The organism is Pseudomonas inefficax, assembly GCF_032164165.1.
Classification (GTDB): domain Bacteria; phylum Pseudomonadota; class Gammaproteobacteria; order Pseudomonadales; family Pseudomonadaceae; genus Aquipseudomonas; species Aquipseudomonas inefficax.
Genome location: NZ_CP134401.1, coordinates 4,806,927 through 4,863,201, shown reverse-complemented (window position 1 = coordinate 4,863,201; position 56,275 = coordinate 4,806,927). Strand labels below are relative to the sequence as shown.

The 56,275-nt window shown below is 63.5% G+C and carries 52 protein-coding genes and 2 pseudogenes (2 of these 54 only partly in view); 27 read left to right on the top strand and 27 right to left on the bottom strand.

Going from position 1 to position 56,275, the window contains the following annotated elements:
* The 3 genes from RIN61_RS22010 to RIN61_RS22000 form a co-directional block, all read left to right on the top strand.
* Window positions 1–481, top strand: partial view of a TolC family outer membrane protein gene (locus RIN61_RS22010; RefSeq protein WP_313854075.1) — the 3' end only. Its footprint begins 848 nt before the window's first position; 481 of the gene's 1,329 nt are visible here — the last part of the coding sequence; the start codon falls outside the window, past its left edge; its stop codon occupies window positions 479–481.
* A 204-nt stretch (window positions 482–685) separates the two neighbouring features.
* Complete coding sequence (locus tag RIN61_RS22005) at window positions 686–1,549, top strand: sensor domain-containing diguanylate cyclase (RefSeq protein ID WP_207879108.1); 864 nt, start codon at window positions 686–688, stop codon at window positions 1,547–1,549.
* Between the two features lie 45 nt (window positions 1,550–1,594).
* The gene (locus RIN61_RS22000) at window positions 1,595–2,263 is read left to right on the top strand and encodes a class I SAM-dependent methyltransferase (protein WP_112252234.1); all 669 of its coding nucleotides are present in this window, start codon (window positions 1,595–1,597) and stop codon (window positions 2,261–2,263) included.
* A gap of 144 nt (window positions 2,264–2,407) precedes the next feature.
* On the opposite strand, the gene quiC is transcribed toward RIN61_RS22000, so the two are convergent.
* Entirely contained in the window at window positions 2,408–4,315 is a 1,908-nt protein-coding gene (gene quiC, locus RIN61_RS21995; RefSeq protein ID WP_133971530.1) for a 3-dehydroshikimate dehydratase QuiC, read from the bottom strand.
* A gap of 301 nt (window positions 4,316–4,616) precedes the next feature.
* Between quiC and RIN61_RS21990 the strand changes: the two genes are divergently transcribed.
* A complete protein-coding gene (locus RIN61_RS21990) occupies window positions 4,617–5,990 on the top strand; it encodes an MFS transporter (protein ID WP_207879104.1) in 1,374 nt (457 codons plus the stop codon).
* A 136-nt stretch (window positions 5,991–6,126) separates the two neighbouring features.
* On the opposite strand, the gene RIN61_RS21985 is transcribed toward RIN61_RS21990, so the two are convergent.
* The 5 genes from RIN61_RS21985 to RIN61_RS21965 all read right to left on the bottom strand — a co-directional run bounded on the left by RIN61_RS21985 (window position 6,127) and on the right by RIN61_RS21965 (window position 12,485).
* Window positions 6,127–7,539, bottom strand: a complete 1,413-nt coding sequence (locus tag RIN61_RS21985; protein WP_313854070.1) for a DOPA decarboxylase — start codon at window positions 7,537–7,539, stop codon at window positions 6,127–6,129.
* Between the two features lie 202 nt (window positions 7,540–7,741).
* A complete protein-coding gene (locus RIN61_RS21980; RefSeq protein ID WP_112252238.1) occupies window positions 7,742–8,686 on the bottom strand; it encodes a LysR family transcriptional regulator in 945 nt (314 codons plus the stop codon).
* Between the two features lie 138 nt (window positions 8,687–8,824).
* Window positions 8,825–9,535 carry a YebC/PmpR family DNA-binding transcriptional regulator gene (locus RIN61_RS21975; RefSeq protein WP_013972055.1) on the bottom strand — a complete coding sequence of 237 codons (711 nt, stop codon included), beginning with the start codon at window positions 9,533–9,535 and terminating at the stop codon, window positions 8,825–8,827.
* Between the two features lie 226 nt (window positions 9,536–9,761).
* Window positions 9,762–11,153 (bottom strand): FAD-dependent oxidoreductase, encoded by a 1,392-nt coding sequence (locus tag RIN61_RS21970; RefSeq protein ID WP_112252239.1) that lies wholly within the window; start codon window positions 11,151–11,153, stop codon window positions 9,762–9,764.
* 15 nt (window positions 11,154–11,168) lie between these two features.
* Complete coding sequence (locus RIN61_RS21965) at window positions 11,169–12,485, bottom strand: MFS transporter (RefSeq protein ID WP_112252240.1); 1,317 nt, start codon at window positions 12,483–12,485, stop codon at window positions 11,169–11,171.
* A gap of 243 nt (window positions 12,486–12,728) precedes the next feature.
* Here RIN61_RS21965 and RIN61_RS21960 point away from each other — a divergent pair, with 243 nt between their 5' ends.
* Both RIN61_RS21960 and RIN61_RS21955 read left to right on the top strand, forming a co-directional pair.
* The gene (locus tag RIN61_RS21960) at window positions 12,729–13,598 is read left to right on the top strand and encodes a LysR substrate-binding domain-containing protein (RefSeq protein ID WP_013972053.1); all 870 of its coding nucleotides are present in this window, start codon (window positions 12,729–12,731) and stop codon (window positions 13,596–13,598) included.
* A gap of 220 nt (window positions 13,599–13,818) precedes the next feature.
* Window positions 13,819–14,190: a DUF2784 domain-containing protein gene (locus RIN61_RS21955; RefSeq protein ID WP_252378990.1), complete on the top strand. Its 372-nt coding sequence runs from the start codon at window positions 13,819–13,821 to the stop codon at window positions 14,188–14,190.
* Here RIN61_RS21955 and tam read toward each other — a convergent pair.
* The 3 genes from tam to RIN61_RS21940 form a co-directional block, all read right to left on the bottom strand.
* Window positions 14,180–14,956, bottom strand: a complete 777-nt coding sequence (tam, locus tag RIN61_RS21950; RefSeq protein WP_112252242.1) for a trans-aconitate 2-methyltransferase — start codon at window positions 14,954–14,956, stop codon at window positions 14,180–14,182. The genes RIN61_RS21955 and tam overlap by 11 nt on opposite strands.
* A gap of 264 nt (window positions 14,957–15,220) precedes the next feature.
* Complete coding sequence (locus RIN61_RS21945; protein WP_085624272.1) at window positions 15,221–16,630, bottom strand: amino acid permease; 1,410 nt, start codon at window positions 16,628–16,630, stop codon at window positions 15,221–15,223.
* Window positions 16,630–16,905 (bottom strand): hypothetical protein, encoded by a 276-nt coding sequence (locus RIN61_RS21940; RefSeq protein WP_146742838.1) that lies wholly within the window; start codon window positions 16,903–16,905, stop codon window positions 16,630–16,632. Before RIN61_RS21940 ends, RIN61_RS21945 begins: the two co-directional genes overlap by 1 nt.
* 48 nt (window positions 16,906–16,953) lie before the next feature.
* Here RIN61_RS21940 and RIN61_RS21935 point away from each other — a divergent pair, with 48 nt between their 5' ends.
* On the top strand, window positions 16,954–18,378 hold the full coding sequence (locus RIN61_RS21935) for an aminotransferase-like domain-containing protein (RefSeq protein ID WP_313854059.1): 1,425 nt from the start codon (window positions 16,954–16,956) through the stop codon (window positions 18,376–18,378).
* Window positions 18,379–18,615: 237 nt separating this feature from the next.
* On the opposite strand, the gene RIN61_RS21930 is transcribed toward RIN61_RS21935, so the two are convergent.
* From RIN61_RS21930 to RIN61_RS21920, 3 genes are read right to left on the bottom strand one after another with little or no spacing between them, the layout of a single operon-like run.
* Window positions 18,616–19,635 carry a histone deacetylase family protein gene (locus tag RIN61_RS21930; protein ID WP_313854056.1) on the bottom strand — a complete coding sequence of 340 codons (1,020 nt, stop codon included), beginning with the start codon at window positions 19,633–19,635 and terminating at the stop codon, window positions 18,616–18,618.
* Entirely contained in the window at window positions 19,635–20,876 is a 1,242-nt protein-coding gene (locus RIN61_RS21925) for a Zn-dependent hydrolase (protein ID WP_207879519.1), read from the bottom strand. Before RIN61_RS21925 ends, RIN61_RS21930 begins: the two co-directional genes overlap by 1 nt.
* A gap of 30 nt (window positions 20,877–20,906) precedes the next feature.
* Window positions 20,907–22,211 (bottom strand): MFS transporter, encoded by a 1,305-nt coding sequence (locus tag RIN61_RS21920; protein WP_112252246.1) that lies wholly within the window; start codon window positions 22,209–22,211, stop codon window positions 20,907–20,909.
* Between the two features lie 291 nt (window positions 22,212–22,502).
* Here RIN61_RS21920 and RIN61_RS21915 point away from each other — a divergent pair, with 291 nt between their 5' ends.
* Together RIN61_RS21915 and RIN61_RS21910 are read left to right on the top strand one after the other, a co-directional pair.
* Window positions 22,503–23,408, top strand: a complete 906-nt coding sequence (locus RIN61_RS21915) for a LysR family transcriptional regulator (protein ID WP_207879517.1) — start codon at window positions 22,503–22,505, stop codon at window positions 23,406–23,408.
* A 124-nt stretch (window positions 23,409–23,532) separates the two neighbouring features.
* A pseudogene (locus RIN61_RS21910) lies at window positions 23,533–24,161 on the top strand (BRCT domain-containing protein).
* Window positions 24,162–24,176: 15 nt separating this feature from the next.
* Here the strand turns inward: RIN61_RS21910 and RIN61_RS21905 are convergent.
* From RIN61_RS21905 to RIN61_RS21890, 4 genes are all read right to left on the bottom strand, one after another.
* The gene (locus RIN61_RS21905; protein WP_112252248.1) at window positions 24,177–24,458 is read right to left on the bottom strand and encodes a type II toxin-antitoxin system RelE family toxin; all 282 of its coding nucleotides are present in this window, start codon (window positions 24,456–24,458) and stop codon (window positions 24,177–24,179) included.
* Entirely contained in the window at window positions 24,448–24,693 is a 246-nt protein-coding gene (locus tag RIN61_RS21900; RefSeq protein WP_013972043.1) for a type II toxin-antitoxin system Phd/YefM family antitoxin, read from the bottom strand. The genes RIN61_RS21905 and RIN61_RS21900 overlap by 11 nt, the downstream gene beginning before the upstream one ends.
* Before the next feature lie 238 nt (window positions 24,694–24,931).
* Entirely contained in the window at window positions 24,932–26,038 is a 1,107-nt protein-coding gene (locus RIN61_RS21895) for an alkene reductase (protein ID WP_207879515.1), read from the bottom strand.
* A 30-nt stretch (window positions 26,039–26,068) separates the two neighbouring features.
* Complete coding sequence (locus tag RIN61_RS21890) at window positions 26,069–27,262, bottom strand: MFS transporter (protein WP_025338595.1); 1,194 nt, start codon at window positions 27,260–27,262, stop codon at window positions 26,069–26,071.
* A gap of 376 nt (window positions 27,263–27,638) precedes the next feature.
* On the opposite strand from RIN61_RS21890, the gene RIN61_RS21885 reads away from it, so the two are divergent.
* The 5 genes from RIN61_RS21885 to RIN61_RS21865 all read left to right on the top strand — a co-directional run bounded on the left by RIN61_RS21885 (window position 27,639) and on the right by RIN61_RS21865 (window position 32,229).
* Window positions 27,639–28,535, top strand: a complete 897-nt coding sequence (locus RIN61_RS21885; protein ID WP_112252252.1) for a LysR family transcriptional regulator — start codon at window positions 27,639–27,641, stop codon at window positions 28,533–28,535.
* Between the two features lie 113 nt (window positions 28,536–28,648).
* A complete protein-coding gene (locus RIN61_RS21880; RefSeq protein WP_112252253.1) occupies window positions 28,649–29,446 on the top strand; it encodes an SDR family NAD(P)-dependent oxidoreductase in 798 nt (265 codons plus the stop codon).
* 113 nt (window positions 29,447–29,559) lie between these two features.
* Window positions 29,560–30,546: a zinc-binding dehydrogenase gene (locus RIN61_RS21875; protein WP_252378937.1), complete on the top strand. Its 987-nt coding sequence runs from the start codon at window positions 29,560–29,562 to the stop codon at window positions 30,544–30,546.
* Between the two features lie 106 nt (window positions 30,547–30,652).
* Window positions 30,653–31,195, top strand: coding sequence for a WYL domain-containing transcriptional regulator (locus RIN61_RS21870; RefSeq protein ID WP_112252255.1), 543 nt, complete (start codon window positions 30,653–30,655; stop codon window positions 31,193–31,195).
* Window positions 31,196–31,293: 98 nt separating this feature from the next.
* A complete protein-coding gene (locus RIN61_RS21865) occupies window positions 31,294–32,229 on the top strand; it encodes a cyclase family protein (RefSeq protein WP_133971488.1) in 936 nt (311 codons plus the stop codon).
* A 156-nt stretch (window positions 32,230–32,385) separates the two neighbouring features.
* Here RIN61_RS21865 and RIN61_RS21860 read toward each other — a convergent pair whose 3' ends face one another.
* From RIN61_RS21860 to RIN61_RS21850, 3 genes are read right to left on the bottom strand one after another with little or no spacing between them, the layout of a single operon-like run.
* Window positions 32,386–33,162 carry an SDR family oxidoreductase gene (locus tag RIN61_RS21860; RefSeq protein ID WP_207879511.1) on the bottom strand — a complete coding sequence of 259 codons (777 nt, stop codon included), beginning with the start codon at window positions 33,160–33,162 and terminating at the stop codon, window positions 32,386–32,388.
* Between the two features lie 32 nt (window positions 33,163–33,194).
* Entirely contained in the window at window positions 33,195–33,509 is a 315-nt protein-coding gene (locus RIN61_RS21855; RefSeq protein ID WP_013972037.1) for an NIPSNAP family protein, read from the bottom strand.
* A gap of 20 nt (window positions 33,510–33,529) precedes the next feature.
* The gene (locus tag RIN61_RS21850; protein WP_313854041.1) at window positions 33,530–34,693 is read right to left on the bottom strand and encodes an iron-containing alcohol dehydrogenase; all 1,164 of its coding nucleotides are present in this window, start codon (window positions 34,691–34,693) and stop codon (window positions 33,530–33,532) included.
* A 266-nt stretch (window positions 34,694–34,959) separates the two neighbouring features.
* Here RIN61_RS21850 and RIN61_RS21845 point away from each other — a divergent pair, with 266 nt between their 5' ends.
* On the top strand, window positions 34,960–36,264 hold the full coding sequence (locus RIN61_RS21845) for an MFS transporter (RefSeq protein ID WP_013972035.1): 1,305 nt from the start codon (window positions 34,960–34,962) through the stop codon (window positions 36,262–36,264).
* 473 nt (window positions 36,265–36,737) lie between these two features.
* Here the strand turns inward: RIN61_RS21845 and RIN61_RS21840 are convergent, their stop codons facing one another.
* From RIN61_RS21840 to RIN61_RS21830, 3 genes are all read right to left on the bottom strand, one after another.
* Entirely contained in the window at window positions 36,738–37,658 is a 921-nt protein-coding gene (locus tag RIN61_RS21840; protein WP_207879507.1) for a LysR family transcriptional regulator, read from the bottom strand.
* Window positions 37,659–37,780: 122 nt separating this feature from the next.
* Window positions 37,781–38,503 carry a hypothetical protein gene (locus RIN61_RS21835; RefSeq protein WP_313854037.1) on the bottom strand — a complete coding sequence of 241 codons (723 nt, stop codon included), beginning with the start codon at window positions 38,501–38,503 and terminating at the stop codon, window positions 37,781–37,783.
* Between the two features lie 79 nt (window positions 38,504–38,582).
* On the bottom strand, window positions 38,583–38,891 hold the full coding sequence (locus tag RIN61_RS21830) for a DUF3077 domain-containing protein (RefSeq protein WP_112252263.1): 309 nt from the start codon (window positions 38,889–38,891) through the stop codon (window positions 38,583–38,585).
* 197 nt (window positions 38,892–39,088) lie between these two features.
* On the opposite strand from RIN61_RS21830, the gene RIN61_RS21825 reads away from it, so the two are divergent.
* Window positions 39,089–39,712, top strand: coding sequence for a glutathione S-transferase family protein (locus RIN61_RS21825; RefSeq protein ID WP_112252264.1), 624 nt, complete (start codon window positions 39,089–39,091; stop codon window positions 39,710–39,712).
* A 152-nt stretch (window positions 39,713–39,864) separates the two neighbouring features.
* On the opposite strand, the gene RIN61_RS21820 is transcribed toward RIN61_RS21825, so the two are convergent.
* Window positions 39,865–41,040, bottom strand: a complete 1,176-nt coding sequence (locus tag RIN61_RS21820; RefSeq protein ID WP_112252265.1) for an MFS transporter — start codon at window positions 41,038–41,040, stop codon at window positions 39,865–39,867.
* 94 nt (window positions 41,041–41,134) lie between these two features.
* Here RIN61_RS21820 and RIN61_RS21815 point away from each other — a divergent pair, with 94 nt between their 5' ends.
* The 3 genes from RIN61_RS21815 (at window position 41,135) to RIN61_RS21805 (ending at window position 43,772) form a co-directional block, all read left to right on the top strand.
* Window positions 41,135–42,049, top strand: coding sequence for a LysR family transcriptional regulator (locus RIN61_RS21815; protein ID WP_112252266.1), 915 nt, complete (start codon window positions 41,135–41,137; stop codon window positions 42,047–42,049).
* A 214-nt stretch (window positions 42,050–42,263) separates the two neighbouring features.
* The gene (locus RIN61_RS21810; protein WP_013972028.1) at window positions 42,264–42,755 is read left to right on the top strand and encodes a DUF1543 domain-containing protein; all 492 of its coding nucleotides are present in this window, start codon (window positions 42,264–42,266) and stop codon (window positions 42,753–42,755) included.
* Window positions 42,756–42,839: 84 nt separating this feature from the next.
* Entirely contained in the window at window positions 42,840–43,772 is a 933-nt protein-coding gene (locus RIN61_RS21805; RefSeq protein ID WP_112252267.1) for a 5'-nucleotidase, read from the top strand.
* Between the two features lie 108 nt (window positions 43,773–43,880).
* On the opposite strand, the gene RIN61_RS21800 is transcribed toward RIN61_RS21805, so the two are convergent.
* Window positions 43,881–44,852 (bottom strand): IS110 family RNA-guided transposase, encoded by a 972-nt coding sequence (locus tag RIN61_RS21800; protein WP_207880112.1) that lies wholly within the window; start codon window positions 44,850–44,852, stop codon window positions 43,881–43,883.
* Window positions 44,853–45,263: 411 nt separating this feature from the next.
* Window positions 45,264–45,548, bottom strand: a pseudogene (locus tag RIN61_RS21795) (phosphohydrolase); the annotation flags it as partial.
* Here RIN61_RS21795 and RIN61_RS21790 point away from each other — a divergent pair.
* The 5 genes from RIN61_RS21790 to RIN61_RS21770 all read left to right on the top strand — a co-directional run bounded on the left by RIN61_RS21790 (window position 45,545) and on the right by RIN61_RS21770 (window position 50,180).
* Window positions 45,545–45,685, top strand: a complete 141-nt coding sequence (locus RIN61_RS21790; RefSeq protein ID WP_243432443.1) for a type 1 glutamine amidotransferase family protein — start codon at window positions 45,545–45,547, stop codon at window positions 45,683–45,685. The pseudogene RIN61_RS21795 and the gene RIN61_RS21790 overlap by 4 nt on opposite strands.
* Window positions 45,686–45,692: 7 nt before the next feature.
* Window positions 45,693–45,887: a helix-turn-helix domain-containing protein gene (locus RIN61_RS21785; protein ID WP_243432442.1), complete on the top strand. Its 195-nt coding sequence runs from the start codon at window positions 45,693–45,695 to the stop codon at window positions 45,885–45,887.
* A 383-nt stretch (window positions 45,888–46,270) separates the two neighbouring features.
* The gene (locus tag RIN61_RS21780; RefSeq protein ID WP_112252283.1) at window positions 46,271–47,290 is read left to right on the top strand and encodes a helix-turn-helix transcriptional regulator; all 1,020 of its coding nucleotides are present in this window, start codon (window positions 46,271–46,273) and stop codon (window positions 47,288–47,290) included.
* Between the two features lie 104 nt (window positions 47,291–47,394).
* Window positions 47,395–48,495, top strand: a complete 1,101-nt coding sequence (locus tag RIN61_RS21775) for a chemotaxis protein (protein WP_112252268.1) — start codon at window positions 47,395–47,397, stop codon at window positions 48,493–48,495.
* 62 nt (window positions 48,496–48,557) lie between these two features.
* Complete coding sequence (locus RIN61_RS21770) at window positions 48,558–50,180, top strand: hypothetical protein (RefSeq protein WP_112252269.1); 1,623 nt, start codon at window positions 48,558–48,560, stop codon at window positions 50,178–50,180.
* A 281-nt stretch (window positions 50,181–50,461) separates the two neighbouring features.
* Here the strand turns inward: RIN61_RS21770 and RIN61_RS21765 are convergent, their stop codons facing one another.
* Complete coding sequence (locus tag RIN61_RS21765) at window positions 50,462–51,655, bottom strand: ATP-binding protein (RefSeq protein ID WP_112252271.1); 1,194 nt, start codon at window positions 51,653–51,655, stop codon at window positions 50,462–50,464.
* Between the two features lie 378 nt (window positions 51,656–52,033).
* On the bottom strand, window positions 52,034–52,852 hold the full coding sequence (locus RIN61_RS21760) for a hypothetical protein (RefSeq protein WP_252192252.1): 819 nt from the start codon (window positions 52,850–52,852) through the stop codon (window positions 52,034–52,036).
* Window positions 52,853–53,079: 227 nt separating this feature from the next.
* Here RIN61_RS21760 and RIN61_RS21755 point away from each other — a divergent pair, with 227 nt between their 5' ends.
* The 3 genes from RIN61_RS21755 to RIN61_RS21745 all read left to right on the top strand — a co-directional run.
* On the top strand, window positions 53,080–53,880 hold the full coding sequence (locus RIN61_RS21755) for a hypothetical protein (protein WP_313854024.1): 801 nt from the start codon (window positions 53,080–53,082) through the stop codon (window positions 53,878–53,880).
* A 130-nt stretch (window positions 53,881–54,010) separates the two neighbouring features.
* Window positions 54,011–55,768, top strand: a complete 1,758-nt coding sequence (locus RIN61_RS21750) for an OPT family oligopeptide transporter (RefSeq protein ID WP_112252273.1) — start codon at window positions 54,011–54,013, stop codon at window positions 55,766–55,768.
* A 139-nt stretch (window positions 55,769–55,907) separates the two neighbouring features.
* On the top strand, window positions 55,908–56,275 hold the 5' end (the start) of the coding sequence (locus RIN61_RS21745; protein WP_207879493.1) for a sigma 54-interacting transcriptional regulator. The gene runs 1,891 nt beyond the window's last position; the window shows 368 of its 2,259 coding nt (coding positions 1–368); its start codon is at window positions 55,908–55,910; its stop codon lies off the right edge, out of view.

Genomic DNA, 56,275 nt, shown 5'->3' with positions numbered 1-56,275 from the left:
CCAGTCGATTTCCGAACTGAACCAGCGCAACCACTACAGTTCGATCGGGCTGGAGCTGAACATTCCGCTGTACAGCGGTGGCAGCACCAGCGCCCTCACCCGCCAGGCCAGCGCCAACAGTTCCAAGGCCCTGGATGAACTGGACGCCACGCGCCAGGAAGTGATCTCCGGCACCACCCGCGAGTACCGCGGCGTGCAGAGTGGCGCCTTGCGCATTCAGGCGCTGGAAAAGGCCGTGGCCTCCAACGAACGCTCGCTGCTTTCGGCCCGCAAGGGTTTCAGGGAAGGCGGCACCAGCACCAACTCGGATGTGCTCAATGCCGAGGAACTGCTGTTTGACGCCCGCCACGACCTGTTCGAGGCCAAGCTCAACTACCTGATGTCGCGGCTGCGCCTGGCGTCATCGGTGGGCAACCTTGGGGATGATGATATCGAGCAGATCAACGACTACCTCGGGCCGGAGCTGGTGGTAAGCAATTGATAGCAAACCGGGTGCCCTGTGGGAGCGGGTTTACCCGCGAAGCAGGCGACGCGGTGGGTGGCACCGGCTTCGCCGGTGTTCGCGGGTGAACCCGCTCCCACAGGTGCGGCATATTCATTCAGCTCCCGTAGGGCATATGGCGCCTACCGCAATTTGTTCCATTTCAGGCTATGATCGGTCACCCCGCCGCGGACGCCCTGCCCCATGCCCGTAGACCTCCAAGCGTTGTACCCCAGGCTGATCCACCTGATGCTGGACACGGTGTTCGTGGTCGACAGGGACAACCAGATCGTTTTCGTCAGCGATGCCTGCGAGGCGCTGCTGGGCTACCGGGCCTGCGAACTGATCGGCACGCCGATCACCGACTACATGCACCCTGACGACCTGGCGATCACCCGCGCATCAATCGTCCGGGTGATGAACGGCCAACCCCATTACGACTTCCGCAACCGCTACATCCGCAAGGATGGCGGTATCGTGCATATCCTGTGGGCGGCCTCCTGGTCCGATGAGGCCAATGCCCGCATCGGTGTGGCGCGGGATGTCACCGCCCAGCGTCACGCCGAGGAAGAGCTGCGCTTCCTGGCCCACCATGACCCACTCACCCGCCTGGCCAACCGGGCCATGTTCAACGAGCGGCTGGATACTGCCCTCGCCGCGGCCCGCCATCACAACCAACCGCTTGCGTTGCTGTTCATCGATATCAATGACTTCAAGGACATCAACGATAACCACGGCCACAGCGTGGGTGACCGGGTGCTCTGCACCCTGGCGCGGCGCCTGGAAGGCTGCGTAGGTGCGACCGATACAGTGGCGCGGATGGGCGGTGACGAGTTCACCGTGCTGCTGACCGACTACGCGTCGCCAGAGGCCATTGCCGAGCAGGTAGCACGCATCCTGGCAGCCATGGCCGAGCCACTCGGCGCCGAGTTTGCGGGCATCGGCGCGCCATCCTGCAGCATTGGCGTGGCCCGTTTCCCCGAAGACGGCAACGATGCCGACATGCTGCTGCGCCATGCCGATGGCGATATGTACCGGATCAAGCGACAGCGCACTGCGGCCGGCTGAGCGCTCTGGCGGCCGCAGGCGGAATCGAGCACAACGGAGATGACCATGCGCAACCCTGAAGACGCCTTGCTCGACAGCTGGCAGCACAACGCCCAGGCCTGGATCGATGCGGTGCGCAGCGGCAGCATCGAGAGCCGTCGCCAGGTCACCGACCAGGCCATCCTGCTGGCCATTCTGGGCCGCCAGCCCGAACGGGTGCTCGACCTGGGCTGTGGTGAAGGCTGGCTGCTGCGCGCGCTGGGCGACCGGGGTGTGGAGGCGGTAGGTGTGGACGGTGAGCGGGCGCTGGTGGATGCCGCGCGCGCTGCGGGCTCCGCCGAGGTGCACCTGGCCAGCTACGCAAAGCTGGCCGCTGGGCAGGCCTGTGTCGGCAAGGACTATGACCTGATCTGTGCCAACTTCGCCCTGTTGCAGCAGGACATCATCCCGCTGCTGACGGCGATGAATGCGTTGCTGGTGCCCGGCGGTGCGCTGGTGATCCAGACCCTGCACCCGTGGGGCATGGCGGATGGGGATTACCAGGATGGCTGGCGGGAGGAGTCGTTTGCCGGGTTCGCCGGGGATTGGCAGGTGATGCCGTGGTACTTCCGCACCTTGGCCAGCTGGCTGAATGCGCTGGACATGGCGGGGTTGCGGCTGGTCGGCTTGCAGGAGCCACAGCACCCGCAGAGCGCGCTGCCGCAGTCGTTGCTGCTGGTGGCTGAGCGGCCTTGAAGCATACGCGGTCGGTGCAGGAGCGGCCTTGTGTCGCGATGGGCCGCAAAGCGGCCCCCAAGTTCATGCAGCATCGCTGAAATCCTGGGGCCGCCTTGCGGCCCATCGCGACAAAAGGCCGCTCCTACAGGGACCGCGCCGGGTTCAGAGGACCGGCTTGCGCGCCGCCCCGCTGCGGGCCTTGGCCATGGCCGCCAGGCGCACCGCGACGTTGGCCGCACCGTAACCGGCATACCCCCCCTTGCGCTGGATGATCTCGAAGAAGAAACGCTCTTCGAACGGCTCGGTGTACACGTGGAACAGCTCGCCGCCCTGGGCATCGCGGTCGTACAGCACGTTGTAGTAGGCCAGTTCGCTGAGGAACTCGTCGTCGAAATCGAAACGCGCCGCCAGGTCGTCGTAGTAGTTCAGCGGAATCTCCAGCAACGGTACCCCTGCCAGTTTGGCCCGCGCCACTTCGCGGAAGATGTCGTCGCAATCGAAGGCGATGTGATGCACGCCCGAACCGCGATAGCTGGACAGCGCATGGGCGATGGCGGTGTTGCGGTTTTCCGAGATGTTCAGCGGCAGGCGCAGGGTACCGCACTGGCTACGCAGGGCGCGGCTCTTGACCAGGCCATAAGGGTCCGGCAGCACCACTTCGTCGTCCGCAGCGAAATCGAACAGGCTCTTGTAGAACAGCACCCAGCTGTCCAGCGACTCGGCCGGCAGGGCCAGGGCCATGTGGTCGATACGGCGCAGGCCGCCGGTGGCGCTGGCGTTCTTGTCCAGGCTGAAGTCGGTGTCGTACAGGGTCTGGCCGGCAGTGCCCTGCTCCACCAGATACAGCAGGCTGCCATCTGGCGCACGTACCGCCGGCACTTCGCACTCGTTGGGCCCGACCAGGCCACGGAACGGCTGGCCACGGAAGGCGGTGGCGCGCTTCAGGGCGGCTTGCTGGTCCTTGACTCGCAGCGCGGTGGCGCACAGCGACGGCCCGTGGGCCTCGAAGAAGTTGTGGCCGAAAGAATAGGGTTCGGCGTTCAGCACAATGTTGATATCGCCCTGGCGCAGCAACTGCACTTCTTTGCTGCGGTGCTTGCCGGCTTCGGCAAAGCCCAGGCGCTTGAGCCAACTGCCCAGGCGCGCGCCGACGGCTTCGTCGACTGCAAATTCGAGGAACTCCACGCCGTCATAGGCACTGGCCGCCGGTGGAGTGAACAGCACACCGGGCTCGATCGAGGTACCTTCCTGCTCCAGGCGCAGGCGGGTGTGCTCTTCGAGGTACAGCAGCGAACGCAGCCCGTCGGCGGCATTCTGCCGGGGCGGTGCGGCGCGGAAGCCGTCGTTGAAGATTTCCAGCGACAGCGGCCCGCGGTAGCCGGTGGCAAGGATTGGCGCCAGGAAACCGGCCATGTCCATCTCGCCCTGCCCCGGGAAGCAACGGAAGTGGCGGCTCCACTCCAGCACATCCATGGCCAGGATCGGCGCGTCGGCCATTTGCACGAAAAAGATCTTGTCGCCGGGGATGTCGCGGATCGCGCTCGGGTCGCCCTTGAGCGACAAGGTGTGGAAGCTGTCGAGGATCACCCCGAGGGCCGGGTGGTCGGCCTGGCGCACCAGGTTCCAGACTTGCTGGTAGGTGTTGACGTGGCGGCCCCAGGCCAGGGCTTCGTAGCCAATGCGCAGGCCGCGCTTGCCGGCGTGCTCGGCCAGCAGGCGCAGGTCGTCGACCAACAGTTGTTCTTCGCCCAAGGCATCGGCCTGGACGTTGCTGCATACCAGCACCAGGTCGGTGCCCAGTTCCTGCATCAGGTCGAACTTGCGCTCGGCGCGGTCGAGGTTTTTCTGCAGGCGATCGCGGCGGCAGCCCTCGAAATCGCGGAACGGCTGGAACAGGGTGATGGCAATACCCAGGTCTGCGCACATCTGCCGTACCTGGCGCGGGCTGCCAGCGTAATAGAGCAGGTCGTTTTCGAAGATCTCGACGCCGTCAAAACCGGCGGCGGCGATGGCTTCGAGCTTTTCCGGCAGGGTGCCGCTCAAGGACACGGTAGCGATCGAACGCTGCATGGCGGGAGTTCCTTGTTGTTGGAGGATTACAGTGCAGTCAAGGCCAGGGCCAGCCCTGGAAAATCAGGACCACAGTTCCTGGCACGATCGATTATTCGCAGGTAAAGTCGTCGCTTCAATCCCTTTGTACGGAATGGTTAGTTTTGCGTTCGATTATCGCACAATACCGGTTTTAGCGAATTGCCAGCCCACTGGCCCGTGGTCAACATGAACCACAGACGCAGGCACACCGACCCTCGCCTCCTGCCTTGGCGAATCTCCAGCGGAACCTGTGCAAACAACAATAACAACGGAGACAACGATGGCTCACTCCAGCTCTCAAGCCAAGAAAGCGACCGCCAGTGGATGGATAGGCTCGGCACTCGAGTACTACGACTTCTTCATCTACGCCCAGGCTGCTGCGCTGATTTTCCCGCAGATCTTCTTCCCCAACACCGACCCGAAAATGGCCATCATTGCCTCGCTGGCCACCTACGGCGTGGGTTACCTGGCGCGCCCGGTCGGCGCCTTCGTGCTGGGCCACTGGGGTGACACCCGCGGCCGCAAGAACGTACTGCTGCTGTGCATGTTCCTGATGGGCCTTTCGACCATGGCTGTCGGCCTGTTGCCCACCTACCACGACATCGGCCTGCTCGCCCCGGCCTTGCTGGTGCTGCTGCGCCTGGTCCAGGGCTTTGCCGTGGCCGGTGAAATCTCCGGTGCCAGTTCGATGATCATGGAGCATGCGCCATTCGGTCGACGGGGCTACTACGCCAGCTTCACCCTGCAAGGCGTGCAGGCTGGCCAGGTGCTGGCGGCGGCGGTGTTCCTGCCTCTGGCCTACTTCATGCCCAGCGAAGCCTTCAACGACTGGGGCTGGCGTATTCCATTCCTGATGAGTGCCATCGTGTTGATCGCCGGTTTCATCATCCGTAAGGAAGTGCACGAAACCCCGGCATTCGTGAAAGAAGAGAAGCAGGACAAAGTCGCCAGGTCGCCGATCAGCGAGGCCTTCCGCCACAGCTGGAAGCACATGGTGCTGGTGATGTTCATGGCTTTGATGAACGTGATCCCTGTGGTAGCGACCATCTTCGGTGCGGCCTACGCGGTGCAGCCGGCCTATGGCATCGGCTTCGACAAGAGCGTGTACCTGTGGATACCGGTAGTCGGCAACATCGTCGCGGTGCTGGTGATTCCGTTTGTCGGCAACCTGTCCGACAAGATCGGCCGTCGCCCGACCATGATCGCCGGCTGCCTGGGCTCGGGCCTGCTGGCCTTCGTCTACCTGTACGCGATCAGCATCCAGAACGTACCGCTGGCGTTCGCCTCGTCGATCGTGATGTGGGGCATGGTGTACCAGGGTTACAACGCGGTGTTCCCAAGCTTCTACCCAGAGCTGTTCCACACCCGCTACCGCGTTTCGGCCATGGCCATCGCGCAGAACATCGGCACCATGCTGACCGCCATGCTGCCGGCACTGTTCGCCCTGGTTGCCCCGCCAGGTTCGGACAACATCCCGCTGGTGGTCGGTGGCCTGGCGTTCTTCATCACCTGCGTGTGCGCCCTGGCAGCGTACATTGCCCCGGAAACCCATCGCCTGGCGATGGAAGACCTGGGTAACCCGGATGCCAAGCCGATGGACAAGACCGCGTATGAGGCTAGCCGTAAAGGGAGCTTTCAGGCGGTGAGCCACTGACCGATTGCAGGGGGCTGCTCTGCAGCCCATTCGCGGGCAAGCCCGCTCCCACAGGGTCGCATCAAGCTTTAGGCCGATGCAGTCCCTGTGGGAGCGGGCTTGCCCGCGAATGGGCCGCAGCGCGGCCCCGGCAGTTTCAGCCCTTGACCACTTCCTGCAGGCGCGCCCAAAGCTGTTCGACATGCTCCCGCTCGGTCGGCAACGCGCCAATCGACACCCGCACCATCCACCGCCCATCCAGCGTCGCCGGCGTCACATAGGCATCCCCGGACGCATTCAGCCGCTCGGCCCAGCCCTTGGTATGCGCATCCAGCGCCTCCCCCTCCAGCCCCGCCGGCCGATGGCGAATGCACAACGTCTGCAACTGCACCGGCGCCAGCACTTCCCACTGCGCCGCCGCCCCGATTTGCCCGGCAAGCCACTGGGCATTGTCCAGGTCACGCCGCAGCCGTGCCTGCAAGGCCTCGACGCCCTCGCTGCGCAGCATGAACCACAGCTTCAATGCGCGGAACCGGCGGCCCAGCGGGATACCCCAGTCACGCAGGTTCTTCACCTCGCCATCCACCGCCGACTGCAGGTAGCTGGGGTTGGTGCTCATGACCCGGATCAGGTGCTGTGGGTCGCGCACGTAGTAGATCGAGCAATCGAAGGCCACGCCCAGCCACTTGTGCGCGTTGACCACCAGCGAATCGGCTAGCTCGATGCCGTCCCACATCCAGCGGCATTCCGGCAGGATCATCGCCGAGCCGGCCATGGCCGAGTCCACATGCAGCCACAGGCCATGGGCCTGGGCGATCTCGCCGATCGGCCGCAGCGGGTCGATGGCCGTGGTGGCGGTGGTGCCGGTGGTCGCGACCACGGCGCAGGGCTGGTTGCCGGCGGCCAGGTCCTGCTCGATCGCCGCCTGCAGTGCTTCCGGGCGCAGGGCGTAGCGTTCGTCGGTCGGGATCAGGCGGATATTGTCGCGGCCAAAACCGGCCAGCAAAGCGGCTTTGTCCACCGAGCTGTGGGCGTGCGCGCTGACATAGACGATCAGCGGCCTGGCCTGGGCTTGCAGGCCGCCGCGGACCAGTGCGTAGTCGCTGGCGCGTTCCCGCGCGCAGATCAGCGCCACCAGGGTGCTGGTGGATGCGGTGTCCTGGATCACCCCACTCCATTGGCCAGACAGGCCGAGCAGCTGACGCAGCCAGTCGAGGGTGGTTTCCTCCAGTTCGCTCAGGGCCGGGCTGGACTGCCACGACAGGCCCAGCACGCCCAGGCCGGTGCTGAGGAAATCACCGAGGACCGACGAGAGGGTGCCGTTGGAAGGGAAGTAACCGTAGAAGTTCGGGTGCTGCCAATGGGACAGGCCGGGCATGACCAGCTGGTTGACGTCGTCGAGGATCGCTGCGAAAGGCTCGCCTTGCCGGGGGGCTTGAGCGGGCAGCGCGGCCTTGAGGTAGCCGGGTTCGACTTGCGCCATGACCGGGCGCTCGCCCACGGTCTGGCGGTAGTCGGCGATCAGGTCGATCAGTTGGTGGCCGTACTGGCGGAATTGTTCGGGGGTCACCTGGGGGTCTCCTGTGGGTGGTTCGCTGGCTGTACTGGCCTCTTCGCGGGTGAACCCGCTCCCACAGATACCCCACAGCTTTCAGAAACTGTGGCGGTCCTGTGGGAGCGGGTTCACCCGCGAAGAGGCCAGTACAGGCAACACAATGTCCCCAGTCTAGGCACCTATCCGCAGGCGAATAACCCCGCTTCGCGCATAGCTGCTATGGCAAACCCGCATGCCCACCCTGCACACCGAACTGCGACTGGCGCCACAACTCGAACACCCGGTTGCGCAACCAGCGGTGCTCTGCCGAGGCCTGCAGGCGCTGGTGCCATACCACCCAGTAGCGCTGGCTGTGGTCGATGAAGCCCAACGGCCGCCAGGCCAGGTCGTGCAGGCGGCACAGCTGCCGGGCGATGTGCTCGGGCACGGTGGCCAGCGCTTGGCTGTTGGCGATCACCTGCACGGTGGCCGAGAAGAACGGCACTTCCAGGCTGACCCGCCGTTGCAGGCCCTGGGCGCGCAAGTGGCGGTCGATGAAGCTGTCCTTGTCGCCACCGCCGGAAATTCGCACATGCTTGTGCGCCAGGTAGTCAGCCTGGCTGAGTGCGCCGTGGGCAGCCAGCGGATGGTCGTGACGCATCAGGCACACTGCGCGGTCCTCGCCCAACAGCCGACCGTGCAGGTTGGGTGGCGACTCGTCGAACAAGGTGGTGGCCAGGTCGATCTCGCCACTGGCCAGCAAGGCGTACTGGCCGGCCTGCCAGGTGCGGTACTCCAGCGATACGCCCGGTGCTTCGCGCTCCAGCGCCGCCACCAGCAGCGGCAGCATGTGCTCGGCCACGTAGTCCGAAGCGGCCAGGCAGAAACGCCGCTCGCAGCGCGCCGGGTCGAATACCGCGGGCTGGCGCAGGGCGTGCAGCTCTTCGAGAACCTGGCGCAGGGGTTCGACCAGGGCTTCGGCGTGTTCACTGAGCACGTAACCACGGCCCTGGCGAACCAGCAACGGGTCGTCGAAGGCTTCGCGCAGGTGGGCCAGCTGGCGGCTGAGGGCAGACTGGCTGACGCCCAGGCGCTCGGCGGCATGGCTGAGGTTCTTCAGCTGCAGCAGGTGGTCGAGGGTGCGCAGGTGGGCGAGGCTGAGGGAGGCGAAGGTGGGGTTCATCGGGGTTCAGCTCCAGACCGCTGGCGAGGGCTTTGCCCTCGTTTCGCGACACAAGGCCGCTCCCACATGGGTCATGCGTTCCCCTGTAGGAGCGGCCTTGTGTCGCGATGGGCCGCAAAGCGGCCCCGGATACGCAGATCAGTCAGTCAGACCAACATAAACGTTCTGCACATCATCGTTCTCGTCGATCGCCTCGAGGAACGCTTCCACCTCGGCCAGCGCTTCGGCACTCAGGCTGGCCGCGCTCACCGGGTTCTTCGGGGTGTAGCCGATCTTCGCCGAAGTCACGGTGAAGCCATGCTCCGGCAGGGCCTTCTGCACCGCGTCCAGGTCGGTGGTGTCGGTGATGAACAGGGTCGAACCCTCTTCGTCGCCTTCCTCGAAGTCCTGCGCACCGGCTTCGATGGCTGCCATTTCCGGGTCAGCGTCACCGTTCGGGGTGGCTTCGATCAGGCCGACATGGTTGAAGTCCCAGGCCACCGAACCGCTGGCACCCAGCTGGCCCTTGCGGAACAGCACGCGAATTTGCGCGACGGTGCGGTTGACGTTGTCGGTCAGGCACTCGACGATCAGCGGTACCTGGTGCGGGGCGAAGCCTTCGTAGCTTACCGCCGAGTACTGCACGGCATCGCCGTCCAGGCCCGCGCCCTTGCGGATTGCGCGCTCCAGGGTCTCGCGGGTCATCGAAGCCTTCTTGGCCTGCTCGATGGCCAGGCGCAGGCGTGGGTTCATGTCCGGGTCGGCGCCGGACTTGGCGGCGATCTGGATCTCTTTGGACAGCTTGCCCATGATCTTGCCTTTGGCGTTGGCCGCGGCTTCTTTATGTTTGGCTTTCCACTGTGCGCCCATGTCGACTCTCTTGTTTCAGCGGCCGGTTCAGGAAGCGACCGGCCAAAAGTGGGTGCAGTTTATACGCCCTCCGGCCTGTGTTCGACAAGAAATCGCTGGGGCCGCTTCGCGACCCAATCGCGACACAAGGCCGCTCCTACAGAAGAAGCGCGCCAATCTGGGCTTGCGCGTCCCCCTGTAGGAGCGGCCTTGTGTCGCGACAGGGGTGCGAAGCGCCCCCAAAAAATCAGCCTTTATCGGCCTTGCCCGCCGCCGCCGCAAACCGCGCCAGCCGCACATCCAGCCTCCGCGGCCGCAGCCCACGGTCCTCGGCCCGCTCCTTGCGGCGGATGGCATTACGCACCATCAGCGAGCCCAGGTAGCGGATCGGCTCGGGCGGGAACAGCCCCAGCGGCCCCTTGACCAGCGGCGAACGGGTCCATGGGTTGTCCAGCCCCAGTGCCAGCGACGACAGAATCTGCCCCCCCATGTGGCACGGCCCGACGCCGCTGCCGGAATAACCAAAGCCATAGAACACGTTGCCCTGCCCGTCCAGCCGGCCAAAGAACGGCAAACCGGTCACCGAGCGGTCGGACGGCCCGTTCCAGCTGGCCGCCAGCGGCACCTCGGCCAGCGCCGGGAAAAACCCGCCCAGGCTTTCACGCAGCAGCGGCCGGTACGGCGAAGGCTGGTCGAACACCGGCAGCATGCGCCCGCCATAGGCGAAGGTATTGCCGCCCTTGCCGAGCATCAGCCGACCATCGGAGGTGTTGTGGTAGTAATGCACGAATATCCGCGAATCGAGCACGCTGATACCGCTGTCCAGGCCGATCTGGTGCAGCAGTTCGGGGCAAGGTTCGGTAATTACCATGTCGCTGGAAACAATCGCCACGCTGCGCTCGAACTGCGGGAAAGCCCGCGCCATCCAGGCATTCAGGCCCAATACCACGCGGTCGGCACGCACCGTGCCTTGGGCCGTGCGCACCTGCACCGGGGTGCCGTGCTCCAGGCCGGTCATGGCGGTGCCCTCATGGATGCGCACGCCACGCTGCAAGGCCACCCGGCGCAGGCCGCGCACCAGCTTGCCCGGTTGCACTGTGGCCGCGGCCGGCGAGAACCAGCCTTCCAGGTGCCGCGCCGAACCCGCCAGGCGCTGCACCTGTTCCAGCGGCAGGCGGCTGAACGAATTGATCCCCTTGCGCTCCAGTGCGGCCACCACCGCATCGGTGGCACCGACCTGGGCGGCATTGGTGGCGGTGTACAGCGTGCCGTCCAGGCGGTAGTCGCAGTCGATGCCATTGGCCGCGCAGAACGTGCCGATTTCACCGATGCTGCGCTCCGACTCACGCACCAGGCGCACCGCCTCGGCCACCCCGAACAGCCGCTCGAGGGTGAAGTACTTGGCCGACCAGGACAGCGCACAGCCACCATTGCGGCCACTGGCTCCAGCGCCGCAGATATCGGCCTCGATCAGCACGATATCCAGGGCCGGCACCGCTTCCTTGAGCATCAGTGCGGTCCACAGGCCGGTATAGCCGCCACCGACGATACACACATCGCAACGGGCATCGCCTTGCAGCGGCGGGCAGACTGCCTCTTGCGCCGAATCCAGGGCCTGTTGCAGCCAGAAGGGTCTCATTCGCTCGCTTTCCTTTCAGGTACGCAGTGGCTTGATTGCCATGCTGGTATTCGGTGCCACGTCATTGCTTTGCGCAGCGCTGGCCGGGCGGCTGTTCCAGTGCGGCAGCAGCACAAGTGCAGAGAACAGCGCGCAGCCGGCGAACACGATGAACACCGTGACGCCATCGAAGTACCCCGGCAGCAGCCCGCCCAACACCGCCCCCACCGAGCCGCAGCCGTTGACGAAGCCAGCCGCGGTGGCGCCGGCCTTGGCGGTGCCGAAGTCGATGGCCGCGGCGCCACTGATCATCGAGTCCGGCCCGTACAGGGTCAGGCCCATGACGAACAGCAGGGCCACCACCAGGATCACGCTGCCGGTGTGCATGGCCGCCATGAAGGCCGCCAGGGCCATGGTCAGCAGCACCAGGCTGATGACGCAGGCCGGCATGCGTCGTGCGCCGAACAGCTTGTCGGAGGCCAGGCCGATGATGATCGGGCCGAGCAACCCAGCCAGTTCGAAGGCTGTCGGGATGATCGCTGCACCCACCTTGCCCACGGAGGGCATCTGCTCGAAGACGATCACCGGCCCCCACAGCAGGATGGCGTAGCGCGCCGGTTTCAACAGGAAGTACGCCAGGCCCAGGGTCAGCACCGTGCGGTTGCGCATGATCTCCTTCAGCGGCGCCCACACGCTGCACAGGTTGCCGGCCGGGGCCATGCTCTGCGGCTCGGGCTCTACTGCCGGCAGGCCGACGTCTTCAGGCTTGTTGCGCTGCAGGAAGAAGAACAGCACGGCCACCAGCGCCACCACCGCGGCACTGGAGAAGAACGCCGCGTGCCAGGTACCGACCAGGGTATAGGCCCACCAGCCGGCGAACGGCGAAGCCACCAGGCCGCCGAAGGCATAGCAGGAACTCCACAGGCCCAGCACCCGCCCACGCTGCGATGCCGGGAAGAAGCTGCCAATGTTCTTGCACAACCCGGCCCAGCCGGTGGATTGCGCCAGCCCCTGCACCAGCATGCAGGTGGCAAAGATCGGGAAGGTGGCGTAACTGCCCATCACCACCGCCGCCGCCGCAGAAATCAGCAGGCCGCCGAGTACCACCACGCGTGGGCCAAAGCGGTCGGCAAGCATGCCCCAGGTGAACTGGCCTACGGCGTAGGCGGCCAGGTAGATGGCATCGAGGTTGGCCATGGCGGCCTTGTCGAGCATGAAGTTGGGGTCTTCACCGATGCCCAGCTTGGCCACCGAGAAGGCCTTGCGGGTGAAGTAGAAGGCGGCGTAGGCCAGCCAGGTAATGGCGAAAATCTGGATACGCCAGCGTTTGAACGCGGCTAGGGATTGGTTCATGTAAGTCTGACCTCTTGCTCAAGTGTGCCGGCAGAATGTGAAGAAACGCCTGTCTTGTTCTTGTGTTACGCACAGCGATGACGAGGCTGTCATCGGGTCAGATGGCGCCGTGTGGGTGCCATGGCCCTGGCGGCACTTGTGGTGCCAGCGTCGGGCTGACATGCATGGAAACAGTTGCGCTAAGATAAATAAAATCGATTTATCGTATTTCACACATAAGCCCAGCTTGTTACTGAGGTGGTCATGTCGGTTTCCCACGCACAACTCAAGGCCTTCCATGCCGTGGCGGTTCACGGCAGCTTCACCCGCGCCGCGGAAAAACTGTTTCTTACCCAGCCCGCGGTGTCGGACCAGGTGCGCAAACTGGAGGAGCGCTTCGGCGTCTTGCTGTTCCACCGCAACAAACGTTCGGTGCAGCTCACCGACCTCGGCGAGCGCCTGCTGGGCATCAGCCAGCGCCTGTTCGCCTGCGAGGCCGAGGCCCATGAACTGCTGCAGGATTCGCGTGCGCTTCACACCGGCAGCCTGGTGCTGGCGGTGGACGCGCCGGTGCATGTACTGCCGCAGATCGCCCGCTTTTGCCAACGCTACCCGGGCATCCAGGTAAAGATCGAGACTGGCAACACCGACGAGTCGCTGGCCCGACTGTTCAGCTACCAGGCCGACCTGGCCCTGCTGGGGCGGGATGTGGACGATGAGCGGCTGCATTGCCTGCCGCTGCGTCGCGACCCGATGGTGGCGTTTGTTTCCCACCAGCACCCGTGGGCCAGCCGCGGCGCGATCAGCCTGGCGGACCTGGACGATACGCCGTTGGTGCTGCGCGAGCCCGGGTCGGTGACGCGGCAGACGCTGGAAGAAGAAATGCAACGGGCCGGGCTGCGGATTCGCCCGGCGATCCAGGTGGAAGGTCGCGAAGCGGCGCGCGAAGCGGTGGTGGTGGGGATTGGTGTGGGAGTGGTGTCGGCGGCGGAGTTTGGTGCGGATGCGCGGGTGTGCGCGTTGCCGATCGTCGATTGCCAACGGCACCTGACCGAGACACTGGTGTGCCTGAGTGAACAGCGAACGCGGCGGGTGGTGGCGACCTTCCTGCAGATGGTGGAGGAAGGGTTGTAAACCTGTGCCGGCCTCTTCGCGGGTGAACCCGCTCCCACAGGGACCGCACCAGAGCTCAGATTGGCGCAGTACCTGTGGGGGACCAATACAGGCAGCTCTCACAGGTATTCCACAGCACTCGAGCTCTGTGGAGTATCTGTGGGAGCGGGTTCACCCGCGAAGAGGCCGCTACAGGCAACCCAACTATGCTGGGATAACCTCCTTCTCCGGCATTCAACCCATGCTCTACCGCCTGGCCGCCGACACCCTGGTGCTGCTGCACCTGGCCTTCATCCTGCTGGTGCTGTTCGGCGGCCTGCTGGTGCTGCGCTGGCGCCCTGCCCTGCTGCTGCACCTGCCAGCCCTGGCCTGGGGCCTGGCGGTGGAGTGCCTGCACCTGGGCTGCCCGCTGACCACCTGGGAGAACCGCATGCGCAGCGCGGCCGGTGACGCGGGCTACCAGGGAGGCTTCGTCGAGCACTACATCTGGCCGTTGATCTACCCCGCCGGGCTGACCCCGCACCTCCAGCTGCTGCTAGGCACTTTCGTGCTCCTGCTCAACCTCGGCATCTACAGTTACGCGGCCTGGCGCTGGCGCCGGCCTAGCGGGTAGCGACCACGAACAAGCGCGGGAACGGCAACAGCACCTTGCCGTCGCTGGCCGGCGGATAGTCGCGCTGCATGGCTTGCAGGTACATCTGCAGGAAGTCGGCCTGCTCCCGTTCATCGAGCTTGGCCAGATATGGCCTCAGCGCCGAACCCTTGAACCATTCCACCACCGCTTCAGCGCCGCCCATCAGCGGGTGGTGATAGGTGGTGCGCCAAACATCCACGCGCGCACACAGCGGGCTGAGCAGGTCGTAGTAGAACGCTGCGTTGTGCCGCGGCGGCAGCTGGAAATCGGCAAATTTCGTTGCCCAAGGGCCTTGGCTGGCGATCTCGCGCAATTGCCGGTGGGCCGGCTCGTCAAGGTTGTCGGGGGTCTGCACGGCCAGGCTGGCACCCTCGCTCAACTGGCGCACCAGGTGCGGGTACAGCGAGGCGTGGTCGGGTACCCATTGCAGCGAGGCGTTGGCCAGGATCAGGTCCTGCGGTTCGGGGGCGGACCAGCCGGCAATGTCACCGATGACCATGCGCACGCGGGGGATGCACAGCCGTTTGCGCTCGCGGGCCTTGTCGATCATGTCCGGGTCGCTGTCCAGGGCCGTCACCTGGGCATCCGGGTAACGTTGCAGCAGCACCTCGGTGGAATTGCCAGGGCCACAGCCCAGGTCGGTGGCGTGGCGGACCGGGCGTGGTGGCACAGCGGCGAGCAGGTCGCGCACGGCACGGGTGCGCTCGTCTTCAAAAAGGGAATATTGGGTGGCGGACCAGGCCATGTGAAGCTCCTCTGGGCGGGCAATGTGTGTTCAGCATATGCCATGTAACAGGCGGCGCGATCCCTGTAGGAGCGGCCTTGTGTCGCGATCGGGCCGCAAGGCGGCCCCAGCGATAGTCGCAGCAATCGAGAAATCTGGGGCCGCTTTGCGGCCCGATCGCGACACAAGGCCGCTCCTACAACGGCGCACAAGCCGGAACTGGCCCAACAACGCGAAACGGCCGGGTCCCCGAGGGAGCCGGCCGTTTCGAGAAGCGAGTGACGCTTAGTGCTGCTTGCCAGAACGGATCTGGTGCACCACACCCATCGCCACCACGATTGCCGCGGCGATACCAGTGGAGATCACCAGGATCTGGTAGTCAGGCATGAAGGCCATGGTCACCAGGGCGGCCACGATGAACGCGATCACCAGGTAGGTCAGCCATGGGAACAGCCACATCTTCAGGCGTACTTCCTTGCCTTCGGCAATCAGCTTGCGGCGCATGCGCAGCTGCGAGAAGGCAATCACCAGGTACACCAGCAAGGCGATCATGCCGGTAGTGTTCATCAGGGTTTCCAGCACGTCTTTCGGGCGCAGGGTCTCGCTGAAGTTGATCAGCGCACACACCACGGCCACGGCGCACGAACCCATGATCGCGTACACCGGTACACCGGTGCCGGCGCGGGTGATCTTGAAGAACGACGGCGCGTCGCCACGCTGGGCCAGGGAGAACAGCATGCGAGAAGCAGTGTAGTGGCCCGAGATCAGGCAGCTGCTCACCGAGGTCAGCACCACGAAGTTCATCAGCAGCTCGGCATATGGCACGCCCAGCAGCTCCAGGGTGCGGCGGTAGGCGCCATAGCCGGAAACGCCCAGGTGCGGGTCGTTCCAGGGTACCAGGCAGACGATCAGGAAGATCGAACCCACGTAGAACAGGCACACACGCCAGACCACCGAGTTGGTCGCCTTGACGATCTGCGCGGCCGGGTCCTTGGCTTCGGAAGCGGCGATGGTGACGATCTCCGCGCCGAGGAAGGCGAACATGACCCCGAGCAAGGCACCGATCACGGTGGTGATGCCGTTGGGCATGAAACCTTCTGCGGTGAGGTGGCTGATGCCACGCACTTCACCGAACTGCCAGATGTTCAGCACGGCAGCGGTACACACGATCAGGAAGCAGACGATCGCGATCACCTTGATCAAGGCGAACCAGAACTCGAACTCACCGTAGTGCTTGACGTTGAAGAAGTTGACGGTGATCAGCAGCAGGGTCGTGGCCAGTACGAACACGTTGACGCTGACGTCGGGGAAGAAACCATGCAGGATCTTGCCCGCCACATAAGCTTCCCAGGCCATGAGGATCACCCAGTACCACCAGTACAGCCAGCCGATGGTGAAACCGGCCCAACGGCCGATGGCGCGATCGGCATAGGTGGAGAACGAACCGGTGTCTGGCGAGGAAGTCGCCATTTCACCCAGCATGCGCATGATCAGTACCACCAGGATGCCGCCTGCCAGGTAGGCCAGCACAGCAGCTGGGCCGGCGCTGTGAATCACGCTGCCGGAACCGACGAACAAGGCGCCGCCGATAACCCCGGCGATCGACATCATCGTCAGGTGGCGCGACTTGAGCGAGGCACTGAGCTTGCTCTCGTGCCCGCTTTTCGCGGTGGTGGTTGTGGATGTTGCGTCCATCAGTTGTGTACCCCGTGCTTCTTTTTATCCAAGGAAAACTGTGAAACCCCGATGGCTGGCGGTTTCACGTACATCAGTGCTAATGCGCGCAGGATGGTGTGAGCGAACACACGCAGGCCTTCCATGGCGGCCTGCTGACGCGCCCCAGGGCAGGCGCCTGAGGCGAACTGAACATGCTTTAGGTGGCGATATCTGACACCTAATGTAAAAATGTCCGACGCAGAGAGCCATGCACAGTGGCATGAATCTCGCACTGCACTGTACAGGTCGCCCATGCAATACACCTTGCAAACGCCGGGCGATACGCACCCTGAAGGCCCCGAATGTTCGAATTACATCCAGACTCCTCGACCCCGCTGGTGAACCAGATCATCGACGGGCTGCGCGAGCTGATCGACAACCAGACCCTCAAGCCAGGCGCCAAGGTCCCCTCGATCCGCGCCTTTGCCGCGAGCTATTCGGTGAGCACCTTCACCGTGGTCGAGGCCTACGACCGCCTGGTCGCCCAAGGCCTGCTGGTGAGCCGTGGCAACGCGGGGTTCTTTGTCAACCGGGCGGCCGGCGAACTGCTCGACCCGCACAACACCGAGGCCGACACCAGTCGACCAACGTTCAACTCCGAGTGGTACCTGCAGCAGATCTTCGAAATCCGCCAGTTGCCGTTCAAGCCGGGGTGCGGCTGGTTGCCCAACGACTGGATGTACGAAGACGGCCTGCGCCGTGGCTTGCGCCAGGTGGCCGGCAGCCCGCTGGAGCTGTCGGGTTATGGCGACCCCATGGGCCTGATGGAGCTGCGTGCCCTGACCGCACAGAACCTGCAGCAGGAACTGTCGATCGTTGCCAACCCGGCGCAGCTGATGCTCACCCATGGCGCCAGCCAGGCCCTGGACCTGGCCGCGCGTACCTTGGTGCGCCCGGGCGATGTGGTGCTGGTGGACGACCCCGGCTACCCCAACCTGATGAGCATCCTGCGCACCCAGGGCGCGACCCTGGTCGGCGTGCCGCGCACACCCGCCGGCTACGACCTGAATCAGCTGGAGCAGTTGCTCACTCATCACCGGCCCACTGCGTTCTTCACCCAGCCACACCTGCACAGCCCGACCTGCTCGCGCACCCCGCTGCCGCAGCTGCACCGTCTGCTGCAACTGGCCAGCCAGCACGGCTTCCGTCTGGTGGAGAACAACCTGTACGCCGACATGGTCGCCGAACCACAGCCGTGCCTGGCCAGCCTCGACCACCTGCAGCAGGTGGTGTATGTGGGCAGCTACTCGAAAAGCATTTCGCCCAACGTGCGGGTCGGCTACATGCTGGCCAACCCCGAGCTGATGCAGAAGCTGCTGCACCTGAAGATGCGCTCGGGCCTGACTACCTCGCAGGTGATGGAGCGCGTGGTGTATGCCGCGATCATCGACGGGCGCTGGCGCAAGCACCTCAAGCGCCTGCGCCAGCGTTTGGCCGAGGCGCACCAGGAAGTTGGCCGGCACCTGCATCGGTTGGGCTTCGAGCTGTTCACCGAGTCGGATGAAGGGATGTATATCTGGACCCGGCACCCGGCGATTCCGGACAGCGCGGCGTTGCTGGATGATGCGTTGGAGAAAGGCATCATGCTCGGGCCCGGGCAGTTGTTCATGGTCGATGCCAAGGCGACCGGGTGGATGCGCTTCAACGTGGCGTTCAGTACCGAGCCTGCGATGTGGGAGTTGCTGGAGAAGGTGCTGGTGAAGCATGTGCGGCGGGGTGGGATGTAACGGGCTACTTCGGCTTTCCGTGAATCCACCTTCATAGCTGGCGCCGATGGGCTGCCTGCCCCGGCCTCTTCGCGGGTAAACCCGCTCCCACATGGATCCCACCAGCCTCGAGGTTAGTGATATCCCTGTGGGAGCAATGGCCCTGCTGAAGGCCCAAGGGCTTCGCGATCCCTCTGGGAGCGGGTTCACCCGCGAAGAGGCCGGCAGCCATTCCTCAGCCGCCGGCCCCTGGCCTTATCACCAGTCCGCCTTGTCGGCAAAAAACGCCTGCGCATTCGCCTCCAGGCTCTCCAGGTGATATCCCCCTTCCTGCACGATCAGGCAAGGCAAGCACATCGCCCGAATCCGCTCGCCCAATACCGCAAACCCTTCCGTCGTCACCGCCACCTTGCTCTGCGGGTCGAGCTCATAGATATCGAACCCCAGCGACAGCACCAGCGCCTCGGCGCCAAAGTCCTTAACCGCAGCCAGCGCGATCTCCAGCTGGCCCATGAAGTCCGCTTCGCTAGCCCCATGCGCCATCGGCAAGTTGAGGTTGTACCCCTCCCCCGCACCGCTGCCACGCTCATCCTCGAAACCGGCCACGCCGGGGTAGAAATTGGTGGGGTCGCCATGCACCGACACATACAGCACATCCCGGCGGTCGTAGAAGATCTCCTGAATCCCTTGCCCATGGTGCATGTCGGTATCGAGGATGGCCACGCGGCTGTAGCGGCTGCGCAAGGCCTGGGCAGCGACAGCGGCGTTGTTGAGGTAGCAGAAACCACCGGCTGCATCGAAGCGCGCGTGGTGGCCTGGCGGCCGGCACAGGGCATAGGCCGCCGGCTCGCCGTCGAGAATGGCCTTGGCACCGGCCACAGCGCTTTGCGCAGACCAATAGGCCGAGCGCCAGGTATTTTCGCCTACAGGGCAGCTGCCGTCAGCCAGGTAGCGCCCTGCCTGGGCGAGGATGCCGCGCAGGGCGTTGGGTTCACGCACGAAGATATTGGACATGACCTCGTCGCCCCAATCCTCGGGCACTTCCTTCCAGCGCGCATGGGCCTCTTCGAGAAAGGCCAGGTAGGCCTCGCCATGCACGGCTTTGAGCGGCTCGAGGCCGGCGTCCTCAGGCTGGCGGATGTCAAAGCCCAGATCGTTGGCGGCCTGCAGCAGGCGCTGGGCGCGTTCGGGGACTTCCTGCGGGGTGCGCATGGCGCCGCGCGAGTAGTAGCTGCGCGGGTGGTGCAGCAGCTGTTCGGGGTGGAAGTAGCAACGCATCAGGCGTCTCCTTGTTCGATACGGCCCGCGCGGGCCAGCACGGCATTGAGCAGTACATCGGCGCCCTGGCGGGCGTCGTCGGGCAACACGTCTTCGGCTTCGTTGTGGCTCAGGCCGCCGACACAAGGGATGAACACCATCGCCGTCGGGCAGTAGCGGGCCAGCAGGATGGCGTCGTGGCCGGCGCCGCTGACGATGGACTGCTGGGCATAACCGAGGCCGTCCACCGCTTGCTGCACGGCGGCTACGCAACCGGCATCGAATGGTGTGGCCGGGCTGACCCAGTGGCGCTCGATACGCACCTGCAGCCCGCGCTGATCGGCGATGGCTTGCAGCTTCAATGTCAGGTCGCGCTCCATCGCCTCGATGGCTTCATCTCGGTGATGACGCAAGTCGACGGTGAACTGCAGCAGCCCCGGAATGGTGTTGCGCGAGGACTTGGCGATGGACAGTTCACCCACCGTGGTCAGGCCTTCGGGGGCAAAATCGGCAGCCAGTTGCTCGACCGCCTGGATCATCCGTGCCGCACCGTACAGGGCATCCTTGCGCAGCGGCATCGGCGTGGTACCGGCATGCGCGGCCATACCTTCGACCCTGACATCCAGCCATCGGATGGCCTGCCCGCCGCTGACCACGCCGATGGCCTTGGCGTTGTCTTCAAGGATCGGACCTTGCTCGATATGCGCCTCGAAATAGGCATCGACCGGACCGCCCAGCGGGCGTTGGCCGGCGTAACCGGTGCGTCGCAGTTCGTCAGCGACGCTGATGCCATCGGCGTCGCGAATGGCCAGCGCTTCGTCCAGCGCCAGGGTACCGGTGAACACCGCCGATCCGAACATGGCCGGGGTGAAGCGCGCACCCTCCTCGTTCGTCCAGACAGCTATTTCCAGCGGTTTGCGGGTGTTAATGTTCAGGTCGTTGAGGCGGCGCACCACCTCCAGCCCGGCCAACACGCCATAGACGCCATCGAAACGGCCGCCCTCAGGTTGGGTGTCGAGGTGGCTGCCCATCATCACCGGCGCTGCAGCCGGGTCGCTGCCAGCGCGGCGGGCGAACAGGTTGCCGATGGCATCCACAGTCAGCGTCAGGCCGGCTTCGCGGCACCAATGGCTGAACAGTTCCCGGCCTGCCTTGTCCTCGTCGCTCAGGGCCAGGCGGCAGCTACCGCCACGGGCGGTGGCGCCGATTTCGGCCATGGCCATCAGGCTCGCCCACAGGCGTTCGCCATTGCATTTCAACATGTGCGGGTACTCCAGAAAAAAGCGGTTCGATCAGGCCAGTTCCAGACGCTGGCTGCGGGCGTACTGGCGTGCCAGGGCGAGCACGCACACCAGCGAAATGGTTGCAATCAGCGTGTAGAACACCGCCATCGGCCACCATTGGCCGGTGAAGGTGTGGGCCAGCCAGGTACCGATCAGCGGGGTCAGGCCGCCCGCGATGGCGCCGCAGATCTGGTAGGCCAGGGAAATGGCGGTGTAGCGCACGCGAGTGTCGAACATGCCGCTGACATAGCCGGCGATCACTGCGTAGAAAGACGCCATGCACGCGGCCGCCAGGGCGATGCCGAGCACGATCAACGGGCCCTGGCCCGAACTGACCAGCACGAACATCGGGTAGGGCGAGGCCATCGCCAGCAGCGCGACCAGGGCCAGGAAGCGGGTGGCGCCGAGCTTTTCCGACAGCCACGCGGCCAACGGCTGCACGCAGAACTGGATGATTGCCACAAAGAACAGGCATTCGAGGATCAGCGAGCGCTGCAGATGCAATTGCTGGGTGGTGTAGCTGATCATGAACGTGTTGGTGAAGTAGACCCCGGCGATCCCCAGGGTATTGGCCCCGATGCACAGCAGCAGCGGGCGCCAGGCGGTGCGCAGCACTTCCAGTACCGGTGCCTGCTCCTTGCGCTGGGCTTTGACCGCCTGCTCGCGGCTGGCAATGAACTCGGGCGACTCATTGACCCCCAGGCGAATCGCCAGGCCCACCACCAGCAACAGCGCGCTGGCCAGGAACGGCACGCGCCAGCCCCAGCTCATCAGGTCTTCCTCCGGCAGGCGGGTGACCACGCCGAAGGCCAGCAACGACAGGATCAGGCCCGCCGGGCTGCCCAGCTGGGCGAACGAGGCAAAGAAGTTGCGCCGGCCCTTGGGTGCATGTTCGCCGGCCATCAGTACCGCCCCGCCCCACTCGCCGCCCACGGCGATGCCCTGGATCACCCGCAGGATGATCAGCAGCACCGGTGCGGTGGCGCCGATCTGCGCGTAAGTTGGCAGCAGGCCAATACATACGGTGACGATGCCCATCATCAGCAAGGTGATGACCAGCGACTTCTTGCGGCCGATACGGTCGCCCACGTGGCCGAAGACGATGCCACCCAGAGGTCGGGCGAAGAAGCCGACGGCGAAGGTGCCGAACGCTGCCATGGTGCTGAACAGGCTGTTGTCGGACGGGAAGAACAGCGCGCCGAACACCAGGGCGGCGGCGGTGGCGTAGATGTAGAAGTCGTACCATTCGATCATGGTGCCGATGAACGCGGCGGCGGCGGCACGGCGTGGCTGGGCGGAAGCGGTGGGCTTCATGGGGGCTCCTTTGCTTGTTGTTCTGGCAGGAGTTGTCGGGGGCACGGTGGCGCTCTTGTGGCGCTTGGCCTGTTGGTCTGGTGTCAGCTTCTTCGCGGGTAAACCCGCTCCCACAGGTACTGCAGCGCTTGCAGGCCTTGTGCAATCCCTGTGGGAGCGGGTTTACCCGCGAAGAAGCCAGCACTGATGCAACAGGCCTCAATGCCTGCGATTTATCGGCCCGGGGCTATGATTAGTCAATTTTCTATTTATTATTCGCAGTATTAGCCTTGCTTATTATCGAGCCCTGCCATGTCCGACCGTCTGCTCAACGACCGCCTCGACTGGAACCTGCTGCGTACCTTCCGGGTCATCGGCCAGGAGTTGTCCATCAGCCGTGCTGCCGCGCGCCTGCACCTCACCCAGCCGGCAGTGAGCCAGGCGCTCAAGCGCCTTGAAGAACAGCTTGGCCGCCAGCTCATTGCCCGCCGCGGGCCGCGCTTCGTGCTGACGGAAATGGGCGAGCAGCTGTTCCAGCTGGCCGGCGAGGTCTATGGGCAGATGTCGCAAATCGGCGGCTTGCTGGAGCAGCCGGCGGACGAACTGGTGGGCAAGGTCCGCCTGCTGATGATCAGCCGTATCGTCAACGAACGCTTCGACGACTTCCTCGCCGACTTCCACCGCCAGCACCCGCGGGTGGAACTGGAGATCGACGTGATGCGCAGCTCCGACATCGTCGCCGCCCTGCAGGAAAAAACCGCAACGGCGGGCCTCAGCCTGAACCGGCGTGCGCAGCCACGCCTGGAGCAACGGTTGTTCCTGCGCCAGCGCTATGCGTTCTTCTGTGGCAAGCACCATGACCTGTTCGGCCAGGCCGAAGGCGACCTGCAGCGGGAGAACTTCGTCAGCTTCACCAGTGACCAGATTGGCGGCATGCTGTCGCCACTGACCATTTTCCGCGACCAGCAAGGGTTTGCCGGGCGGATCGTGGCATCGTCACCCAGCCTTGAAGAAGTACGCCGGCTGGTGATTGCCGGGTTTGGCATAGGCTGCCTGCCCGAGCATGTGGTGGCACCGGATGTAGACGCCGGGTTGCTGTGGAAGCTACCACCGCAGGAAGGCATTGCCGATGTGGATATTCACTTGTTGTGGAACAGGGAGCAGCGCTTCAGCCGCGCCGAAGAAGTGTTTATCGAGGCATTGCAGCAGAGCCTGTAGTGAACGCAGCGCGGGGGTCGGCGAGCACTGGACACGATAGTGGCCAATTAGTAGCATCCAGATCAACTGAACATTACGGACAATCTCAGTCATGGATCGAGCTACCGGGGTTATTCGACGCCCTATTCATCACCCCATCCGCACTTTGATCACCTGCTTTTTTCACGAAGCGCGGATCGCGCAGCGCTCGGTTGATGGGTTGATTGGAATCGCTGCAGGCCTGACTGCTGACAATCAGGTCAATCAACAAGAAGCCGAGTTCCTCAAAAGATGGATGGAGCAGCAACTCGTTCATCTTGAGGATCCGGTAATCAATTTGTTGTACCGGCGCCTGAGCGACATGCTCAAGGACAATATGCTGGATGCTGCTGAGTCGGCTGAACTGCTTGGGCTATTGCAGCAGTTCACCGGCAAGCCGCGCTGCAGCGACAACCCATTCTTTCACCCACCTCACTGCCACTCGATAACCCCGAACCCACACTGGAGTGGGCAGGCCGTATGTTCCTGTTTACCGGCACAATGGCTTACGGGCCTCGCAAAGCATGCGAAGCGCTGGTAGTCGAACGTGGGGGTTCAATCGCTGCGGGGGTGAGCAAGAAGATCCACTACCTGGTCATTGGCAGTATTGGCAACGAGCAGTGGCTGCACAGCAGTTATGGCACGAAGATCAAGAGAGCAGTGGAAATCAGGGAAGCGGGTGCGAACATTGCGATCGTAAGCGAGGCGCATTGGCAGCGTGCGGCGTTTGGTTGATGGCCATGATGGCGTTTACCGCTTCTGAGCGGATCGATACACCTCGCTACGCTCGCGCTTGCCAACCGATACCACCACTACAACGATACGCTCGTCCTCGACTCGATAGACGAGGCGATATCCAGAGGCCTTGAGCTTGATTTTGTAGTGGTTCGGCAGGTCACGCAGCGCGTCGGCCTGTACCTTGGGTGACTGCAGGCGCTCGGCGAGTTTTTTCTTGATCTGTTCGCGCACGGTGTGGCCTAGCTTGCCCCACTCTTTCAGCGCCGAAGGCAGGAATTCGAGTTCATAGGTCATCCAGGGATACCGGTACGCCTTTTTCACCCAACCTCGACTTGGCCAGTTCGCTCAATTCGAGATCTTCCAGGCGCTCCATCATGGCCTCGTACAGTTCGGCCGGCACCATGTAACCCATCACGCGGTTGTGATTGAGCACGGCGACGGGCATACCCGCAGCGCCGGTCATCACGGCGGATGGGTTCTTTTTCAGTTCCGACACGCTTACGGCCACGTCAGCGAATATGTTTTGCATTTTTTCACCCTCAATAGAGAGCCATATTTTGGTCCATATATAGGACACAAACAAGTCGTCACTGCTCAAGCACAGCGGTGAGACACGACATGCGAAATGCCGTCTCTGTGGGAGATCGCCCTTTGGATCCAATGCGGTGCATGGCACCGGCTGCGCCGGTGTTCGCGGCTAAAGCCGCTCCCACAGTGTCCCTGCTAACTCAACGAGTCATTTGCAGTTCCATGAGGAGCGGTCGGGGTCAGGCTGTTGCCAGGGCCGGGTAGTCGGTCAGGCCATGGGCATCACCACCGAACAGCGTGGCCCGTTCGTGCTCGGCCAGGGGCGCATTCAGCTTCAGCCGCGCCGGCAGGTCGGGGTTGGCCACGAATGGTCGGCCGAAGCCGATCAGGTCAGCCCAGCCCTCCTCCAGCGCGCGCCGTGCACGTTCGCCGGTGTATTTGCCGGCATACACCATCACCCCGGGGAACACCGACCGCAGCTGCTGCTTGAAGTCCACCGGCATGTCCGGCGCGTCGTCCCAGTCGGCTTCGGCAATATGCAGGTAACCAATGCCGATTTCGCCCAGGCGCTTGGCCGCGGCGGTATAGGTGGTGACCGGGTCGGCATCGACACAGCCATTGAGCGTGGTCAGCGGCGCCAGGCGTACGCCTACGCGCAGCGCATCGCCGGTGCCTTCGACCAACGCACGGCTGACCTGGTCGAGGAAACGCAGGCGGTTTTCCAGCGAACCGCCGTAGCGGTCGGTGCGGTCGTTGGCGCCGGAGTCGAGGAACTGGTTGACCAGGTAACCGTTGGCCGCGTGCAATTCGACACCGTCAAAACCCGCCACCATGGCATTGCGCGCAGCCTGGCGGTACTGCTCGATGATCTCGGCAATTTCCGCTTCGCTCAACGCGCGCGGTTTGGTGGCCTGGACAAAGCCTGGCGTGCCGTCGGCATTGTCGATGAACACATTCACGCCTTCGGCCTGCATCGCCGAGGACGACACCGGTGCCTGGCCGCCGAGCAGGCTGCTGTGGCTGAGGCGGCCGACATGCCAGAGCTGGGCGAAGATGCGCCCGCCTGCGGCATGTACCGCCTCGGTGACCAGGCGCCAGCCGTCGATCTGCGCCTGGGTGTGGATACCTGGGGTGCGGGCGTAACCCTTGCCCAGTGGCGAGATCCAGGTGCCTTCACTGACAATCAGCCCGGCACTGGCGCGTTGCGCGTAGTACTCGGCCATCAGCGCGGTCGGTACATCGCCAGGCTGGGCGGCACGGGAGCGGGTCATCGGCGGCATCAGCACGCGGTTGGGCAGGTTCAGGGCGCCGAATTGCAGGGGCTGGAACAGCGGATCTTGAGTCATTACGAGCATCTCCGTAAGTGGAATCAGGGGTCAGGCGCGGCTGACGACAGGTTGTGGCTGGGCAGGTACGCGGCGGTCGAGGCGGCCGCTGTACAGGGTCAGAGCCAGGGCACCGAGGGTAACCAGCGCGGCGATCCACGGGGTGTGGCCGAGGCCGAGCTGTTGCACCACCTGGGCACCGCCCCAGGAACCACCGGCAACACCCAGGTTGAAGGCGGCGATGTTGAAACCGGCAGCTACGTCGACTGCGTCGGGGGCGACCTTTTCCGCCTGCTGCACCACGTACACCTGCAGGCCCGGCACATTGCCGAAGGCCACCGCGCCCCAGGCCAGGACGGTGATTACCACCAGCACCGGATGCGGCGCGGTGAAGGTCAGCGCCAGCAGCACCACGGCCAGCAGCAGGAAGATGATCGACAGTGCCTTGACCGGGCCTTTGCGGTCGGCCAGGCGGCCGCCCCAGATGTTGCCCAGGGCAACCGAGACACCGTAGGCGAGCAGCACCAGGGCGACGCTGTTGGCGCCGAAGCCGGCGATGTCCTGCAGGATCGGGGCAAGGAAGGTGAAGGCGATCAGCGAGCCGCCGTAACCCACGGCAGTCATGGCATACACCAGCAGCAGGCGCGGTTGCAGCATTACCCGCAGTTGGCGCAGCAGAGGTGCCGGCTGGCTGTGCTGGATGCGCTTGGGCACGAACAGCAGTGCGCCGAGCAGCGCCACCAGGCCGAAGGCAGCCACCACCAGGAAGGTCACGCGCCAGCCGAAATGCTGGCCGATGAAGGTACCCAGCGGGATACCGGTGACAAAGGCCACGGTCATGCCACTGAACATGGTGGCGATAGCGCTGGCGGCTTTTTCTTTCGGCACCAGGCTGGTGGCGATGATCGAGCCGACCGAGAAGAACACCCCGTGGGCCAGGCCGGTGAGAATGCGCGCCATGATCAGCGATTCGTAACTGGGCGCCTGCCAGGCCACCAGGTTACCGGCGGTGAACAGTGCCATCAGGCCGACCAGTAACAGCTTGCGCGGCACGCGGCCGGTCATGGCGGTGAGCAGGGGCGCGCCGATGGCGACGCTCAGGGCGTAAAGGCTTACCAGCAGGCCGGCCGAAGGCAGGGTGACTGCCAGGTCATTGGCGATGGTCGGGATGAGGCCGACGATCACGAACTCCGTGGTGCCGATGGCGAAGGCCGCCAGGGTGAGGGCTAACAAGGCGAGAGGCATTTGAGAATCACCTGTGGAAGGTTGGGATGGGTGAATTCTCGGGGGGACATGGGAATGGGAAAAAGATGGGGACGGGACAATGAGTTTTGATTTGAAGGCAAAGGTTATCTTCAAGCTATTGCGAGCGGGTCAACTTTAAAACAATGTTCCGGCCTGCGCGGCTTTTGTAGGAGCGGCCTTGTGTCGCGAAAGGGCTGCAAAGCAGCCCCAGCAATTTGTGCATTTGTGCTGAACCCCTGGGGCTGCCTTGCAGCCTTTTCGCGACACAAGGCCGCTTTACAACGTTCATCAACCCGACGAAGTGAACGCATCCCAGGCTGGCAAGATCGAGACCGCCCAAGTCATAATTGCTAATAGTTAAGTCCCTGGAGGTCTCATGCAAGATCTACGTCAGCTGCGCTACTTCGTGGCCGTCGCCGAATGCGAAAACGTCGGCCGAGCCGCCGAGCAGCTGCATATTTCCCAATCGCCCCTCAGCCGGCAGATCGCCCAGCTGGAGGACAACCTTGGCCTGGCGCTGTTCGAACGGCGCAACCAGCGCCTGTACCTGACCAGGGACGGGCGCACCTTCCTGGCCGAAGCGCGTGGCCTGCTCAAGCATGCCGAGCGCCTGGAATCGCTGGGCAAGCGCCTGGGCCGTGGCGAGGAAGGCGGGCTGTGCATCGGTTACGTCAACCACGCCATCCATGCCGGCGTGCTGCCGGGCGCGGTGCGGGCCATTCGTGCCGAACGCCCGAACATTCACATTGCGCTGTACAACATGACCTCCAACGAACAGTTCGAGGGGCTGCGCCAGCGCAGCCTGGACATTGCTCTGGTTTGCGACCGGCCGCCAAAGGACGACCCCGACCTGCGCGGCCAGCCGGTGCTGGACGACCCGTTGCTGCTGGCCATCCCGGCCGCGCATCCACTGGCCAGCAAGGCCGAACTGGCCCCCGCCGACCTGCACGAACAGGACTGGATCATCACCGGCGGCCAGCCAGACCAGGTCCACAAGCGCGACGATTTCATCGCCCGCTGTGGCGATGCCGGCTTCACCCCGCGCCTGTCGCTGGAGGCTACCGACCCGCTGAGCGTGCTCGGCCTGGTATCGGCCGGGCTAGGCCTGGCAATGGTGCAGAGCAGCCTGTCGGCCAGCGCCGGGCCGACCGTGGTGCTGCGCCAGCTGGACTGGTTCCAGCCCAGCGAGCAGTTGTGGGCGGTCTGGCACCAGGTCGACCTACGACCGATCGTGGGCATTTTCCGCGAGCAGGTGCTGGCATTGGCCGAGTAAGGGCTTGATAAGCCAACTCAGGTCTGAACTCAGTCGAACTCCGTCTTTTACAGTCTGACGGTGGTTCTCTAGGATGGCTCCCATCGATGCAACTCACCCACAGGAGCCATTCCATGAACATCGACCTCGGCGGACGCACCGCCATCATCAGCGGCTCGACCGGCGGTATTGGTCTGGCTATCGCCCGCGGCCTGGCCCGCGCCAACGCTGACGTAGTCATTGCCGGCCGCAGCCAGAAGTCACTGGATGCCGCCATGGCCGAACTGCGCGAGCAAGGTGGCAGTGGGCAGGTCCACGGTGTGGTCGCCGACCTGGGCACCGCCGCGGGTGCCGAAACCCTGTTCGCCGCTCACCCACGGGCCGACATACTGGTCAACAACCTGGGTATCTACGACGACGTCGACTTCTTCGATGTGGCCGACAGCGAGTGGACGCGCTTCTACGACACCAACGTGCTGAGCGGCGTGCGCCTGGCCCGCCACTATGCCCCGGGCATGGTCGAGAAAGGTTGGGGTCGGATCCTGTTCATCTCCTCGGAATCGGGCATCGCCATCCCTGCCGACATGATCAACTACGGCGTGACCAAGGCTGCCAACCTGGCGGTATCGCATGGTCTGGCCAAGCGCCTGGCCGGCACCGGGGTAACCGTGAACGCAGTGTTGCCTGGCCCGACCCTGACCGACGGCGTGGCCGCGCTGGTGGCTGATGCAGCCGAGGCGTCCGGGCGCAGCATTCGTGAAGAAGCCGACAACTTCGTGCGGACTGCGCGGCCAAGCTCGATCATCCAGCGCGCCGCCGATGTCGACGAAGTTGCCCACCTGGCGGTGTACCTCGCCTCCCCTTACTCCTCCGCCACTACCGGGGCAGCGCTGCGGGTCGATGGCGGCGTGGTCGACAGCCTGGCTATCTGAGCAGCCCCAGACTTTTGCCCTGAAATCAAGACACCTTGCCCTCACCGCACCTGTTTCTCCCGCCCGATCCCCGCTAGCCTGCCGCCCACACCCGTCTCGAAAGGACCCGCACCATGCCAACCGATCATCAAGCCTGGGCCTGGACCCCGAACGCCGGCCTCGACGGCCTGCAACTGCTGCGTAAACCCCTGCCAAAACCCGGCCACGGTGAGGTGCTGGTGGCCAACCGCGCCATTGCCCTCAACCCGGTGGACTGGAAGATCTGCGAGTGGGGCCACCCGGCCTGGCAGCAGGGCACGGTCCCGGGCGTGGATGGCGCCGGCGTGGTAGTCGCCGTTGGCGCAGGCGTCGACATGCCTTTGGGCAGCCGCGTTGCCTACCACCAATCGCTGGCGCGTGACGGCAGTTTTGCCGAGCACTGCCTGCTCGATGCAAGCCTGGTGATGCATGTCCCAAGCGCCCTCAGCGACACTGCCGCGGCCGCCGTGCCCTGCCCCGCCCTGACCGCCTGGCAGGCCCTGGCCAAAGTACCCGAGGGTGCCAGCCGCGACGTGCTGGTGATCGGCGCCGGTGGCGCGGTGGGCTTCTACCTCGCGCAACTGGCCGCGCAACGTGGCCTGCGCGTATGGGCCAGTGCCGGCCAACGCCACCACGCCACGCTCAAGGCCCTCGGAGTGAGCGGGGTGTTCGATTACCACGACGCTGACTGGCAGAACCAACTGCAGGCCGCCTTGGGCGAGCGCCCGCTGCATGCCCTGTTCGACACCGTCAGCGGTGCCCATGCAGGCAGCCTTGCCCACCTGCTCGGCTACAACGGCCACCTGGTGTGCATTCAGGACCGCCAGGAAACAGCGCCGACGCCCGCCTTCAGCACAGCGATCTCGCTGCATGAAGTGGCGCTCAACAGCATTCATGCCCACGGCCGGTTGGCAGATCGCCAAGCCCTGCGCGTGGTCGGTGAACGACTGCTGCAGGCCGTCGCCGATGGCAGCCTGATCACGCCACAGCGCCGCGAGTTCGCCTTCTCGACACTGCCACAGGCTCTACGGCAGCTGAAAGAGGGCCAAGGCTCAGGCAAATGGGTGACGCGCCTCGGCTGAACGCCGCGCGCGAAACTTGGATCCCATTCTGCTACAAGGTATGCTGGGCAATAGCTAAACGCCACCACCCAGGCAGGCTTCGTGCCTGCCTTCAAGGACGAGCCCTTTGCCCAGCAACCCTACCCGCCACACCATTGCTCGCCAGTGGCAGCTGCTCAAGCTGCTGCCCGGCCGCCACCCGGGGATGAGTTCCACCCAGTTGCAGGCCGCCCTGGCAACCGTGGGCCATATCACCAGCAAACGCACCGTCGAGCGCGACCTGATCGAACTCGCAGCGCTGTTCCCGCTGCAGTGCAACAGCAAAGGCATGCCCTACGGCTGGTATTGGCAACCGGGCCTTGGCCCAGGCGAAGTGCAGCAGTTGCAGCCCGATGCGCTCACACCCCCGCAACCCATCGAGTTGCACGCCTGGGTCGATGATGCGCTGGCCCGGCGCCTGGATGCGTCGCCACTGTCTGCAGATATGCAACTGACGCTGCTAGCGGACGGCGGCGCCACCTTGGTCGCAACCGTCGACGACAACCGTGCGCTGATGGGCTGGCTGCTGTCCCAGGCCGGCTCGATCCGTGTGCAGGCACCGCAGGCACTGCGCCAGGCCATGCTCGAGCAGTTGCGCCAGAGCCTGGCGCTGCACGAGGGAGGTTGTTGACCGGCAAGCAAAAGTCATTGTCCCCCGGGCCGCTTTTTCCCATGGGTGGCCTTGCGCAGAATCTGCTCCTGACAACGCCTCACTATCAGGAGTACCCGATGAAACGCTTCAAGCCCCTGCTGCTCGCCGTCGCCCTGGCGACCACTGCCCAGGCCACTCTGGCCGCCGACTGGCAGACCTCGCCCTACGGCAAGCAGGATGAAATCGGTGCCGCCAACCTGCTCACCCCCGAAGTGGTCAAGCAGGCGGTCGGCCTGGTCAAGACCGGCAAGACCTACCCGCTGGCCGTACCGGTGAGCAAAGACCTGCCAGCCTTCCGCCACCGCAGCTTCCACCTGTACAACATCCAGCCTGGCGAGCAGGCCGGCCAGACCCTGGGCCGTAACAAGTTCAGCTTCAACGATGAACTGGTCAACGGCTGGACCGGCGTCGGCACCCAGCTCAACGGCATCGGCCACATCGGTATCGACAACGTCTACTACAACGGCAACAAGGCCGCCGACTTCGTCACCGTCGAAGGCGTGACCAAGCTGGGTGTGGAAAAGGTACCGCCCATGGTCACCCGCGGCGTGGTGCTGGACATGACCGCTCATTACGGCAAGACCATCGTGCCCGGTGGCACCTCGTTCACCGTCGACGACATCAAGGCTGTGCTGAAGAAAGAAGGCATTACCCTGCGCAAGGGTGACGTGGTGCTGTTCAACACCGGTTGGCTGGAACTGATCGGCAAGGACAACCAGCAATTCCTCGCCACCGAACCGGGCATCGACCTGCCGGCTGCCGAGTGGCTGGCGGACCAGGGCATTGTCGCCTTTGGTGGCGATACCTGGGCGTCGGAGGTGTACCCGAACCCGACCGGCGAAGAATTCCCGGTCAACCAGTTCATGCTGGCCAAGCGCGGCATCTACAACCTGGAGCTGATCGACACCCGCGCGCTGGTGAAGGACAAGGCGTTCGAGTTCCTGTTCGTGCTGGGCCAGCCGCTGTACAAGGGCTCGACCCAGGTGAACATCAACCCTGTAGCGATTCACTGATCGCCGCGCCTGAAGGATGACATGGTACCTGTGGAAGCGGGTTTACCCGCGAACACCGGCGAAGCTGGTGCCATACACCGTGTCGCCTTCTTCGCGGGTGAACCCGCTCCCACAGGGGGCTGCGTTTTTTTTCGAATGACAGTTCAGTCAGGCGATTCAGAAGGTACCGGGGAACGCCCCACCATCGATCAACAGGTTCTGCCCGGTGATGTACCCGGCATGCGCACTGCACAAGAACGCGCAGTAAGTACCGAACTCATCGGCACTGCCAAAGCGCGCCGCCGGGATGGCCTTGCGCCGCGCCTGGGCGGTTGCTTGCACATCGCCACCTGCCGCCTTCAAGGTCTTCTGCAGGCGCGCCGTGTCGAACGCCCCAGGCAGCAGGTTATTCAGCGTCACGTTGCTGCCCGCCAGGCGCTGCTGACGGGCCAGGCCGGCGATGAAGCCGGTCAGGCCACTGCGTGCACCATTGGACAAGCCAAGAATATCGATCGGCGCCTTCACCGCGCCGGAGGTGATGTTCACCACTCGGCCGAACCCGCGCTCGGCCATGCCATCGACCACCGCCTTGATCAGCTCGATGGGGGTAAGCATGTTGGCGTCCAGTGCCTTCAGCCAGTCTTCGCGGCCCCAGTCGCGGAAGTCGCCCGGAGGCGGGCCGCCGGCATTGTTGACCAGGATATCCACCTGCGGGCAGGCTGCCAGCAGCGCCTGGCGCACTTCGGCGTCAGCGACATCACCGGCCACGGTGCGCACTTCGATGCCCGGGCAGGCCGCGCGCAACTCGGCGGCAGTCTGCTCCAGGGTGGCCTGGGTGCGGGCATTGATGACCAGGTTGACGCCCTCTTTGCCCAGCGCCTCGGCGCAGCCTTTGCCCAGGCCCTGGCTGGCCGCGCAGACGATGGCCCAGCGGCCGGTAATGCCTAGATCCATTGGGTTGCTCCTTGATGCAATGCAGTTACAGGTCACTGGATCGGCGAAAACGCGGCAGGCATCAACAGCTTCGATTCCATCCGCACCAGCATCGGGAAAGCTACGGGGATGAAGCGCTCCAGCCAGTCCGCATCACGGTACAGGGCCGCGCGGCGCTCGATGCGGTCGTCAAGGCTCTCGTAGGCCCAGATGTGCACCACCTGGTTCAGTTCGCCAATCTCGGTGTACCACCAGCCCACCAGCTTGGCGTAGCGCGAGATCACCGGCAAGCCTTCCTTTTCGAAGTGCTCCAGGTATTGCTTCATCTTGCCGATGTGCAGGGTGTAGGTACGCATTTCATAGAACATGGTCGTGGTTCCGTTAAGGTTCAGAGGTTGCCGTGGTAGGCGTCGGTGATCAGGCGCTCGACATCACGTGCAGTGGTCAGGCGTGGGTTGACCAGCACGTTGCCGCTGCGCATCGAGTCGCTGACCATCTGCGGCAGGAACTCCAGATCCACACCCAGTTCACGAATGGTGGCGGGGATGCCGATGGCCTGGTTCAGGGCCACCACCGCATCTACCGTGCGCGCTGCAGCCTGCTCCACGCCGAGCCCGGTCACATCGGCGCCAAGGGCAATGGCGATGTCGCGGAAGCGCTCCGGGCAGGCTGGCAGGTTGAACTTGATCACGTAAGGCAGCAGGGCGGCGTTGGCGATGCCATGGGGGATGTTGAACACCCCGCCGAAGGTGTGGGAAATGGCATGCACGTTGCCCAGCTTGGATTGCGAGAACGCCACCCCGGCCAGGAACGAGCCCAGCAGCATCTGCTCGCGGGCCGCCATGTCGGTGCCGACGAAGTAGGTTTTTTCCAGGCTGCCGGCAATCATCCGAATGGCTTGCAGGGCCATGGCCTGGCTGATCGGGTTGGCCTGGCGCGACACATACGACTCGATGGCGTGGGTCAGGGCATCCATGCCGGTGGCGGCGGTGATGGCCGCAGGCAGCTTCAGGGTCAGTGCCGGGTCGAGGATGGCCAGGCGCGGGAACAGCCGCGGGCTGACGATCACCGTCTTGAACAGCGTGCGCTTGTTGGTGAACACGGTCGACGCCGTGCATTCGCTGCCAGTACCCGAGGTGGTCGGGATGGCGAAGATCGGCAGCGGTGGCTGGGTCAGTTTGTCGTAGCCCTCATAGTCGAGGATGTTGCCAGGGTTGGTGGCCATCGCCGCCACGCCCTTGGCGGTGTCGATGCTGCTGCCGCCGCCCACGCCGATCACGGCGGTGCAGTTGCGCTCTTTCAACAGCGCCACGGCAGCATCGAGCACGTCGGTGCTGGGGTTGGCTTCAACGGCGCTGAACAGCTGGTAGTCGATGCCCGCCTGCTCCAGCGAGGCGAAGAAACCGGCCAGGATGCCTGCGTCGATCAGGCCCTGGTCGGTGACCACAAGCAGGGTGCCGTCCACGTACGGCTTGAGCAGCGCACCGGCCTGGTCGGCCAGGCCCGCGCCACATTTGGCAATGGTGGGGAAATGGAACTGGAATTGGCTCATGAGGGGTCCTCAGGCAACTGCGTTGTTCTTGTTGTGCCCACCGTGACGCTGGCGGGCCGTGCCGGGGCAATCTAGAGCGCGGACCAGGGCCGCAGATAATGAAAAGAGCTGATCCGCCAATAACCGCTGCTTATCCCCTGGCTGGGTAATAAGCTGGCGTTATTGGCGGATCAGCTCTTTTCATTACCCGCTCTGCTGGCAGCGCTCCAACAATCGGCCTGCGTAGTTGCTACGCCTCCCGATAATCACAACAACGAGCTCCTGCGATGAAGACCATCCCCTCCCCGGCCGACCTGGCGCTGCCCGCTGCGGCCCCGATGACCACGGTGCGCTGGCGCATCTTCCTGATCCTGTTGCTGCTGACCGCAATCAACTACATCGACCGCGCCTCGCTGTCGGTAGCGCTGCCGCTGATTGCCCCCGAGTTCAACCTGACGCCGGCCATGGAAGGGCTGATGCTCAGTGCATTCTTCTGGTCGTATGCCTTGATGCAGATCCCTGGCGGCATGCTGCTGGACCGCTTCCACACCCGCGGCATCATTGGCGCGGCGACCGTGGCCTGGGGCCTGTTCCAGGCACTGGGTGCGGCCTCGCACAACTGGCTGGTACTGCTGCTGACACGCATCGGCCTGGGTGTAGCCGAATCGCCGATCATGCCCGCTGGGGCCAAGCTCAATGGCGCCTGGCTGACGCCCAACGAACGTGGCCGTGGCGCGGTGCTGGTGGATGGCGGTGCGCCGCTGGGCAGCGCCCTGGGGGCGATCCTGATTTCCGGGCTGATTGCCTGGCTGGGCTCGTGGCGGTTGGCCTTCGTGGTGGCCGGGGTCGGCACCGTGCTGGCCGGCATCCTGGCGTGGAAGTACATCCGCAACCACCCCAGCGAGCACCCGGGGGTGAACGAGGCCGAACTGCGCCACATCACCGAAGGCAACGCCAGCGCCCATGCCGCGGCAGCCAAGGCCAGCCTGCCGCTGCGCGAACTGCTCAAGGACCGTTCGATCTTTGCCATGTTCGCCGGCTACAGCTGCATCCTGGCGGTGTTCTACGGCCTGCTGACCTGGATGCCGAGCTACCTGCACAAGGCGCATGGCCTGAACATCTCGGCCATGGGCGGGGCGACCTTCCTGATCTTCATGTGCGGGTTTGTCGGCGAGTTGATCGGAGGCTGGATCGGTGACCGCTGGCGGGCCAGCGGTGCCTCGCCGAACCTGGTGATGCGCACCATGTTCAGCGGTTCGGCGCTGGTGGCGGCGCTGTGCATCCTGGCGGCAGCCTATGTGGGCGAAACCGTCGCGGTGATCAGCCTGCTGTGCGTGGCGATGTTCTTCATCCGCTGGTGCGGGATGTACTGGTGCCTGCCGGCGATCATTGGTGGGCCGTCGCGCACCGGCGTGCTGGGTGGCACCATGAACTTCTGCGGCAACATGGCCGGAGTGCTGGTGCCGATCGTGATCGGGCTGATCGTGCAGTTCACCGGCGATTACTTCTTCGCGCTGATTTTCTTCGTGGTAGCGGCGGTGTTGATTGCGGTGTTTTCCAGCTTGATCGATTACCGCGAGCGGCAGTTCTGAGATCGAGATTGCGAGATTCCTGGGGGCTTTGGCCGCGAACACCGGCAGAGCCGGTGCCATCCACCGCGTCGCCTGCTTCGCGGGTGAACCCGCTCCCACAGGTACAGCGCTGGCTTCGGGCTCACGCTGTACCTGTGGGAGCGGCCGTGGCCGCGAACACCGGCGCAGCCGGTGCCATCCACCGCGTCGCCTGCTTCGCGGGCATGCCCGCTCCCACAGGTACGGCGCAGGCTTTCAGGCTCACGCTGTACCTGTGGGAGCGGCTTCAGCCGCGAACACCGGCGCAGCCGGTGCCATCCACCGCGTCGCCTGCTTCGCGGGCATGCCCGCCCCCACAGATACGGCGCAGGCTTTCGGGCTTACGCTGTACCTGTGGGAGCGGCCGTGGCCGCGAACACCGGCGCAGCCGGTGCCATCCACCGCGTCGTGTTCTTCGCGGGTAAACCCGCTCCCACAGGGGGCCGCAACAGGGCTCAACCGGCCGTAAGCTCCTCCACCAGCAACCGCGCCGCCGGCGACAGCGGCGCTGCTACCCGGTGCACGATCCCGAACGGCTCGCTCAGTGCCCGCAGCTTCACTGCCAGCGACACCAGCAACCCGCGCTGCTCGGCAAAGGCCGCCACCGCACTGGGGATCACCGCCACCAGTGCCGGGTCGTCTTCCAGCAACATGAATGTGGCGAAGGTAGAGAAGGTTTCCAGCGGATAGCGTGGCACCTCCACCCCCGCCTCGCTCAACTCACGCTCCAGCGCCTGGCGCATGGGCATGTTGGCCGGGTAGACAACCCAGCGGTACTGGCTCAGGTCGCCAACTTCCAGCGCCGCCGCCCCGGCCAGCGGGTGCTGCGGGTGCGCGACTACCGCCAGCGGCTCGTGGGCCAGTTCGACAAAGGCATAGTCCGCCGCGTTACGGCCCAGCCCTGGCCGGCAGATGGCCAGGTCCAGGCGACCTTCATCGAGCTGGGCCAGCAGGTTGGCACTGGTGTTCTCGGCAATTTCCACCGCCAGTTGCGGCTGCTTGCTGCGCAAACGCCCGAGGGCGCCGACCAGGGTCGGCATGGCCCCCATGATGCTGCCTACCGCCAGCCGTCCCCCCTGGCCCTGGACGATGCCAAGCACCTCTTCCCGCAAATGCCCCAGGTCGCTGTGGATCAACCGCGCATATCGCACCACGCAACGACCTGCGTCATTGGCCACCAGGCCGCTGGGCAGACGCTGGAACAGTGGCACACCCAGCACCTCCTCCACCTCGCGCAAGGCCTTGGTGGCTCCGGGCTGGGAAATTGCCATGGCCTCTGCCGCCTTGTGCAGGGAACCGCAGCGGTCCAGTTCGATGAGCAGGCGTAACTGACGCAGGCGCAGGCGGGAAAAAATGGAGTCCAGGGAGGGAATCATCGGGCAGGCTCGGCATGGTCTTGTAATGCCGAGCACTATAGAGGGTAGTCAACGGGCGATTGTTGAGTTCGCGGCAAATGACCTTTGCCCCAGAAACATGCCCGCGTTGCCTGTAGGAGCATTCAGCGTGGGTTGCGACGCGACAGGCAGGCATACCCCAGGCCCAGCACGCTGGCCGCCAATACGCCCAGCAGTACCAACAGCTCGCGGCTGTAGCGCGCTACCCAGGCCGGGAAACCGATGACCTCGCGGGACACCTGTATGTCGGCATTGCCATCGGCGTGACTGATGCTGACCCCGCCCTGGCGGATCTGCGAATAGTCCGCGTCGAAATACACCCATACCTTGCATGTACCACCTGGCTCGATGACGGGGATATCCGCTTGCATGGTGGAGGTTTCCAGGATGGTGTCATTGCCAGCTGCATCACGCACCTGCACCAGGCCCTTCGCCGGCAGGCGGATTTTTACCTGGCGCACCTGCGCATCACCGCTGTTGCGCAGCTCGATGAGCAGACCGGTGCGGTGGTCGACCAGCCCGGCCTCGAAGGGCTTGGCGAACAGTTGGGCATACGGCGCCTGGGCCGTTTCGATCAGCCGCTCGACCTGATCGTGGCTCAGCCTGCCCTCGCTGATTGAGTTGATACGCCCCTGCAACTGCTCGTACTTGAGCTGTTCGCTGGCCTTGCTGATGCGCTCGCTGAACTGGCTGGGATAGGTGAGGTAGGCATAGGTCAGCGATGCCTCCAGGCGCGGGTTGCCCCTGAGCACCCCATAGGCGGCCAGCAGGACCACCAGGCCAAGCAGCACGGCTACGAGGAGTTTCCCCACCTTGTCCCAGCTCAATGCGAACTTCCTTCTGTCGTGATACAGGCGATTCAAGCTGGCCAAGGGTGCCAAGTTCATGGTCCCCAGGCAAGCCTGACTAAGGCTCCTGCTCGCCTGCCCGCGCCTGGCGCAACTGTTGCAGCTGGCCATCGATCAATGCCTTGGCCATGCCTGCCAGGTAGTACGTGGCCTGCATCATCGCCTTTCGGTCACCGGGCCGGTCGATGGCCTTGCGGGTGAGTTCGGTAATGCAGCCCATGATGCTCGAGGCCTCCATCAACGCGGTGCGCATCGTCAGCTGAGCGTTCATCTGCACCAGTTCGGTACCGCCGTTGCCAAAACGGCTTGCTGCGCTCACGACATTGAGTTTGCTGTTTTCTTTCGAAGTGTCTTTGTCTTTGTCCATGTCCATTCCTCGGGGTTACGAGCGTGCCGAGACTAGGGCCCTGCCTGCCCCGCCACAATAACCTTGGGGGTGGAAAGGCTTACTTTCGGAAATGGACTACAAGAACCCTACAAAGAGGATGCTCCGCCACCACTCAGGCTCTTGACCGGCAACCGACAGTGACGGACGATCAATCTCCCTCCACAAGGATGAACACCATGCTACGGATACTGGGCAGAGCCTCCTCCATCAATGTTCGAAAAGTCCTGTGGGCGTGCGCAGAGTTCGAGGTCGCGTTCGAGCGCGAAGACTGGGGGGCAGGCTTCAAGCCCACGGACAGCGCCGAATTCCTTGCGTTGAACCCCAACGCCATGATCCCGGTGATCCAGGATGGCGACTTCACCCTGTGGGAATCCAACAGCATCATCCGCTACCTGGCCACGCGCTATGGCGCCACCGCGTTCTACCCGGGCGAGGCGCAGGCGCGGGCCAGGATCGACCAGTGGATCGACTGGCAGGCCTCAGACCTCAACCGGTCCTGGAGCTACGCGTTCATGTCGCTGGTCAGGCACTCGCCCGCCCACCAGGACCCACAGGCCCTGGCCGCCGGCTGCGCGGACTGGGCGCGCTACATGCACATTCTTGACCGCCAGCTGGCAAACACCGGTGCCTACGTGGCCGGCGGCCAGTTCACCCTGGCCGACATCCCCATTGGCCTGTCAGTCAACCGCTGGTTCGAAACGCCGTTCGAGCACCCGCACCTGCCGGCAGTGCGCGATTATTACGAGCGACTGAGCGAACGCCCGGCCTATCACCTGCATGGCCGTAACGGTACGCCGTGATGGCAACAGGTTAACGACCGGGGCAGGACTGTGGGGCTGCCTTGCAGCCCATCGCGACACAAGGCCGCTCCCACAGGATGGCGCTCGCTTGACTTGTGGGAGCGGCCTTGCGTCGCGAAAGGGGCGCAAAGCGCCCCCAGGATCTCAAGCCATTACACCGCTGCCCGATCCCCCAACACTACCGCCCGCCCACGCCAGGCAAACATCAATACCATCACCAAACCAACCGCCGCCATCGCCGCCCCCGCCAGGGAAACCGCCGAATACCCCAGCCCGGCATTGATCACCGCCCCGCCCAGTGCCGCACCAATCGCGTTACCCAGGTTGAACGCCCCGATGTTCACTGCCGACGCCAGGTTGGGCGCATCCTTGGCCGCCTCCATCACCCGCATCTGCAGCGGTGGCACCAGGGCAAAGCTGGCAACGCCCCACACCAGGATCCCCAGCGCAGTCGGCAGCGACCAGTCCATCACCAGTGGCAACACCAGCAATACCGCAATCAGCACGGCCAGCGACAGCATCAGGGTACGGTCGATCGAGCGGTCGGCGGCCTTGCCACCCCACACGTTGCCCAGGGTCAGGCCGACACCGAACAACACCAGCATGGCCGTGACGAAGGTGGTTGACGCTGCCGCCTCGCTCTGCAGGATCGGCGCGATGTAGGTGAATACCGTGAACATCGCACTGGAGCCCACCACGGTCAGCAGCAACGCCGCCAGCACCGGCCCGCGGCCCAGCACGCGGATTTCGGCCATGGCCCCGCCACCCTTGGGCGAGGGCACATTGGGCAGTGCGTACCAGAGGGTGGTCATTGCCACCAGGCCGAGCCCGGCGATGCCCCAGAATGCCGTGCGCCAGCCCAGCATTTCACCGAACCACGTCGCCAGCGGCACACCGCCGATGGTGGCCAGGGTCAACCCCATGAACATGGCGGCCACGGCCCCGGCGCGCTTCTCGGGCGGCACCACGCTGGCCGCGACGATCGAGCCGATGCCGAAGAACGCACCGTGGTTCAGCGAGGTGACCACGCGGGCGACCAGCAGGCTGGCGTAGTCGCTGGCCAGGGCCGACATCAGGTTGCCGAGGGTGAAGATGGCCATCAGCCCAATCAGCAGGTAACGCCGCGGGATCTTCACCGTGGCCAGGGTCATCAACGGTGCACCGATCAGCACACCGATCGCATAGGCACTGACCAACAGCCCGGCTGCGGGGATGGAGACGCCAAGGTCGGTGGCGATGCTGGGCAACATGCCCATGGGGGCGAACTCGGTGACACCGATGCCGAAGGCACCGATGGCGAGTGCGACAAGAGGTGGATTGATACGCATGGCAAGCTCCTTATCTGTGCTGCAAATGCTACGATCCGAAGCTGAGCCGCACTAGACTGCATTTTTGCGAACCACCTTTGCTGAAGAGGCACAAATGGACTTCAGTGGAAGATCCGGGGAGATGGAAATATTCGCCAAGGTGGCGCAGGAGGGCAGCCTGTCCGCTGCCGCCCGGGCGCTGGGCCTGACGCCTTCGGCGGTAAGCCGCATCCTCGCGCGCACCGAACAGCGCCTGGGCACCCGCCTGCTGCTGCGCACCACCCGGGCGATCACCCTCACGCCCGAGGGTGAAGCGTACCTGCGCGGTGCACGGCGGGTGCTGGCCGACCTGCTCGAAGTGGAAGAGGCCATCACCGACCAGGGCGTGCCACGCGGGCGCTTGCGGGTCAGCGCAGCGCTGGGCCATGGTCGCCTGACCGTGGTGCCGTTGCTGGCAGCATTCAGTGCGCGCTACCCGCAGGTGCTGGTCGACCTTACCCTCAGTGACGAAGTGGCCGACATTCTCGGCGGCCAGGCCGATGTGGCACTGCGCTTCGGCCACCTGCCGGACAGTTCGTTGAGCGCCCGTGCCATTGGCGAAACCGGCCAGGTGATCGTCGCTTCGCCTGAGTACCTGGCGCGCTGCGGTACGCCGCTTGTGCCGGAGGACCTGGCTCGGCACAACTGCCTGCGCTTCAACTTCCGCCGCGCCGCGCCCGACTGGCCGTTCTGCCGCGACGGGCAGGGGTTTTCATTGAAGGTGACGGGCAATATCGAATGCAGCAGCGGCGAGGCTCTGGCGCAGTTGGCCAGGCTCGGCGCCGGCGTGGCGCGCATCGGTACCTTTACCGTGGCCGATGACCTGGCCAGCGGGCAGTTGGTGCCGTTGCTGGAGGTGTACAACCCCGGTGATCGCGAGCCGATCCATGCGGTGTTCGTCGGCGGCCCGGCGATGCCCGCGCGGGTGCGGGTGTTCGTGGATTTTCTGGTGGAGCAACTGTCAGGCCGGAGCTGTCGCGCAGAGAACTGAATTCGCAAACGGTACGCGGACCCTGTGGGAGCGGCTTTAGCCGCGAAGAATCCAACACAGTGCCTGGCACCGGCTGCGCCGGTGTTCGCGGCTAAAGCCGCTCCCACAGGGGCCCTGCTAATTCAATGAGTCCTGTGCAGTTCCATGAAAGCGGCATCCGCGAATCAGGCAGTACAATGCCGCATTCTTACGTTAGCCCCGCAAAGGACCACCCATGCTTTACGTCGTCATGCTCGGAGGCCGCCACCCCGGCGCCAAGATCGAAGTCCACGATGTGGTGTTCGCCCTGGCCGACACCTTCGAACAGGCCTACCCGCAGTTGCGCCAGGCCTGGTTCGGCAGCCCGAAAGGTTTGCACATCGATTCGTGGCTGGAAGTGCATGGTGTCGACGGCCAGCGCATCGAACTGCGCCCGCACGCCCCCGCCCCCGGTGCGCTGCGCCTGTACTTCATCAACCTCGGTGGTTATGAACGCGAAGTGTTCGGCGAGGCCCACCGCTACCTGCTGGTCACCGCCCACAGCAAGACCGAGGCCAAGGCCCTGGGCAAGCAACGCATGCAGGCGGACTGGCTGAAGCCGCATACCGATGCCTTGCTGGATGTCGACGATTGCCTGGCGATCGACCAGGTGGCAGGGCAGTTCGTGCACCTGGTCGAAGGGGCGCATGAGCCGCTGATGGTGCGTAGCGACTACATCCTCATCTGATGCCGATAGCGCGTGCTGGTACCGAAGGCTTTCGTCACAGCGCACGGGTACACTTGCCTTCAGCTCATGCTCAGGAGTTGCTTCATGCCCTACCCCATCGAACAGAAACTGGTCATCGGCGTTGCTTCGAGCGCGCTGTTCGACCTCACCGTCTCGGACGACATCTACCAGACCCAGGGCGTCGAGGCGTACCGGCAGCACCAGCAGCAGAACCTGGACGAACCCTTCCCCAAGGGTGTGGCGTTCCCGTTCATTCGCCGCTTCCTGAGCATCAACCAGGCCTTCCCCGAGCAGTTGCCGGTGGAGGTGGTGCTGCTGTCGCGCAACTCGCCGGAAACCGGCCTGCGGGTGTTTCGCTCGATCAGCCACTACCAGCTGGACATCACCCGCGCGGCGTTCATGTCGGGCCGCTCGCCCTACGAGTACATCCCGGCGTTCAATGCCTCGCTGTTCCTCAGCGCCAACGAGGAGGATGTGCAGAAAGCCATCGACGCCGACTACCCGGCCGGGCGGGTGCTGCCGACACGCATCTACGATGACGAGATCGATACCGAACTGCGGGTGGCCTTCGACTTTGACGGGGTGATTGCCGATGACGAGGCCGAGCGCGTGTACAAGCGCGACGACAACCTGAACGAGTTTCAGGAGCATGAGCGTGCGCGCAAAGGCATACCGCATTCGCCGGGCCCGTTGGCGGACCTGTACCGCAAGCTTTCGCTGATTCGCATGCTCGAGGACCGCAAGCTGGCCGAAGACCCGGCGTACAAGCGAATCTTGCGGATTGCCATCGTGACGGCGCGCAATGCCCCTTCGCATGAGCGGGTGGTGACGACGTTGAAGGACTGGGGCGTATCGCCGGACGAGTGTTTCTTTCTGGGCGGGATGGAAAAACCCAGGGTGCTGTCGATATTGAAGCCGCATGTGTTCTTTGATGACCAGCGCAGCCACCTGCAGTCGCCGGCGGGGGACTTGCCGATGGTGCATGTGCCGTTCGGGGTGGCGAATCGCGAGCGCTAGGCGACCGGGCTCTGTCTTGCCCGTCAGGTTGCCTCATTGCCTGTAGGAGCAACTGTCTTGGATATCTCTTCAAGCCAGCACTGGCCCTTGTAGATACCGTCTTGACCCTCACCCCGCAAGAGCGATTTGAGGGTCAAACGGTTTGCCGGATTTCACTACGCCATACACCAGGTGCAAAAGCTTACGCATAGCAGCGCAGACTATCTGCTTGTAGGCTTTACGCCGATTGCTCAAACGCTCTGCCAGTGCCTTCACGACCGGGTTGTATCTGATCGAGACAGTGCCTGGCATCCACAAGCCGGCGCGCAATCTTGGGGCTCCTGTACGGGAAATGGTCGATTGGCCAATCTTCTCTCCCGATTGATGGATCATCGGGTTGAGGCCTGCAAACGCAACCATGGCTGACGGGCTTTCGTACTTCAGCGGATCACCCAGTTCTGCAAGGATCAGCGCGGCCGTGGTGTCTCCCAGGCCATCAATCGACGTAATCAGTTCTCGTCGCTGGCGCAGGTCTGGATCGTCATCGATCGTCTGCTCAATAGCCTTACGGGTTTTCGCTATTTCTTCGCTGATGTGCCCAATTACAGCTCTGATCGATTCCTGGACAGCGATCTGCGACACATCCAGACGGTTCTGCTCCATCTGCTGCATCTCTTTCAGGTCGTCCAGACGCCGCACCAAGGCCCGCAAGCGCCGCTGAGCTGGCGGCTCAGGCTTCCACTGACGAAGCAAATCTTTTTTCTGCTGGCCGTAAGCAGCAATAACCTTGGCATCAGCCTTATCAGTTTTGACGCGTCGAAGGTCCGCTCCGGCAAACTTGGCAATCACGGCGGGATTCAGAATACACACCCGGTAACCCTTGGCATGAAAGCACTCAGCAAGCGCTTCGTGATAAGTGCCAGTGGCCTCCATGATAACCCAGGCACGTGGTTCGGCATGTTGCTCAAGCCAGGTTGCGAATTGCTCAAAACCACTCGGATTATTGGCCAGCTTGGCTTTGGTACGGACTTTCCCATTGGGAAGTGGAGTTGCAATATCGAAAGATCGCTTGGCTACATCGACGCCAACAACAACAGACATGATCTTCTCCCTCAGACAACGAAGTTTCGATCACCCAGCACTCGGTTCAACCTTGCGAATGCGTGCTCACGCCGGGGGGCGGCACTAGATACCGTTCGAACTGTTCGAGTGGGGTTGGAGGGCCAGAGCGTTATCTACAATACGGGCTCGATGCCCTTGGAGCGGCTCCGCTTCATGACCCTCCCTCGATGATCAGTCGAGAACTTTCGCCTCTTGTGAGGCGAAAGTCGAGATACAAGGAGCGGCCTTGTGTCGCGATGGGCCGCGCAGCGGCCCCGGCAATCTATGCTGCGAAGCTGAAAACCTGGGGCCGCTTCGCGCCCCATCGCGACACAAGGCCGCTCTACAGGGATTCGCGCCAACTTTTAGAATTTGAGCAAGATAGCTGCTCCCATCCTGCGCCCGCTTTACTCAGCTCGCCCAGCAGGACTGCCGAATAACACTGCAGAAATTCCCCGGCCGGAATGCAGGCTCCTTGTCCGCGATCACATCCGCCTTCACGTTGCCAAACGTGGTCTGCGGCTTGTGCCGGATCCCGTCGTAAAACGCCTGGATGATCGCCTCCTTGAACCGCTCCCCACGCGGGTGCGCCTGGACCACGGCATCCCGTGCGGCAATCCCGAGCCCTTCGTGGTGCAGCCCCAGCACATCGGTTTCCACCCCCGCCGTGACCAGAGCGATCAGCGGGTGCCGTGGCGCAGCCGCTGGCCGAGCGTTACCCGCGGGTGCAGGTGGATGCCGATGCCATTCAGGTGCATGACGGCAACCTGCGTACCGCTGCGGGGGTAACGGCCGGGCTGGACCTGGCGCTGGCCTTGGGTGTTTCAGGGTGATGTGGGGATGACCCCGGCGGCGTGGGTGGAGCTGGCACGGGTGAATGCCGCGCGGGCGCGGCTGGAGGCTGGGCGGGAGGCACCGAAGCAGGTGGCGGCGCTGTGCGGGTTTGCCAATCCGGATACGTTGCGGCGGGCGTTCGTGAAGCATGTGGGGGTTACGCCGGCAGAGTATCGCAAGCGGTTTGGGCGGTCGGGGTGAGGAGACCTTGATAAGCGTGGCGTTCACGCGTTGTGCAACGCCAATCAGCCCCCCAGCGACACAGGTTGTCGTCCTCCTGGCAAAAGCTACCCACACCAAGCCAGGAGGAAAACGAATATGAGAGACCTGTTTGCAGTCATCGGCTTTGCCGTGGTGGTGAAGAAGGGATACGAGTGGTATCGCGAGTACAGCGAGCTCAAACGCGAAAAAGCGCAACGGCAGTGAGCCCGCAAAGCCCGCGCAATACCAAGGCGATAAAAATTGGCGCGCAAAAGCGCCATTAAACCGCCATTACCACTAGCATATGGCCACCATTCACCGGTACGATCCGCACAGCTAGAAGTCGTGCCGGGCAGCCGGTGATCCAGAACAAGGTCGTTTTCATGTCACAAGCGAAGGACACGCTGCTCAGACTGTTTGCCTTGCTCCGTCTTATCCCGACAGAGCCGCAGCGCATTGCCACCCCCACGTTGCTGGAGAAACTTCGCGATCGCGGATTTTCGGTCACGCTGCGGTCCATTCAACGCGACCTGAATCGGTTGTCCATCCCCTTCTCCCTTGTGTGCGACGACAGCGAGATGCCTTTTCGCTGGAGCTTCACCCGTAACGCGCCCTTGCAACTGCAAGACATGGATGCACCTACGGCATTGGCGCTTTACCTGTCCGAAAACCATCTGCATGCCTTGTTGCCGCAAACAGTCCTGGACCAACTGGGCCCGCAGTTCCGCCGCGCCCGTAACTACCTGCATGGCGTAGGCACCAATAGCCTGGCCGATTGGGCGCGGCGCGTTCGTGCATTGCCCAACGGTAAAACCTTGATCCCGGCTGCGGTGTTGCCTGAAGTATGGGCACAGGTATCCAGCGCTTTGCTCGAGCGTCGGCAATTGCAGGTGAGCTATCGAAGCCGCAGCAAAGATGCCATCAAGCAATTTCGCCTGCATCCGGCCGGGCTGGTATCGCGCCATGCCATCAGCTACCTGGTTGCGACGGTTGATGACTACAGTGACCTGCGCCAGTTTGCATTGCATCGCATCCAGCAAATCGAAGTGCTCGGCGAAGCTGCCGAGTTGCACAGCAGCTTCGATGTCGATGACTACATCGCCAGCGGCGTATTCAACCTGCGCCAGTCCGACGCCCATGTAGAACTGATCGCCGATGTTCATCCGCAGATCGCCACCTTGTTGCACGAGACGCCCCTCAGCCACCAACAGGAATTGACAGACCTGCCTTCAGAGGACTGGAAGCGATTGCGTGCCACGGTACCACTGGACCGGGAGACGCTTTGGTGGATATTCGCGCTCAACGACAACATCCGCCTACATGCCCCACAGGTCTGGGTCGACGAGATCCGCCAGCGTTTGCGCTCGATGCAAGCGTTCTACCTGGAAGCTTGCCCCGCCTGACCTCAACCCTGCAGTACGTTGTGCCGATTTTCCGCTGCCTCCGCTCAATGTGAGCGCGAAAGCAAACCTAGACAGATATCGATATTCACCAAAAGGACATTGCCATGCCGCTTCCTCTAATCCTCGGCGCCGCCGCTCTGGTTACAGCTGCTTACGGAGCCAAGAAAGGCTACGACGGATACCAACGTCATTCGGAAGCCGACGAAATTGTCAAAGGCGCCCAAGAACGCTACGAGGCGAAGAAGGAAATCTTTGACGAGCAGGAAACCAAAACAACTTCCGCTCTCGAAGCTTTGGGGAAAAAGGAACTGGAGATCGGCCAGAGCTTTGCTGAATTCAAGGTACTGGCCGACAAACTGCTGGACCAGATGAACGCTGGCCGCCAGCACAAACTGGAAGTCAACATTCCCAAGCACAACCTGCAGAAGGTCGACAGCTACAGCTTCACTGCTGTTGGCGTGCTGGGTACCGTAGCAAGTGCAGGTACTGCAGGCGCTGCGGCGGGCTTCGCCGTCTATGGCGGGGTAATGGCCCTGGGTGCGGCTTCGACCGGCACCGCCATTTCGTCGCTGGCTGGTGTTGCTGCTACCAACGCCACCCTGGCGGCAATCGGTGGCGGCTCTCTGGCTACTGGTGGCCTGGGCATGGCAGGCGGTACCGCAATTCTGGGCGCCGCAGTGGCCGCCCCGGTTCTGGCGATTGCTGGCTGGGCTTACAACAGCCACGGCGAGGAAGCGCTGAAAAACGCCCGCAAAGCCGACCAGGACGTTACAGCGGCAGTCGGCAAGCTTGCCCGCGCCACCGAAATGCTCGGTGAAACAGAACACTACACCCGCAAGATCCGTCGTTCGCTGATGTCCATCTACGCCCAGTTCAATCAGTATTTCGACAGCCTGAAGGACATCGACAGCTTCCTGCAGGACCTCAAAGGCCGCAACGTCGATGCCAAGGCGGAACTGGCCAAGCACAACGAGTCGATCGTGCGCACCATCGAAAACGGCTACGCCCTGGCGGCCATTCTGGTGAACGTAATCACCACCCCGATCTTCAAGCTCAAGAAGGTCAACGGTCAGGTCGCCAAGGACAAAGATGGCGTTCCGACCATGGAACTGGACAACGACGGTTCGATGATCCTGAACGAGAGCGAACTCGACAAAGTGATGGTCAGCGCCAGCACTGAAGCAGAAAAGGTCGAAGCAGCCTGATGCCGTCCCGGGGAAGGCTCGCCTTCCCCTCCTCCCCCTTTTCGATTTTCATGGATCCGAACATGCACGCCGCAGCGCGAGACTATCCCTGGGCTGAAGAGCTCGAGAAAACCGTAGTCACCAGCCTGGCCACCAGTTTTGGCCTGGACTTTCTTTTGTTCCAGGACAAACACGGCGGCGAGGTGGACACCATCCACAATGCACGCAATGGCGTTTGGGCAACGGAGCAGGAAAAGCAACGCTTTGAAAAGCGCGGCGACTACAACCCGGATCCGTACCATCAGCACGAAAACTACATCGAGACAGGGCGCAGGGACAAAGCCACCCACCTGGCTGGCGAACTTCACGACCCTTACCGCAACACCACGTTGACTGCAGCCCAGAAGCGCAACCTTGATCACGTTATCAGTGCCAAGGAAATTCATGACGATGCCGGCCGCGTGCTGGCCGGGCTAGACGGTGTCGAGCTGGCGAACCAAAGCAGCAACCTGCAAACGACCCACGAGAGCATCAACAAGTCGAAAGGCCAGACGCCTATCAACGACTACCTCCGCGATTTGCCCGAGCTGATCGGCAGAAGCGAAACCAAACTGGCAAAGGACCGAGCACGCCTGGCTACCTTGCCGCGTGACACCCCCGAGCAACAGCACAACGCACGCGTGCTGGAAGATCAGATTCGCAAAGACGAAAACAAGATCGAAACGTTGAAGGCCATCGACCCCGATGAGATGCGTAAACGGGACGAGGCTGCCCGGGCGCCCTACAACGAACAGATCAACCGCGCCTACTACACCAGCAGCAAGTTCTGGAAGCAGAGCGCTTGCGCGTCGCTGGATGCAGGCCTGAAAATGGGTGCCCGCCAGATGCTTGGCCTGGTGCTGGCCGAAGTGTGGTTCGAATTGCGCGGGCAGGTGCCGGCGCTGCTTGAAAAACTCAAGCACAAGTTCGATTTCGAAACCTTCATCGACAGCGTCAACAGCACCTTGAAAGGCATCTGGACGCGCGTGCAAAAACGCTTCACGGACTTTCTCATCGGTTTCAAGGATGGTGTTTTCGCTGGCGTCATGGCCAGCGCGACCACCACGCTGTTCAATGTGTTCGCCACGACCAAGGTCATGGCAGTCAAGATCATCCGCGAGGTCTGGGGCCAGTTGGTCAAGGCCATCAAACTGATGATCTTCAACCCCGAACAACTGGGCTTCGTCGACCTCTGCAAGGCCGTTACCAGCTTGATGTCCCTCGGCGCCGCCACTGTGGTGGGCACCATGGTGCATGCCCAACTGCTGCCACTGTGCAGCTTCCCGTTCGGCGGTGAACTGGTGGCGTTTGCCAGCGCACTGGTCACCGGCGTGGTCACCCTGGGCCTGAACTACTTCCTGCTGCACAGCCCAGTGGCCCACAAGCTTTGGGCCTTCATCGAGTCGATCATGCCCCACGCCGGCGTGGTCAAGCACTTCGAGTCGGTAAACGCAGAGCTGGACCGTTACCTGACCGAGCTGGGCAAGCTTGAGTTCAACCTGGATGCTGATGAACTTGAAGCGTTTTCGCTGACACTGATAGCGTGCAACGATGAACTGCAGCGCGGCATGGTGCTGAAAGCAGAGGTCGCCAAGCGCAACATCGAGCTGCCGTTTGAAATGGGCAACAGTGCGAGCACTCGCGACTGGCTGGCCTCGCTGGTGTAAGGATGCAGCCGTTTCCGTGTAACCAGTGCGGCCTGTGCTGCCGAAACGTTCACCTGGCCGAGGAAACGCGCTTCCTCGACCGGGGGGACGGTACCTGTCGACATCATGACGTGCCCGGCAGGCGCTGCACGATCTACAACGACAGGCCCGATATATGTCGGGTGGATCGGCAATATGAGCTGCACTACGCCAACCGGTATGGCTGGGATGAGTTTGTGAAGCTGAATGTTCAGGTATGCGAGGTGTTGCAAGAGCAGTCGCCACAAGGCTAGATCTGCTGCCTACGCCATCCGCCAATCATCGCCCGGCATGATGCGTCGCATGAACTCATCGAAGAGCGGTACCGTGAACGCCGTATCACCGTGGTTCGGGCTATAGATCATCCCTTTATCGATCAATGCACTACGCAACGGCGCGAGCGTGGAAACCTTCCGCTCCAGGCGCGCCGCAATATCCCCAGAGCGATGCGGACCGGCCCCCAGATCCGCCATGCCACGCAGGTACTTCTTTTCCGCAAGCGTCAGGCGGTCAAAGCGCACCCGGAAGAAGCTCTCATCCAGTGTGGCAATCGCCTGCTCTGAAGCGGTTTCGACATCGGCGCTGGTGATGGGGCTCTGCGAGGCTACATCCCATGAATGCTTGCCCCACTCCTGCAGGAAGTAGGGATAGCCCTGTGAATGTGCCAGCACACTTCCCAGCGCCGCCTCTTCGAATTCCACGCCTTCATCTTCTGCAGGCCGTACTACCGCAAACCTTGCGGCCTCAGGAGCAAGCGGGCCGATCTCAGGGAAATCGAACAGTCGCTCCGCATAGGATTTCGCGTTACCACAACGGCCGCGCAATTGAGGCAGGCCAGCCCCAACCAGCGTGACAGGTAACTGGCCCTGGGCACAGCGATGCAAGGCTGTAATCAACGCGGCCAACTGATCTTCGGCAACGTACTGCAACTCGTCGATGAACATCACCAGCGCCGTGTCGGCGCGCTGTGCGGCCTTGCCGGCCTCCTCCAGCAAGGTCGCCAGGTCGCCTTCCAGGTCACCGTTATCAGCCAGGCCAGGTTCCGGCTCCAGGTCCAGGCCTACTTCTATGTCCGCGTAGGCAGCCTTCAACGACTTTGCAAAACCGGCAAGGGCTCGCAACCCCCGTTGAGCCAGGTCCCGAGCCGCTTCCACCCGGCTCAGGCGAAGCAGCGCCAAGCGCAGTTGAGGCGCCAACAGTGCGGGTAGCGAACGGTTTTCCGGCGCCTCCATGCGTATGGCATGAACGCCCTCGGCCTCGGCTTCAATGCGCATTTTTTCGAGCAGTACAGTCTTGCCCACGCCGCGCAAGCCGACCATCAGCACGCTCTTCGCCGCCCGGCCCCGGCGAATGCGGGCGATTGCGATGCTTACTTGCTTGAGCAATGCGTCGCGACCAGCCAATGCCGGCGGCGGCGCGCCTGCTCCCGGGGAATAGGGATTAGCGATCGGGTCCATGACTTATACCGAGATTAAGAAAGTTATCGAATTTAGATAACTTAACTAATTTCACTTGATTCGGCAACGCAATGCAAGAGGGTGCACCCGAACCAGATTACCTGCGCACAGCGCATCGCTCACATCGCCCACTCTCTGATGGCGAGTTCTACTGGTGTTCTGGGGAGATACTCTTGCTCAAGGCGCCCACAGGAACCGTGCGCATTCTGACTCCAGACTATACCTGTGGGAGCGGGCAAGCCCGCGAAGGGCCGCAAAACAGCCCCAATTTACTTAACTGACCGGAACCCGCAGTAAGCCAAGACAAGTGCCAGCATCGCCCGCGAGCGGGCTTCGATCTGCTTCTTCACCACTGCGGCGTGTCGGGACGAAAAGCCGTCAATTTGCAGCTGTGCCGCGCTCTTGAAGAAGCCTGCGGGCCTCACGCGCCAGCCTGTCAAGACGGTCGACCAGCTCGACCATCACCTCCAGGGTGTCGGCCTCATCATCTCGTTCGTGATCCTTTCTCACCGCGGCAATGCACTCGCGCATGGCGGGCGACCAGCGCTCCTCGGCCTCTTCGCCCAAGGCAATAAGGGTGTTGATGCCACGCCGCGCGCCCGAAGTAATGTCCTGAGCCTCGGTGGCAAGCCCCGACGACGGCTCCGCTCGCACTTCCGGCTCATAGGCACTGTCCTCGACAGCGGCTTCCACCTCTGCCTCATCAGCCGAACAGGCGGCCTTGACCAACGCATCGGTCAGCTCGCGAATGTCATCACTGAGAAACTGCACGGTAGCCAGGTGCGTATTGCGACGCGGTGCCTGCGGCAGGAAGAACTGCACCTGCTCACCCTCCCCCAGCACCGCGTCGCTCCATTCACGCAAGGTCTGCCCGTAGCTGAAGCGGGGGTAGTTGACCCGCGGATAAAGGCGCTCGATGACCTCATCGCTGAGCGAGCCAGGGTCAACCATCACCCCGTATTTGTGCAGCAGGTCGAAGGCGACTTTGTAACGCGGGGCCAGAAGTTTGCGGTTGATACCCTGGTGGAATGGCGCGGACAGCGTGCGCATTGCGTTGTTCAGGGTGCGGTTATCCAGCACCCCGACGAGCTCACCCAATGTATCGGCGTCACTGGCGCCTTCTGGTACAACCCAATCGGCCATCAAGGCGCGTGCTTCGTCCAGCGCCTGAGTGATCGTTTTTACAGCGTGCGGCATGGGAAATCCCTTTTATCGAAGCGTCCATGCACAGGGCCTGGAACACTGCATGATATCTTTTTGATATTGCAACGCAGAGTGCCAATTTATGCTGGCTTCGGCAAGCGTACGCATGGGCTGCGACAGCAGCATTGCCAACGCTGAAGGGCTATCCTGCCCCGGTCTACTCGGTGATAGTATTTTGCCGCACGACCAACTCTGGCCCCTTCGACAACCGAGGCAATGGAATGAAATACGGCGCCGATCATGGCCTGGACGAGTATCAGATCGCCGAACGCGACCAACTGATCGAGGACATAAAGCAAGGGCTGCGCAATTTTGATGAAACCTATGGGCTGGGGTTGCCGCTGGAGCGCTTCGAGCGCCCGCTGGAGCCGGGCATACCTGGCAACATCGTCTATGGCAATCGTCGCCCTGTTCACGATGAAGCCTGGGTTCGGAAGAAGCGAGACCATGTCCGCGAGGACCTGCTCAGTTACCTCGCGCAACTGATCCTACGCAATGTTGCCGCCATGGGGCGTAATGATGATCGCTTGATCGGTAGTTCCCATGCGGTAGCGCTCAAGCTGTGCAGCTCGCACCCCGTGAAAGGCGAATTCGGCTTTGCCCGAGAAGACGATGATTTTCGCCTGCGCTGCAACACAGGGAAGCTGGGCCTGACGTTCCAGGATATCGTCGGTCGTGTTTGTGATGAATATGAGCAAAGGTACAAAACCTACCGTCTGTGGGATGACCACGCGCTGAAGCTGCTAGCGCAGTATCTGTTTAGCGGGGTGTGGGACTGTACTGTTTTCGAAGAGGGCGCTTTGTGGGCAGTGTTGAACAGTGAAGGCGAGCCTGTCAGCCTCGATAAGTTTATCGAAGCCGCAGACGAGGCTCTGCTCGCTTTGCCGCTGGAGCGCCTGACGGAGGCCAGCTTCCCGGACTACACCGGAGTCATTTTCAGCGAGTACGTACCTGCGCAAAACATGTCGCCAGCGCAGAAGGAGGCTCTTTATCGTCAGTATGTCGAAATACTGACCCAGTGAGTCGCCAGGGCGGACAAGCACGATGTACCTGTTGGTAAGCAGCCTGCACAACCGCAAGCAACAGTGAACCTTTGCGGCAGCAGGGGCTCAGTTGTGCAAAGCGCGCTTACCACTGCGTCAAGGGATTGCCATGAGACCTGCCCCGTCCGCCGCCCTTCCCCCGGTTCGCATCGAACGTGAACTGAGCCTGCGGGCGGTGCTCACCGGCGTAGCGCTGGGCATTCTGCTGACGCCCTCGAATGTGTACGCGGGCCTTCGGATCGGCTGGTCGTTCAACATGTCGATCATCGCCTTGCTGGTCGGCTTCGCGCTGTGGCAGGGCCTGGCGGGGCGCAGCAAGGGCCGGCCCGCCTGGACGTTGCACGAAAGCAACATCAACCAGACAGTGGCCTCGGCCGCCGCGTCGATCGTTTCCGGCGGGCTGGTCGCGCCGATCCCCGCCTATACCCTGCTCACCGGTCACCAGCTGGACCCGCTGCCGATGATGGCCTGGGTGTTTTCCGTGAGCTTCCTGGGCATCTGGATCGCCTGGTATCTGCGCCCCGCCTTGCTCGACGACCATGGCCTGAAGTTCCCCGAGGGTATGGCGACCTTGGAGACATTGCAGCAGATCTACCACCACGGCCACGAAGCCATGATGCGGATCAAGGTGCTGTGCAGTGCCGCGTTGCTGTCGGGGCTGGTGAAGTGGATTGACGGGTTCGTCTGGGCGATACCGCGCTGGGCACCCTCGCCTGCGCTCGAGCGCCTGACCTTCACGCTCGATCCTTCGCTGATGCTGGTCGGCTTCGGCGGCATCATCGGCATCCGCGTGGGCTTGACGCTGCTGTTCGGCGCCGCGCTGGCCTGGGGCGGGCTGGCACCGTGGCTGATCGACCACGCCCTGGTGGTGCTGGCCCCGAACGCCAGCGGCCCACAGTTCGCCGCGCTGGTGGAATGGCTATTGTGGCCGGGCGTGAGCCTGATGGTATGCGCGACCCTGACTTCATTGTCGGTTCGCCTGTTGCAAATGCCCCGGCAAAGGCCCGCCGAGCTGCAGGCAAATCGGGCAGCGCACACCCTTGGGCGGTTCTCCCTGGCACCTGCGTGCGGGCTGTTATTGGCCATTGCGCTGGTGGTGGCGCTACAAGCGTTGCTGTTCGGCATCGACTGGTGGATGGCGCTGCTGAGCATTCCCTTGGCGATATGCCTTGCGGTGGTCGCCGCGCGCGTGGTCGGCGCCACCGGCATTGCGCCGATCGGCGCCATCGGCAAGCTGTCGCAGCTCAGCTTTGGCCTGGTTGCCCCGGGCCAGGTAGCCATCAACCTGATGAGTGCCAACACTGCCGGTGGCGCGGCCGGGCAAGCTACCGACCTGATGAATGACTTCAAGGTTGGCCAGGCGATCGGCGCGACGCCACACAAGCAACTGATTGCACAGTGCCTGGGCATTCTCGTCGGCAGCGTGGCGGGCGTGCTGGTGTACCTGGTGCTGATTCCCGATCCGCACACCCTGCTGCTTACCGAGCAATGGCCAGCACCGGCCGTGGCGACCTGGAAGGCCGTGGCCCAGACCCTGATGCAGGGGCTGGGGGCGCTGTCGCCGGAGCTGCGCTGGGCGATCGTGGCCGGCAGCGCGGCAGGCGTACTGCTGGGCGCGCTGGACAGCCTGCTGCCGCAACGGGTGGCGCGCTGGCTGCCGAGTACCGGCGCGCTGGGGCTGGCGTTCATACTGCCGGCGTCGATCAGTATGATGATGGGGCTCGGCGCGGTGGTTACCTGGCTGGTCGGTTGCCGTTGGCCGAGCATTACAGAACGGTTTGCGATCACGGCCGCAGCGGGGCTGATTGCCGGGGAAAGCATCACCGGGGTGGCGGCATCGTTCTGGGAGATGGTGCGGATGCTGTAGCGCTTGGCAATGGCGCGGCCATGCCGCACCCGCGCGCCATTTACGACGTTCTGACCGATGGCCACCCGTACACGCAGCAGCGGCCGCGCCGCTCTGCTATACCTCATTGCCTGGCTCACCCCAACGAGGATGGATTCTCATGGAGCCACGTTACTCCACGCGCCCGGGCGAAGAGGACGGCGTGCCTGGCCGTTCGCCTGCCATGCAGGCGTTACACGCCTTGCTGCGACGGGTGGCGCAGAGCGACCGCCCGGTGCTGATCTTCGGCCCGACCGGGGCCGGCAAGGAAGTCATCGCCCAGCAACTGCACCGCCTGAGCGCGCCTGGCAAACCATTCATCGACCTCAACTGTGGGGCGATCCCCGAGCAATTGCTCGAATCCGAACTGTTTGGCCATGCCCGCGGCGCGTTCACCGGCGCGGTTGGCGAGCGCATGGGCCACCTGCAGATGGCCGGCGCGGGCACACTGTTCCTCGACGAGATCGGCGAACTGCCACTGGCCCTGCA

Bases quoted from the DNA above. Each gene is read 5' to 3' on its own strand.
- RIN61_RS21880 (WP_112252253.1), top strand. From the start codon at position 28,649: ATGAACATCGACCTCGGCGGACGCACCGCCATCATCAGCGGCTCGACC.
- RIN61_RS21855 (WP_013972037.1), bottom strand. From the start codon at position 33,509: ATGTTCTATGAAATGCGTACCTACACCCTGCACATCGGCAAGATGAAG.
- RIN61_RS21940 (WP_146742838.1), bottom strand. From the start codon at position 16,905: ATGGGCGACCTGTACAGTGCAGTGCGAGATTCATGCCACTGTGCATGG.
- RIN61_RS21775 (WP_112252268.1), top strand. From the start codon at position 47,395: ATGCCGCTTCCTCTAATCCTCGGCGCCGCCGCTCTGGTTACAGCTGCT.
- RIN61_RS21925 (WP_207879519.1), bottom strand. From the start codon at position 20,876: ATGTTGAAATGCAATGGCGAACGCCTGTGGGCGAGCCTGATGGCCATG.
- RIN61_RS21805 (WP_112252267.1), top strand. From the start codon at position 42,840: ATGCCCTACCCCATCGAACAGAAACTGGTCATCGGCGTTGCTTCGAGC.
- RIN61_RS21780 (WP_112252283.1), top strand. From the start codon at position 46,271: ATGTCACAAGCGAAGGACACGCTGCTCAGACTGTTTGCCTTGCTCCGT.
- quiC (WP_133971530.1), bottom strand. From the start codon at position 4,315: ATGCAGCGTTCGATCGCTACCGTGTCCTTGAGCGGCACCCTGCCGGAA.
- RIN61_RS21945 (WP_085624272.1), bottom strand. From the start codon at position 16,630: ATGGACGCAACATCCACAACCACCACCGCGAAAAGCGGGCACGAGAGC.
- RIN61_RS21955 (WP_252378990.1), top strand. From the start codon at position 13,819: ATGCTCTACCGCCTGGCCGCCGACACCCTGGTGCTGCTGCACCTGGCC.
- RIN61_RS21840 (WP_207879507.1), bottom strand. From the start codon at position 37,658: ATGATTCCCTCCCTGGACTCCATTTTTTCCCGCCTGCGCCTGCGTCAG.
- tam (WP_112252242.1), bottom strand. From the start codon at position 14,956: ATGGCCTGGTCCGCCACCCAATATTCCCTTTTTGAAGACGAGCGCACC.
- RIN61_RS21885 (WP_112252252.1), top strand. From the start codon at position 27,639: ATGCAAGATCTACGTCAGCTGCGCTACTTCGTGGCCGTCGCCGAATGC.
- RIN61_RS22005 (WP_207879108.1), top strand. From the start codon at position 686: ATGCCCGTAGACCTCCAAGCGTTGTACCCCAGGCTGATCCACCTGATG.
- RIN61_RS21935 (WP_313854059.1), top strand. From the start codon at position 16,954: ATGTTCGAATTACATCCAGACTCCTCGACCCCGCTGGTGAACCAGATC.
- RIN61_RS21785 (WP_243432442.1), top strand. From the start codon at position 45,693: ATGACCCCGGCGGCGTGGGTGGAGCTGGCACGGGTGAATGCCGCGCGG.
- RIN61_RS21865 (WP_133971488.1), top strand. From the start codon at position 31,294: ATGAAACGCTTCAAGCCCCTGCTGCTCGCCGTCGCCCTGGCGACCACT.
- RIN61_RS21765 (WP_112252271.1), bottom strand. From the start codon at position 51,655: ATGGACCCGATCGCTAATCCCTATTCCCCGGGAGCAGGCGCGCCGCCG.
- RIN61_RS21845 (WP_013972035.1), top strand. From the start codon at position 34,960: ATGAAGACCATCCCCTCCCCGGCCGACCTGGCGCTGCCCGCTGCGGCC.
- RIN61_RS21810 (WP_013972028.1), top strand. From the start codon at position 42,264: ATGCTTTACGTCGTCATGCTCGGAGGCCGCCACCCCGGCGCCAAGATC.
- RIN61_RS21970 (WP_112252239.1), bottom strand. From the start codon at position 11,153: ATGAGACCCTTCTGGCTGCAACAGGCCCTGGATTCGGCGCAAGAGGCA.
- RIN61_RS21815 (WP_112252266.1), top strand. From the start codon at position 41,135: ATGGACTTCAGTGGAAGATCCGGGGAGATGGAAATATTCGCCAAGGTG.
- RIN61_RS21830 (WP_112252263.1), bottom strand. From the start codon at position 38,891: ATGGACAAAGACAAAGACACTTCGAAAGAAAACAGCAAACTCAATGTC.
- RIN61_RS21860 (WP_207879511.1), bottom strand. From the start codon at position 33,162: ATGGATCTAGGCATTACCGGCCGCTGGGCCATCGTCTGCGCGGCCAGC.
- RIN61_RS21920 (WP_112252246.1), bottom strand. From the start codon at position 22,211: ATGAAGCCCACCGCTTCCGCCCAGCCACGCCGTGCCGCCGCCGCCGCG.
- RIN61_RS21850 (WP_313854041.1), bottom strand. From the start codon at position 34,693: ATGAGCCAATTCCAGTTCCATTTCCCCACCATTGCCAAATGTGGCGCG.
- RIN61_RS21980 (WP_112252238.1), bottom strand. From the start codon at position 8,686: ATGAACCCCACCTTCGCCTCCCTCAGCCTCGCCCACCTGCGCACCCTC.
- RIN61_RS21965 (WP_112252240.1), bottom strand. From the start codon at position 12,485: ATGAACCAATCCCTAGCCGCGTTCAAACGCTGGCGTATCCAGATTTTC.
- RIN61_RS21975 (WP_013972055.1), bottom strand. From the start codon at position 9,535: ATGGGCGCACAGTGGAAAGCCAAACATAAAGAAGCCGCGGCCAACGCC.
- RIN61_RS21900 (WP_013972043.1), bottom strand. From the start codon at position 24,693: ATGCAAAACATATTCGCTGACGTGGCCGTAAGCGTGTCGGAACTGAAA.
- RIN61_RS21990 (WP_207879104.1), top strand. From the start codon at position 4,617: ATGGCTCACTCCAGCTCTCAAGCCAAGAAAGCGACCGCCAGTGGATGG.
- RIN61_RS22000 (WP_112252234.1), top strand. From the start codon at position 1,595: ATGCGCAACCCTGAAGACGCCTTGCTCGACAGCTGGCAGCACAACGCC.
- RIN61_RS21890 (WP_025338595.1), bottom strand. From the start codon at position 27,262: ATGCCTCTCGCCTTGTTAGCCCTCACCCTGGCGGCCTTCGCCATCGGC.
- RIN61_RS21930 (WP_313854056.1), bottom strand. From the start codon at position 19,635: ATGCGTTGCTACTTCCACCCCGAACAGCTGCTGCACCACCCGCGCAGC.
- RIN61_RS21875 (WP_252378937.1), top strand. From the start codon at position 29,560: ATGCCAACCGATCATCAAGCCTGGGCCTGGACCCCGAACGCCGGCCTC.
- RIN61_RS21895 (WP_207879515.1), bottom strand. From the start codon at position 26,038: ATGACTCAAGATCCGCTGTTCCAGCCCCTGCAATTCGGCGCCCTGAAC.
- RIN61_RS21820 (WP_112252265.1), bottom strand. From the start codon at position 41,040: ATGCGTATCAATCCACCTCTTGTCGCACTCGCCATCGGTGCCTTCGGC.
- RIN61_RS21760 (WP_252192252.1), bottom strand. From the start codon at position 52,852: ATGCCGCACGCTGTAAAAACGATCACTCAGGCGCTGGACGAAGCACGC.
- RIN61_RS21915 (WP_207879517.1), top strand. From the start codon at position 22,503: ATGTCCGACCGTCTGCTCAACGACCGCCTCGACTGGAACCTGCTGCGT.
- RIN61_RS21770 (WP_112252269.1), top strand. From the start codon at position 48,558: ATGCACGCCGCAGCGCGAGACTATCCCTGGGCTGAAGAGCTCGAGAAA.
- RIN61_RS21750 (WP_112252273.1), top strand. From the start codon at position 54,011: ATGAGACCTGCCCCGTCCGCCGCCCTTCCCCCGGTTCGCATCGAACGT.
- RIN61_RS21825 (WP_112252264.1), top strand. From the start codon at position 39,089: ATGCTACGGATACTGGGCAGAGCCTCCTCCATCAATGTTCGAAAAGTC.
- RIN61_RS21755 (WP_313854024.1), top strand. From the start codon at position 53,080: ATGAAATACGGCGCCGATCATGGCCTGGACGAGTATCAGATCGCCGAA.
- RIN61_RS21905 (WP_112252248.1), bottom strand. From the start codon at position 24,458: ATGACCTATGAACTCGAATTCCTGCCTTCGGCGCTGAAAGAGTGGGGC.
- RIN61_RS21800 (WP_207880112.1), bottom strand. From the start codon at position 44,852: ATGTCTGTTGTTGTTGGCGTCGATGTAGCCAAGCGATCTTTCGATATT.
- RIN61_RS21960 (WP_013972053.1), top strand. From the start codon at position 12,729: ATGTCGGTTTCCCACGCACAACTCAAGGCCTTCCATGCCGTGGCGGTT.